Source organism: Streptomyces triticagri (assembly GCF_003429565.1).
Taxonomy (GTDB): Bacteria; Actinomycetota; Actinomycetes; order Streptomycetales; family Streptomycetaceae; genus Streptomyces; species Streptomyces triticagri.
In genome coordinates this window covers 1-49,323 of the sequence record NZ_QUAK01000233.1, presented here as the reverse complement: position 1 = coordinate 49,323, position 49,323 = coordinate 1, and the positions used below count along the sequence as shown (strand labels likewise).

Here is a 49,323-nt window from a genome sequence, read left to right as displayed (position 1 = left end):
GGTGGCGAAGACATGGAGGCGGGCCGCGCCGCAAGGCGGCGCGCCCCCGCGCCGTGCGCGGGGGTCTTGATGAAGTAGAGAAAGTCTGTCCGCTTCTCGGGCCTGCGCCCCCAGCTCCGGCCTGTCGGCTCGTGGGTCGGCTCGGATACGGTGCTGTGCATGCCCTCTGCTGTTGATACGCCCCGAGGAGCGGCCGAACTGGCTGAGTCCCTGTTGCCCCCGCTCGGTAATCGCTGGTTGCACACACAGGCCGTCGCGGCCCGTGCCCGCGAAGCGGCCGATGCGGTGCTCGAGGGTGAACGGGATCTCCTCGTTGCCGCGGCATGGCTGCACGACATCGGGTACGCCCCTGAGCTCCGGCAGACCGGCTTCCACCCTCTGGACGGTGCTCGGTACCTGGCTCAGCAGGGTGCGCCGGATCGTTTGGTGCGCCTGGTCGCCCATCACTCGGGGGCCACGTACGAGGCGGAACAGCGCGGGCTCTCGGATGAGCTGGCCGTGTACGAGCGGGAGGATTCGCCGCTCCTGGACGCGTTGATCTACGCGGATATGACGACCGGTCCGGCTGGGCAGTCCTTCGACTTCGACCGCCGGATTGACGAGATCCTCGACCGCTACGAGGCGGGTAGCGAAGTGCACACCGCGATCAGCAAAGCCCGTCCCTACCTCGGCGGTGCCGTGGAGCGGACGCGCGCTCGCCTCGGCGCCTGATCAACCGATGTACGGCTGAGGCCGGTTGGCCAACCCGTGATCGATCCGCATACGCATCGACGGGTGGATGTTCAGTCCGTCCAGGTCGTCCGGCGCCACGAACGCGACTTCCTTACTCTCGCTGCTCGTGCGGAGTTCGCCGCCGATGATGCGGGCTGTGAAGCAGATCGAGAACTGTTGGCGGACTTCGCCGTCGTCGTACGCCATCACGTGCCCCGGGTTCGTGTAGAGACCGACCAGGCCAGTGACCTCGACGTCGAACCCGGTCTCTTCCTTCGTCTCCCGCACTGCCGCGTCCGCGACCGCTTCGCCGACGTCGACCCCGCCGCCGGGCAGTGCCCACAGGTCGTTGTCGGTCTTGTGGATCAGCAGGACTCCCCCCGCCTCGTCGCGGGCCACGGCTGTCACGGACGGGACGATGCTGTTCGCCTCGGGGGCGTTCGGGTCGTTGAAGTAGTCGACGCGGGCCATGATTCCAGCGTCGCACGTATGCCGGCCGAATCGGCTATCCAGCCGTGCTGCGGTCCCAGGCGTAGTCGAAGCTCCGCATGTAGTGCCGGAAGGTGCGGGCTCCGGGGAGGTAGCGGAAGTGCAGGACCGGGTTCTGCCCGGCAGGGGCTCCCAGTACGTGCGGGTTGACCAAGACGTCGTCGTCGAACCGGTAGATCGAGTTGTACAGGATCGTGTCGTGCAAGCGGACTTCGACCCCGGGCACGTCGGCGGCGGGCTCGAGATAGCGCCGGGTGATGCGGGCACGTGCGGCCAAGTCGTCGCCGATGCCTTCCTCCACCCCGCGTTGGTGGATCATCTCGGAATCGGGGTCCCCCAGCAGGATGCGGACTTGGGCGCCCGCCCGCGCCTTGTCGGCCAACTGGTCGGGCAGATCGGGGTGTCCGTCGAACAGGAAGAGTCCGGCGTAGACGAGGATCTCGACGTGGTTCGCCGCCTGGTCGATCAGTGATGACCACAGAGACGCCGGTACGGCGCCGCGGTGCGGGTAGTACGTGACCAGCTCGGATGCACTGGCGGTCTCAACCTGCTTCTCCACGGCCGGCCAGAGGTAGACCTCGTCAACTCCGAGGAACGTGGCGGTTGCCCACCGGTGGCGGCGGTGCGGAGTGCGGTCGAGGGTGATCCAGCGCTCCACGCTCTTGGGGTCCACCTCGACGTGTTCGGCGACGGCCTGGACCGTCTTGCCCTGAGCTGAAATCGCAGCGCGTAAGCGTTCGTTGGCCATGGCGTGTGCCTCTCGTACGACCCGTGGACGGCTGAGGACGTTTTACCCCAACCAAAGACGTCCCTAAACGTCCCTACGGACCGTACTACGTCCACCCCTTCTCGCGGTCTCCTGATCTCACCGCTGAACGGCGGCTCTCAACTCCCTGCAGAATCAGGAGAACAGACAATGCGTCAGATTCCTGTAGACGTGTCGGCGGCCACCGTGATGGCGGCCAAGGCTCCGCAGCCGAAGGTGAAGGATCGTCGGACCGGTGAGATCGCGACGGACGCTGAGGGCGTCACGTTGATGACGGTCGAGGTCATGTTCTCGTCGAACGACGAGGTGGAGATCCTCAAGGTCACCGTTCCGCAGCCCGGCCTCTCCGGCGAGATGCAGATGGGCACCCCGGTCGCGCTGACCGGCCTGGTGGCCTCGCCGTGGGAGAACGAGTTCAACGGGCAGAAGCGGCACGGCATCGCGTTCCGTGCGGTGGCCGTCACATCACTGGCCGAGACTGCGGGCGCTTCGAAGTCCAAGGCGGCCTGATCATGGGCCGGTTGCTGATCATCCTCGGGTTGATGGTCGTGATTGCGCTGGTGCTGCGGTGGCGTCGTCCAGCCTGGTACTGGATGAGCTTCGGGGCCACGTTCGCCGGACTCCGGACGTTGGTTCGCTACCGGTCGGTGATGGACGCCTGTGGTCTGACCGTCCCGCCTGCTCGATGGCAGCTGACCTTGGCTCGGCTGACCAACCGGCCCATTCCCGGCCCACGGTCCCCGCGAATCCTGCGGCTGCGGCCGACACGGACCGGTCTGGTCCTGCGGATCAAGCTCCGTGCCGGTCAGGACGCCTTCGACGTATCCGCATCGACGGATCGACTCCGGCATTCGTTCGGCATGTACGGAGTGTCGTCGCGTGAGCTGCGGGCGGGCGTCGTGGAGATCGCGATGACCGGCTACGACGTGCTCAAGCGCGTGCAGATGCCCGCGAGAGCTGAACGGTCTGCGGTGCGAGTGCCGGTCGCGATGCGGGAGGACGGTGGTGTGCACTACCGCGACTACCGCCGCGTCCCGCACGCCCTCACCCTCGGCGCTACGGAGTCCGGCAAATCCGTGTATCAGCGCAACCTCATCACCGAACTCGCCCCGCAGGACGTGGCATTGGTCGGCATCGACTGCAAGCAAGGTGTCGAACAAGCCCCGATGGCCCGACGCTTCACCGCTCTCGCCGATGATCCGGACACTGCGCATGACTTGCTGGCCGCGTTGGTGAGGCACATGCAGGACGTGTACGAACTGATCCGGGCACACCAGCGGATCAGCGCGGACATCCCGGATGCGGAGATCGCCGCTGACATCTGGGACCTGCCCGAGGACATCCGCCCGGTCCCGCTGGTGGTGATCGTGGATGAGGTGGCCGAACTCGCCCTGTACGCGAACCGGGATGAGGAAAAGCGCCGGGACCGGATCATCACCAGCGTGGTGCGCCTCGCTCAACTCGGTCGTGCGGCGGGTGTGTATCTGGAGATCTGCGGTCAGCGCTTCGGCTCCGAGCTCGGCAAGGGCATCACCATGCTGCGGGCCCAGCTCACCGGCCGTACCGCCCACCGCGTGAACGATGAGACGTCGGCGAATATGGCGTTCGGTGACATCGCCCCGGATGCGGTTCTGGCTGCGGTCCAGATTGCTACCGAGACGCCGGGAGTCGCTGTGGCGGCGGATATGGCGGGGGGATGGTCCCGCATCCGGGCTCCGCACACGACGCTGCGACAGGCCGTGAACGCCTGCAACCGGCACGCGCACCGCACCCCCGACGTGCCCGCACTCGCCGACTTCCGGCCCGTGGTCCCGCACCTTGCCCCGGTGCCTGCCCCGGCGGTCGAGAAGACTCCCACCGCCGCCTGACTCGCCCCAGTTCCACCGGCTGGCGTGACCGTTTCGCGCCGGGTCCCTACCCCGCCCATGCCCCAACGCTCTTGGAAGGGAGTGCGTGATGTGTGAGGACTGCGCGGACTTCAACCGCACCGTGGCCCTGCTCGCCGACCTGGCCCTGTACAGCGACACCGCGTGCGCGGACGGCTTGTTCATCGACGTCGTCGGCCCGTGCCTGGCTGCATCGCTGCCTGAGCCGCCGCCCGCCGACGGCGTCGGCCTCGACTACCCCGGCGGGTGGTGATCGTGGCCACGGAGAGGAAGCCCCGTACGCGTCGTCCGCGGCCTGCGCCGTGCGAACCGTGCAAGGGCGCGGGAGAGGTTTCCCGCCTGGTCCGGGTCGGCCGAAGCCGCCGCGTCATCGGTGAGCAGACCGGCATGTGCCTGGCCTGCCTCGGCACCGGCCACGCCTCCGAGTGATCCCGCTCGCCGGGACCGGGCGGCCGGACATCGCATCCCCGCCCCGTCCCGGCTCTCATCCCTCGATCAAGAAGGTGACCGCCATGGTCCGCGGATTCCGTCTCGACGCCGTACTCGTTCAGGCCGTGATCGCCGGTGCTCTCTCCTTCGCCCACCTGCAAGAGGTTGCCGCGGCTGCCGGGCAGACCGGATGGAAGGCCTGGGCGTATCCGATCAGCGTGGACCTGCTCCTCGTCGTCGCCTGGCGCCGACTCCGCCACGGTGGAACCACGCGGCTGGCTTGGTGCTGGTTCGTCGTCGCCCTGGTCGCCTCGCTCGGTGCAAACGTCGCCACCGCCGGATTCCTCGACCTCCAACACCCGCCCGCGTGGCTCCGGTTCGGCGTCGCTGGGTGGCCCGCCCTCGCCTTCCTCGGCGGAACCCTCCTCGCCCACACCGCCCCGGAGCCGGTTATGCCGGCCGAAACGACGACGCCCGCCGCGCCTTCCGAGACCACTCTCACCCCAAATCCCGAACCGGCCGTTGATCCGCCCGCCGGACCACCCCCGGTCTCGACTCCGGTCGCGGTCCCGCCCGCCTTGGTGACGCATGCCCGCAAGGTCGCCGACGACCACCACACCCGCACCGGCACACCGATCGACACCGACACCCTGCGCACCCGCCTCGGAGTCCCCGCCCCGATGGCCGACGCCATCGCCGCCCAACTCACCTGACCCGACAAGGGAGATACCGCCATGCCCGCTCGCGACCACTTCCACTCCGTGATCCGCATCGGACCCGTCCAGATCGGCGTCCGCCGCGACCGCCACGGCCACACCAAACACTCCGCCGTCTGCACCGCCGACCGCTGCGGCTGGTCCGCCGACTACTCCTCGTCGTCGGCCGCCCAGCTCGCCGCCCGCACCCACCGCTGCCGCATCGCCCACTGACCCGAAGGACTCGTCATGCAGGTCCCGCTCTGGCTCGCCCTGATCGTCGTCGGCTATCTCGGCTGCAAACTCTTCCGCCCACCGATCTGGCTCGTCGCCCTGCTCCTCCTCGGCGGCTACCTCCTCGCCGACAGTCTGTTCGCCCCTGTCGTCGACACCGCCGTCAAGTAACCCACTGCACCCGCGAAAGGAGAACCGATCATGTTCCGCCCGAAGGTTCCGACCATGCCGACCCCGACTGGTCAAGTCACTCCGCCCGCCAGGGTGATCGAGCCGACCACCGTCGCCCACCACACTCCGGCTCCGGGCCCTCTGGCAACTGCTCCGGCTCCCGCTCCAGCGCGTCCGACAGTGCAGTTCACCCCCGGTGCCCTCGCGCTCGCCGTCGGTGGTGGCACGGCTGCGGTTCTCGTCGTCGGGGCGGTGGTGGTCTCGATGCTCCTCGCCGTCGCCATCACCGGCGCATCCGTCACCGTCTGCGCCCTGGTCATCCGCTCACTCATGCGCACCGACACCCGACGCTGACCGGCTCCCGGGCGGCCTCAACCGCCAAGTCTCAACCGCCCGGGAGCCCTGCCCCTACCGAACCAACCGATCCGGAAGGAACCACCATCATGACTCAACCCACCCACCCCGCCGGTCGGATCTGCCCGTCCTGCGACGGCTTCGCCTCCGCCGCCATCACCCTCGGCGGACGCAACCGGCACGGTCACCTGCACACCATCACCGCCCACTGCCCCACCTGCCACGGCACCGGCACCACCCGCCCGACCACGGCACCGGTACGGGAGCGTGCCCGTGTCTAACCCCCTCCTCGACCCGCTCACCCTCCGCGACCTGCTAAGGGTGGCCGGAGCAGACGACTACGACCGCTGGCACGAACAGATCCAACACACCGGCGGCTGCGCCGATCCCATCCACCTCACCGGCTGGACTGTCACCAAGGACAAGGTCACTGGGGAGACTCTGCACCGGTACTCGACCGAGGGTGAGCCGGGCGGGCGTCTCCGCCTTGCCTGCGGGAACCGGCGTGCATCGCGCTGCCCGTCCTGCGCGTTCACGTACGCCGGAGACACCTACCACCTGATCCGTGCCGGGCTTGCTGGCGACGACCGCCGGGACATCCCCGCCACGGTGCGTGAACATCCCCGGGTCTTCGCCACGTTGACCGCCCCGAGCTTCGGGCCCGTCCACAATCGCCCCGACTCCGGAACCTGCCGCTGCGGCACCCACCACCCCGAAAACGACCCCGCACTCGGGACCGCCCTCGACCCCGCCACCTACGACTACGCCGGTGCCGTGCTGTTCAACAACCACGCCGGGGACCTGTGGCACCGCTTCGCCAACCGACTCCGCCGCGAACTCGCCTCCCGCGCCGGGATTACCCAACGCGAGCTGAAGGAAACCGCCCGCCTCTCCTACGGCAAGGTCGCCGAGTTCCAAAAGCGCGGAGCGATCCACTTCCACGCAGTGATCCGCATCGACGGACCCGACGGTCCCGAGGATCCCCCTCCGGCCTGGGCTACCACCGGCACGCTCACCGATTCGATCCGTGCTGCGGTTGCCCACTCGTACACGACCGTCACGGTCCCGGCCGCCGACGATGAGCCGTGCCGGCCGTTTCGCTGGGGCCAACAACTCGACATCCGCCCCATCCAAGCGTTCGGGGACGGCTCCGACATCACCGAACAGGCCGTCGCCTCCTACGTCGCCAAGTACGCCACCAAAGCAGCAGAGAACACCGGCACCCTCGACCACCGCATCGGTGAACTCTCCGAACTCGACCGCCACCACGTCCCCGACCACACCCGCCGACTCATCGAAGCCTGCAAGCACCTCGACCCCCTCTACCCCGAACGCCGTCTCTGGGCCTGGGCGCACATGCTCGGCTTCCGCGGCCACTTCTCCTCCAAGTCCCGCCGCTACTCCACCACCCTCGGCAACCTCCGCCAGACCCGCGCCGACTACCGCGCAGCCCAAGAACGCGCCGCCCTCGACCTCGACGACCACACACCCGACACCGTCTTGGTCCTCGCCGACTGGCAGTACGCCGGACACGGCCACACCCCGGGTGAATCCGCTCTCGCCGCCACCATCGCCCGCAACCTCCAGACCAACCGCGACACCGCACGCGAAGCACTACGCGACCAACTGGCCCTGGAAGGAGCGCACCACCATGAATGACCGCTACCTGAGCGTCACCCAAGTCGCCGCCGTACTCGGCACCTCGGTGCGCTTCCCGCGACGGCTGATCGAAGAGCGGCGGATCAAGTACGTGAAGGTCGGCCGCCACGTCCGGATACCCGAGAGCGCCGTACGGGACTACATCGCGAGCCACACCGTGGAGCCTGTTCGGCGTCGGCGCTCGCGCTACGGCAGGGCTGCCTGATGGCGGGCAAGGGCAAGAAGCGGCGCTTCGGCCGCATCCGTAAACTTCCGTCCGGCCGCTATCAGGCTCGCTATCTGGGGCCGGATGGCATGGACCGACCTGCGCCGTTCACTTTCGCGACCAAGGGCGACGCGGACGACTGGCTTGCTGAACGACAGTCGGAGATCCGTCGCGGAGACTGGGCCGACCCGGACGCCGGTGCCGTCAACTTCCGCGAGTACGCCATGCAGTGGGTGAAGGACCGTCGTCTCTCGCCGACCACCGAAGAGCTCTACCGGCGGAACCTGCGCCTGCACATCCTCCCCACCTTCGGCGCCCTCGACCTGGACGAGATCACCGCGCCCCTGGTGCGCTCCTGGCGCTCCGAGCGACTCGATGCGACGGACGGCGCGCACAGCACGGTCGCCAAGTGCTACCGCTTGGTCAAGGCGATCATGGAGACCGCAGTGGATGACGAACTGATCCGCCGCAACCCGTGCCGGATCAAGGGCGCCGGGCAGGAGAACCCGGAAGAGCGCCCGACCGCCACAGTCGAGCAAGTGGATGACCTGGCCGACGCGATGGGCCCGCGCTGGCGACTGATGATCTACATCGGTGCCTACGGCCCCGCACGCCCGGAAGAACAGGCCGCACTCCGCCGCCCCGACGTCAGCCTCGAACCTCTCGGCGTCTGGATCCGGAGCGCGGAACCGGAGCTGAACACCGGTCGGCGCGTGCCCGGAGATACCAAGTCCCGCGCCGGGAAGCGGTTCATCGTGCTGCCATCGTTCATGGAGAAGGACGTGAAGCGGCACCTTGCTTGGTACGCCGAGCAGAAGCCGGACGGGCTGCTCTTCGTAGGTGAGCGCAAGGCACCCTTCCGGCGCTCCACGTTCGGCCGGAAGTGGCGCAAGGCTCGGGCCAAGGTCGGCCTGCCGGACACCTTTCGGTTTTATGACCTAAGGCACACGGGCCACACGCTCTCGACCCAGTCCGGCGCCACCCTCAAGGACACGATGGTGCGCGCCGGGCAGTCGTCCGAGAAGGCCGCGATGATCTATCAGCACTCGAACCTTGAGCGACAGCAAGAGGTTGCCGACGGCATCGCGGATCGCGTGCGCGCCGAGCGGAAGAAGGCCGCGGCCAAGGACGACGATCAGGCATCGGGCACGCAACGGGCACGAGACGCTTAGAACGGTCTAGACAACAAACAACCCCCGGGTCACTGACCTGGGGGTTTGTCGTGGAGCGGGTGACGGGAATCGAACCCGCGCTCTGAGCTTGGGAAGCTCATGTTCTACCATTAAACTACACCCGCGCGGCACGGCCCTGGAGGCGCCGTGGCTGCGCTCACGATACCCCATCCATGGTCCCCGGTGCTTGCGCCGTGGGGCCTTTGTGCTGTGTGGGGGGTGTGCGGCGAGGGTGGACGGGGCTGCGGGGCGCCGGAGTTGGGGCGTAGCGTGGTGGGTCCGGAGGTGCCGGTGTGATGGTGGGTGTGCCGCCTGGAGAGCCGTCCCTTTCATCCCGTAATGTGCGCCCCGAACGTCAGCCGAACGCCGTCTGCCCGCAAGGGCGTCGCGGCCCGTCGGCCGGTGTCGCCCACCGGTCGGTGTTGGGGAAGGGACTCGAGACTTGATGGAGCGTACGACCGTTGTCCGGTGTGCCGAGGGGCATGTGTTCAGCACCGCTTCGTTTCCGATGCAGCAGCTCGGGGCGGACCGGATCGGACCCGGCCGGCTGATCCGGTGTCCACGCTGCGCCCGGCTGCGGCACGCCGTCCCCGTGGAGCCGGCCGGCCGCTGACCCGCAGCGGGGCGGGGTCGGGTGGTGATCGTCGAAGTGGCGCGGGTCCGGATTACTGGGCGCCCGCGCCACGTGCGTATCCTCGGTGCGTGCTTCTCTCAGACAAGGACATTCGGGCGGAGATCGATGCCGGGCGGGTGCGGATCGATCCGTACGACGCGTCGATGGTCCAGCCCTCGAGTATCGATGTGCGGCTCGACCGCTATTTCCGGGTGTTCGAGAATCACCGCTATCCGCACATCGACCCGGCGGTCGAGCAGACCGATCTGACGCGGATGGTCGAGCCGGACGGGGACGAGCCGTTCATCCTGCATCCCGGTGAGTTCGTGCTGGCGTCGACGTACGAGGTCATCACGCTGCCGGACGATCTGGCGAGCAGGCTGGAGGGCAAGTCGAGCCTCGGCCGGCTCGGGCTCGTGACGCACTCCACGGCCGGCTTCATCGACCCGGGTTTCTCCGGGCACGTGACGCTGGAGCTGTCGAATCTGGCGACGCTGCCGATCAAGCTCTGGCCCGGGATGAAGATCGGCCAGCTGTGCATGTTCCGCCTCTCGTCGCCGGCGGAGTTCCCGTACGGGAGCGAGCGCTACGGGTCCCGGTATCAGGGGCAGCGCGGGCCGACGGCCTCGCGGTCCTTCCTCAACTTTCACAGAACGCAGGTGTGACGTCGGCATGAGTGACGTACGCGAGAACCTTACGTACGAGAAGTTCGGCGTCGCCGTACGTGAACTGGCCCAGGCCGTGGCCGACGACGGCTACGAGCCGGATGTGATCCTGAGCATCGCGCGCGGCGGTGTCTTCGTCGCGGGCGGTCTGGCGTACGCCCTGGACTGCAAGAACATCCACCTGGTGAACGTGGAGTTCTACACCGGTGTCGGCACCACGCTCGAGATGCCCGTGATGCTCGCCCCGGTGCCGAACGCGATCGACTTCTCCAACAAGAAGGTCCTGATCGCCGACGACGTCGCCGACACCGGCAAGACGCTGAAGCTGGTCCACGACTTCTGCCTCGACCACGTCGCCGAGGTGCGCAGCGCGGTCGTCTACGAGAAGCCGCAGTCTCTGGTGAAGTGCGAGTACGTGTGGAAGCGCACGGACGAGTGGATCAACTTCCCGTGGAGCGTGCAGGATCCGGTGGTGCGCAGGGCCGGTCAGGTGCTGGACGCCTGACGTCTGTCGGTCACCCCCCCCAGTAGTGCCGGGAACCTCGTGAGTCGTACGCGAACCTCGTGAGTCGTACAGCGACCCTCGTGAGTCGTACGCGAACCTCGTGAGTCTCACGCGTCACAGAGGCGGCGATTCGGCCACGGGCATGGTGCGCCGAGGCCCTGTGGCGTAACGGCCGTGCGTTCGAGGCCTTGGGATTGCCGGGCATCCGCGCGTCCGAATTCGAGCGCGTTCGAATCGCATCACCGGTCGTTGAGCCGTGCATCGCCGAGCCGTCCGGGCTCGGCACCGTCCTGAGGGAGGGATGCAGGGTGACTGCGACCGATGCCTCGACCGCCCACGCAGGGGACTCGACCGCCGAGGCTCCGAAGCCGCCTCCACCGCCCCCGGCGCTGATCAGCTTCGAGGGCAAGCACGCCAGGAATCCGCTGGCGGGGACCGGTTTCGGGGCGATGTGCCGGCGGCTGCCCGCGGTGCTGTGGCGCACCGCCCGGATGGCCTGGGCCGTCGATCGGCCTGCTGTGGTGCTGCTTCTCGTGTGCCAGCTCCTCACCGGTGCGGCGGCCGCCGTGGTGCTCGCGTTCACGGCGCGGGCGATGACTCATCTGCTCGGCACCGGCGCCGTGTCCGAGCGTCTCGGTGCCGCGCTGCCTGCCCTGGTCGTGGTGGCCACAGCTGCCGGTCTCGCCCGGACCGGCAGCGCCCTCGCCTCGTACGCGGACGGCCGGATCACGCCGCGGCTCACCACCGAGGCGGATGTGGCCCTGGTGGCCGCCGTGTGCCGGGTCGAGGCCTCGGCGTACGGCGAGGACGGCTTCGCCGACCGGCAGGAGGCGGCCGAAGTCGGGGTGACGCGCACGCGGTTGATGGTCCAGGACGCTCAGCGGTTCCTGGCCGCCCTGGTGCGGATGATCGCCGCGAGCGGGGTGATCACGGCACTGCACTGGATGCTGCTTCCGCTCCTGCTGCTCGCCGTACTGCCGGCCGGCGTCGGTGCCGTGCTCTCCGCGCGCGTGGACTACGAGACGCATTACGCGAACGTGGGGGATCGCAACGTCCGGTCGATGATGCGCTGGTGGGCCACGTACTCCCGGTTCGGCGACGAGGTGCGGGCCAACGGCATGACCGGGTACCTGGGTTACTGGTACCGCAGTCTGTCCGACCGGATCGACGAGCGGACCCTGACGGCGGCCCCGCGGATGCTCCGCATCGCGCTCTCGACCAGCGCGCTCGGCGGGCTGTTCCTGCTCGCCACCTGGGCGACGCTCGCCTGGCTCGCGACGACCGGGCGGATCGCCCTGCCGGTGGCGGCGACGGCGGTGGTGGCGGTGCAGACGACGCTCGGCGCGCTCTCGCAGTTCGTGATCCACGGTGCGGCGATGTTCCACACCTCGCTGTATCTGGCCGATATGCGGGGCTTTCTCGACGCGGCGGCGGAGCGTGCTCCGCGCAGGGGCACGGCGACGATCCCCGAGCGGGTCGACGAGATCCGCCTCGAGGAGGTCGTGCACCGCTACCCGGGCAAGGAGGAGCCGGCCGTGGACGGGGTGTCGCTCACGCTGCGCCGCGGCGAGATCCTGGCGATCGTGGGCGAGAACGGCAGCGGCAAGTCCACCCTGGCCCGGCTGATCACCGGAGTGCTGCTCGCCGAGAAGGGACGGGTCCTGTGGGACGGCGTGGACCTGGCCGATGCGGACCCGGACGCGGTGTGGCGGCGTACGGCGTTCGTCCCGCAGAACTTCGCCTGCTGGCCGCTGCGCGCCAGGGAGAACATCACGCTCGGGCAGCCGAGGACGTTCGACGACGCGGAGGTGTGGCGGGCGGTCGACGCGGTCGGGATGCGCGATGCGGTGGAGAAGCTGCCGCGGCAGCTGGACACGCTGCTCGCCAAGGAGTTGTGGGGCGGGGCCGAGCTGTCGGGCGGGCAGTGGCAGCGGCTCGCGTGCGGGCGGGCGCTGTACCGGCGCACGCCGCTGCTGATCCTGGACGAGCCGACCTCGCAGATGGATCCGCGCGGCGAGCGCCGGATCTTCCTGGAGATCAAGCGGATCGCCGCCGAGCGGATGACGGTCGTGGTGACCCACCAGCTGGAGAACACCCGCCTCGCGGACCGCATCGTCGTGCTGCGGGAAGGGCGGGTTGTGGAGCAGGGGTCGTACGACGAACTGCTCGCCGGGGGAGGGTTGTTCGCCGAGCTGGTGGGTCTGGCCCAGGATCGCTAGGGGGGTGTCGCCCGGACGTCGCCCGCTGGCCGCGGGTCCCGCACCGGGCGAGTGTGGCTCAGCTGTCGAAGTGGCCCCGGGTGGTGAGGAGTTCGGAGAGGTCGCTGCCCGCGGGGAGTTCGCGCGGGGGTGTCGGGCGGGTGAAGAGGCGGGCGGGGCGGGTGCCGCCGAGCGTGGCGCGGTCGCCCTGCACGCGGAGCCAGGAGCCCTCGCGCAGGGCGAGTACGGGGACGTCGTTCTCCTCGAGGAATTCGGTGAGGCGTTCCTCGCGGGTCTCGCCCTTGTGGGTGGAGGCCGGATCCGGGTCCAGATAGTGCGGGTTGATCTGGAAGGGGACGAGGCCGAGGGTCTCGAAGGACGGGGGCTGCACGATGGGCATGTCGTTGGTGGTGCGCAGGGTGGGGGCCGCCATGTTGGTGCCGGCGCTCGCGCCCATGTACGGCAGGCCGTCGCGGGCCGCGGCGATCAGGGCGTCCCGCAGGCCCGTCCCGTACAGGGCCTTGAGCAGCCGGAAGGAGTTGCCGCCGCCGACGAAGACCGCGTCGGCCCGGGCGAGCGCGGCGAGCGGATCACCGTCCTCGTGCACGCCGTGCACGGCGATGCCGCTGTCGGTGAGCGCCTCGCGGACCTTGGCCGTGTAGGCGTCGTGGTCGGCGAGGGCGTACGGCACGAAGGCGAGCCGGGCGCCGGCCGACAGGAAGCCGGTGACGGTGTCCAGGGCGTGGGCGAGGTAAACGCGTCCGTGCTGGGTGGAGTTGGAGAGCAGGAGGAGGTCGGGGCTGGGCAACTCGGGCTCCTGGTAGGGGAATTGGTTCAGGCGGCGGCGCGGCGGGCGCGCTGGGGTGGGTGGGTGAGGCGCTGCTCCAGGAGGCGGGCGGCGTGGCGGAGTGCGTCGAGGCGGCCCTCGGACCCGTCCGGGAAGCGGTCCTTGGCGGCGCCGAGGCTGAGGCTCCCGTAGGGCTCGCGGCCGAGGAATCGGCGGTGCCGTACTGCAATCCGGGCGGTACGGATGCCAAGGCGTTCACGAAGCTGGGCATCCGCTGCTTCGGTTTCAAGGGACTGAAGCTGCCGCACGATCTGGATCACGGCCGGCTCTTCCACGGTGTCGACGAGCGGGTGCCCCTCGACGGGCTGCGGTTCGGGGTCGGCGTGATGACCCGGCTCCGGCAGAGCTGCTGACCCCGGCCGCCCTTCGTACGCGGCCGGGGCGGCGGGCTCAGAACGCGCCGAGCTTGATCAGCGAGAGAAGCGCGATCAGCTGGATCGAGGAGGCGGCGAGCGCCTTGGGCCACGGCAGGTCGTGCGAGCGGCTCACCATCATGGTGAACAGCGCGCCCGCCCCGACCCAGGTCGCCCAGCCGATCATCTGCACCAGGGTCGCGTCGCCGCCGAGGAACATCGCGAAGAACAGCCGCGGTGCGTCGGTGAGCGACATGATCAGCATGGACAGGCCGACCGTGGGCTGCCACGCACCGTCGCCGCCCAGCTGGCGGGCCAGGGTGTGGGTGACCGCACCGAGCACCAGGGCGCTGATGACGACCGCGACGCCGGTGGTCAGGACGATCGGGACGCTGGTCGCCAGGGTCGCGTTGATCGCTTCCTCGCGGGCTCCGTCGAAGCCGAACACGGCCAGCAGGCCGTAGAGGAAGGTCACGATGATCGCGGGGCCCCACATGCTGTGGTCGCGCATCTGCAGGAAGGTCGGGCCCGGGCGGGTGATCACGCCCTTGAGCAGCGCCTTCCAGTGCAGCCGCGGTCCCGCGGGAGCGCCGGTCTGGCCGGCCCGGTAGGTCTGGCCGCCGCCGTACGGGTCCTCGCCGATGCTGAAGGCCTGGGTGTGACCCGGGTTGTTCGCCGCGTACGGGTCCTGGGGGGCGCCGCCTTGCTGGTACGGGTCGAAGTACTCCGGCTCGCCGTGCGCGCCCTGGGGGCCGCCGTACCCGTTGTGGCCGTGGTGACCGCCGCCGGCCTGGGGCCACTGCTGCGGTGCGGGCCCGCCGCCCTGGTACTGCTGGGGCCCTCCGTACGGCGGCGCGGGTGGGCCGCCGTACGGCTGTCCGCCGTACGGCTGCTGCGGGGGTTGTTGCGGGTGCGGTTGCCTCGAGCGGTTGTCCCGGCCGCGTCCGATCCTGAATCCAGCCACGTCTTCGAACGTACCTGGTCTCGCGGGGGCGCGGTGTGGGGGTGGGCGTAACTCAGGGCCATTGCCGCCTAGCTGTGACATCCCCTAGGGGAACCCTTACGGGGGAGCCCTAGGGGGGTCTTGAGGGTGCCTCCCCGTTGCTCGGTGCGGGCTTCTAGAAGATGTCCTCAAACGCCGGACGGGCTGGAAATACTGGGTGGGCTGGAAATACCGGGTGGGCTGGAAATACCGGGCGGGCTGGAGGGGCCGGGCGGGCTGGGTATGCCGGGCGGGCTGGAGGTGCGGGTGAGCGGGAGGTGCCGCCCTGGATCACGTGCCGAACATCGCCGTGGTGAACGTGGTCGTGGGGTGTGCGGTGAGGCCCTTCGGGGTGCCCGTGAACACCGTGACCGAGTCGCCTGCGCGGCCCAGGTCCGTGCGGACGACCAGGTCGTCGTGGTCGTCGCCGTCGAAGTCGGCCGCGGCGATGACCTGCGGGGTGCGGCCGCGGGCCGGGAGTTCCACGGGATTTCCCTTCGCGGCGAGGCCACCCGGGGTTCCGGCATGGACGACCGGACGGGCGCCCGTGACCACGAGGTCGTCGAGGCCGTCCCCGTCGAAGTCTCCGGTGTCCAGGGCGGCTCCGTCGGCGGGCAGGGTGGCGCGGGCGGTGCCGGGGACTTCGTAGCGCAGGGCGAGGCCGGCCTTCCGGGTGCTGATCGCGGCGTCGCTGCCGGGGCCCTTGCCGAAGCGGCCGAGCACCAGCTCCTGGCCGGCCGGGAAGACGACACCCGTACCTGCGGGCCCGGCCGGTGACCCGAGCACGAGTCCGCTCTTCCCGTCGGCGCCCGCCTGGACGACCAGATCGTCGTGGCCGTCGCGGTCGGCGTCGACGGCGGGGCCGCGGAGCCGGGTGCCCGGCGCCTTCACCAGCTTCCCCGAGCGCGGGGCGCCGGTACGGGTGAAGGGGCCGCGCAGGAAGCCGAGTTGGGTGTTGCCGGCGTGCACGGCGAGGTCGGCGCGGCCGTCCCCGTCGTAGTCGCCGCACACGGGCTGGTCGGGCCAGTCGTTGCCGTCCCGCGCCGCGCCCGGTATCCGCAGCCGTACGGCCTTGCCGCGGATGCCGTCCGGCGATCCGAAGAGGATCTGCAGCGGCACCGGCGGCTGCCCGATCCCGTCGTACGGCGGGTCGGTGGAGACGACCAGGTCGGTGTACCCGTCACCGTCCAGGTCGCAGGTGGCGGCCGCGTCGAAGGCGGCCGGGGTGACGCCCTTGACGGGCGCGGCACGCCGCCGGGGGTCGAGCAACTGGCGTGCACCGGCGTCGAGTCCGTGCGCGGTGCCGTACACGATGCCGATGCCGGCGTCGTCGTCGTGGCCGCGGTGCGCGAGGTCGTCGAGGACCAGATCGCGGTGCCCGTCGCCGTTGAAGTCGTCGGCGACCCGGCTGCCCCGGCCGCGCGGCACCGGGGTCTTCGGCACGGCGGCCTTGCCCGCGGCGGGCACCGGTCGCCGGCTCGGGTCCGGCCGCTTGGCGGCGCCCTGACCCCCGCTGCAGCCGGCGATCAGCACGGCGCAGCCGGTCACCGCTATCGCCGAGGCCATTCGTATCCGCACGACGCCACCCACCCCATCCGCCCCCGGAACATCAACCTCCCCATGATGCGGCAGCGGGCCACGGGCGGAGGCAACGGTTCCATCCCGATCGGGGCAGAGCGAAGGGGCGTATCCGTACGAGCAGGACGGATACGCCCCTTGCGAGCTCCGCTACTTGACCGGCTCCGGCTCCGGCGCGTCCGCGGTCTCCGCCTCGCCGGCCCCCGGGTCGGCCGGTGTCTTGACCGAGTCGAGGAGCAGCTGGGCGACGTCCACGACCTGGAGGGACTCGGGCGCCTTGCCGCCCGCGGCGGAGCCGCTATCGGATTCAGCCTTCTTGCCGTTGACCGAGTCGGTCAGCATGACGAGGCAGAACGGGCAGGCGGTGGAGATGATGTCCGGGTTGAGGGACAGCGCCTCGTCCACCCGCTCGGTGTTGATGCGCTTGCCGATCCGCTCCTCCATCCACATCCGCGCGCCGCCGGCGCCGCAGCAGAAGCCGCGCTCCTTGTGGCGGTGCATCTCCTGCTGGCGCAGGCCGGGGACGGCGGACATGATCTCGCGCGGCGGCGTGTAGACCTTGTTGTGCCGGCCCAGGTAGCACGGGTCGTGGTACGTGATCAGGCCGTCGACCGGGGTGACCGGGATCAACTTGCCCTCGTCGATGAGGTGTTGCAGCAACTGCGTGTGGTGGATGACCTCGTAGTCGCCGCCGAGCTGCGGGTACTCGTTGGCGATGGTGTTGAAGCAGTGCGGGCAGGTCGAGACGATCTTCTTGGCCGTCTTCGGCTTCTTCGTCTCCGGGTCCACCTCCCCGTCCTCGCCGAGGGACTCGCCGAAGGCGGCGTTGAGCGTGGCGACGTTCTCCATCCCCAGCTCCTGGAACAGCGGCTCGTTGCCGAGGCGCCGTGCCGAGTCACCGGTGCACTTCTCGTCGCCGCCCATGATCGCGAACTTGACGCCCGCGATGTGCAGGAGCTCCGCGAAGGCCTTGGTGGTCTTCTTCGCCCGGTCCTCCAACGCGCCTGCGCAACCGACCCAGTACAGGTACTCGACCTCGGTGAGGTCGTCGATCGTCTTGCCGACGACCGGCACCTCGAAGTCGACCTCCTTGGTCCACTCGAGCCGCTGCTTCTTCGCCAGGCCCCAGGGATTGCCCTTCTTCTCCAGGTTCTTGAGCATCGTGCCCGCCTCGCTGGGGAAGCTGGACTCAATCATCACCTGGTAGCGGCGCATGTCGACGATGTGGTCGATGTGCTCGATGTCGACCGGGCACTGCTCGACGCAGGCACCGCAGGTGGTGCAGGACCACAGCACGTCGGGGTCGATGACCCCATTCTCCTCCAGGGTCCCGATCAACGGCCGTTCGGCCTCCGCGAGCGCTGCGGCCGGTACGTCCTTGAGCTGCTCCTCGGTCGCCGTCTCCTCGCCCTCCATGTTCTTGCCGCCACCGGCGAGCAGGTACGGGGCCTTGGCGTGCGCGTGGTCGCGAAGCGACATGATCAACAGCTTGGGGGAGAGCGGCTTTCCGGTGTTCCAGGCCGGGCACTGCGACTGGCAGCGACCGCACTCCGTACACGTCGAGAAGTCCAGCAGGCCCTTCCAGGAGAACTGCTCGACCTGGCTGACCCCGAAGACGTCGTCCTCGCCCGGGTCGGTGAAATCGATCGGCTTGCCGCCCGAGGTCATCGGCTGCAGCTCGCCGAGTGCCGTGCCGCCGGTCGCCTCGCGCTTGAACCAGATGTTGGGGAAGGCGAGGAACCGGTGCCAGGCGACACCCATGTTGGTGTTCAGGGACACCGTGATCATCCAGATCATGGTGGTGCCGAGCTTGATCATCGCGAAGAGGTAGACGAGGTTCTGCAGCGCCGCGACGGACATGCCCTTGAAGAGGAGCACCAGCGGATACGAGGCGAAGTACGCGGCCTCGTACGACTCGACGTGGTGCAGTGCCCCCTCGAGCCCGCGCAGCACGTAGATCGCCAGGCCGATGGTGAGGATGACGTACTCGACGAAGTACGCCTGGCCCATCTTCGAGCCCGCGAAGCGGGACTTGCGGCCGGGCCGCGACGGCAGGCTGAGCAGCCGGATGACGATCAGCGCGAGGATGCCGAAGGTGGTCATCGCGCTGATGAACTCGATGTAGAGCTCGTACGGCAGGAATCCGCCGATGACCGGCAGCGTCCAGTCGGCCTTGAAGAGCTGCCCGTACGCCGTGACGATCGTCGGCGGCAGGGTGAGGAAGCCGACCGCCACGAACCAGTGCGCGACGCCCACGATGCCCCACCGGTTCATCCGGGTGTGGCCGAGGAACTCCCGTACCAGGGTGACGCTGCGCTGGTAGGGGTTGTCGGTGCGGGTGCCGGCGGGCACCGGCTGGCCGAGCTTGAAGTACCTGACGAACTGGCCGATGGCGCGCGCGAGCAGCGCGATACCGACCACACTCAGGACCAGCGACACGATGATCGCGGCGAGTTGCATTGGGGGCTCCTCGGGCCTGCGAGGCGGGGCAGCTTAAGACGGATTACTAAGCGGTAACTTATGCAGTCCGTACGAGACTACCCATTCCTGCGGCGGCACTGTAGTTGGGGCGGCGGTGATCTGTGTCGCTGAGGTCTGCCTCAGTGGGGCTGCCCTCGCGGTCCGCCGGGCGGGGCTCCGCGGCCGCGATCCGCCGCCCGGGGTCACTCGTATCGGCTTTGCCGCCTTTTCTTCCGCATTGAATCGTGTTATTCGCCGCATATTTGGACATACCGTACTAGCTTATGGGTGGTTCGAGCCCGGTATGCGCGTGCTCCGGATCCATCCGGGTGCCGCGATGGCCGGACAGCGCGACAGAACGGCAGCCCTTGATCATGCTCTACGGAACCGTCGCGGTGCTCGCCGCCGTACTCCTCACCGCCGTGCTCAGCCGCGGCGTCCGCGCGCTCTGCCTGCGCACGGGGGTCCTCGACCGGCCCGGCGGCCGCAAGGTGCATGCGCGGCCCACGCCCCATCTCGGCGGGCTCGCGGTGGCCGCGGGCACGTTCGTCGTCTGCTGCACCGGTTACGCGCCACTCGGCGACGACGTGCGGCGGCTGCTCTGGGCGGCCGGCGCGGTCGCACTCCTCGGCCTCGTCGACGATCTGCGGCCGCTCGGGCCCGGGCCGCGTCTGGTGGTCGAGACCGGGGCCGCCTGTGCCGTGGTGTTCGGCAGCGGGCTCTCGCCGGCCGCCGGACTCCTGGCCGTCGGCTGGATCGTCTTCGTCACCAACGCCTTCAATCTGCTGGACAATTCGGACGGCGCGGTGGGCACGGTCGGTGCGGTCACCGCGATCGGGCTCGCCCTGTGCGCGGGCGCGGGCGGGCACTCCGGGCTCGCGCTCCTGCTTCTCGTACTCGCCGCGGCGCTGGCCGGATTCCTCACGCTGAACTGGCATCCCGCGCGCCTCTTCCTCGGCGACTGCGGCGCGCTCTTCACCGGCTTCGTGCTCGGCTCGGCCGGGGTGCTCGTGCACGCCGGTCGGGACGTACTGCCCAGCGCCGCCGCTCTGTTCGCGCTGTCCTGCGTGGTCATCGCGGACACCGTCCTGGTCGTGGCGTCCCGGCGCCGAGCGGGCCGGCCGCTGCTGCGCGGCGGCACGGACCACATCGCGCACCGGCTGCGGCGCATCGGCTTCACGGTGCCGGGTGCGGCGGTGGTGCTCGGTGCGGCGGCGGTGGTGGGCTGCATCCTCGGTGTCCTCGTCCACCGCGAAGCCCTCGGCCCGTCGGCCGCCCTCCCGCTGCTCTGCGCCACCGCGGCGGCGGTCCTCGCCCTGCTCCGCGTACGGGTGTACGGGCGACGGGCGCCGCGGGGCGTGCGCGGTGGGCCGGGTACGGGTGTGCGTCCCGCGCCGGGTGCGCGGGGTGGTGCGGGACCGCGGGGTGGTGCGGGGGTGCGCTCCGAGCCGGGTGCGCGTGGTGGCGGTGGTGGTGTCCGAGTCGCCACCGGCAGGATCACGGGACCGCGCAGCGCGCCCCGTACGAAGGGTGGAGTACCGGCCACCCGGGCGGGCGGGGGCGGCGCGGGGATTCCTGCGGGTGTGGGGGCTCGGGCTGCCGGTGCGCCGGGGGCGGCTTCTGGTGCGGGTGTTGGGGCCGGTGGCACGGGGGTGCGGGGGCCGGGTGGTGCCGGTGCCATGGGGGTGCGGGGGCCGGGTGGTGCCGGTGCCATGGGGGTTCGGGCGCCGGGTGCGCAGGCCTCGGGCGGCTCTTCCGCTGCTGCCCCGAGTGTTCCGACCGCCGTGCCGTCGACGACGGCACCGCCGCGGTGTTCACCGGAGGGCGGTCTCGCCGGGGTTCCGAGTGCGGTGGGGGTTGTTGGACGGGGGGTCTCTGGGGTGGGGGCCTCTACTCCTGTGCCGGAGGGCGGTGCTGTGTCGGAGTCCGGTGCTGCTTCCGGGGTTGGCGCTGTTTCCGGGACCGGTGCTGCTTCCGGGGCTGGGGCTCCGGGCGTGTCCCGGGCGGGTGTTCGGGTTCTGGTGCTGCCGCACGGTGACGGCGTGGCGCGGTTCGCGGACTGTGCGCGGCGGGCCGCGGTCGTCGACGGGGCGGTTTCGCCGGTTCGGCCGGAGGGTGCTGCTTCCGGGGCCGGGGGCTCGGGTGCCGTGTCGGAGTCCGGTGTCTCCGGGGCGACTTCGGCGAGGGCGGCGCAGGAGGCCGGCGCCGAATCGGAGGCGGGGGCAGAGGCGGGGGCTCCGGCAGTGCAGGCGACTGCGGGTACGTCGGCCGCGCCGGCTGCTTCTCCCGGTGCCGGCGCCTCCGGTGCCACGGCTCTGGGGGGCGGCGTCGCGCGCGGTACGGCGCGGCCGGAGGCCGTCGCAGCGGCCGGCGTTCGGGCGGAGACCTCCCGACCCCGACCCGAGGCAGCCGCGGACGAACCCGCCCGGGTGCCGTTGCCCGGGTCGGCGACCACCGCGCCCCCTGCGCCCACCGCGGGTGACGGGGTGGTGGAGCGGTGAGCGTGGCCGGCCGGCGGCCGGTGCCGCGGGTGCCGCCCGCCGTCGCCGCGGCCACGGTGGTCTGCTCCGGGGTCCCCCTCGCGGTGGTCACGCCGGCCGAGGGCTCCGCCGCCGTCGTACGGCTGGCCGCGCTCGGCGAGGCGGTCGACGTGCACCTCTGTGACGCGTACACCCTCGCGCTCGCCGACACCGATCCCGTACTGCACCGGCGGCTGCGCGAGGCGACCCTCAACCTCCCGGACGGGCCGGGCGTGGCCCGGATCAGCCGGCTCCTGCACCACGACCGCGGCCTGCCCGCCGTACCCGTCGACGGCCCCCGCCTGCTGCTCGACGTCTTCCGTACCGGCCAGACCGTGGGCCTGCGCCACTATCTGCTCGGCTCCAGCCGTACGGGGCTCGACCGGCTCGCCGCCATGCTCCTCGCCCGCTATCCGCGCGCCCTGATCGTCGGCTCCGAGGCCGTACCGCCCGGCCGGCCGACCGACGCGGACCGCGCCGAGCGGGCCGGCCGCATCCGGTCCTGCGGGGCCCAGATCGTCTGGGTCGGCCTCGACACCCCGCAGCGCGACCACGAGGCCGCGCTGCTCGCCGGCCGTCACCCGGCGGTGTACGTCGCGGCCGGTCCCGCGGTCTTCGCTGCGGTGCCGGCCCACCGGCCGGTGGGGAGGGGGCGTTCCGCTCCCGCCCCGCTACCCGTACGGGAACGGCTGCGCCGCCTCGTGCCCGCTCCCGCTGCGCACGAACGCTGGCGGCGCCTCCTCTGGGCCCACCCCCGGTTCATCCGCGCGGCCCTACGACCGACGCCCTCACCCACCGCCCGCCCACGCACCCCGATCGTCCGCCGCCCCTCCGGCTCCCGCACCCCACAGCCCCGCGCCGCCACCACCGCGCTCCCCGCCCCCTCGCCTACCTCACCCGGAGCGCCCCCGCCCTCACCGGGCGGACCCACCTCGGGCGCCCCCGCTGCCGGCGCGCGCGTGTCCGGCTCCTCCGCGACCGCGGGTTCCTCTGCGACTGGTGCGGGCGAATCCGGAGTGCAGGTGTCCGGCTCGAGTGTGTCCGGTGGGCCTGCGGCGCCCGGCTCGTCCTCGGGTCGTACCGCGGCCGGGCCTCAGGCGGCCGAGCCGTTCGCGTCGGGTTCCGCTTCGAGGGGCGTGGGCTCATTCCGAGCGTCTGTGTCCGGCACGCCGCCCGTGTCCGGGACCTCTGGGACCGGGTGTGCGGGCTCATCCGGAGAGTCTGCGTCCGGCTCGCCTACGTCCGGAGCCGCTTCGAGGGGAGCGAGTCCCTCCGGGGCGCAGGCGTCCGGGGCGCCCCGGTCCACCTCCCCCTCGCTGGGCGAACCCACCTCGGGCGCGCCCGCCCCCGGCGCGCGTGTGTCCGGCTCTTCTGCGACTGCGGGTTCCTCTGCGACTGGTGCGGGCGAATCCGGAGGGCAGGTGTCCGGCTCGCTTGTGTCCGGCTCGCCCTCGTCCGGTGGTGCCTCCGTATCCGGGTCGTCCTCCGGCCGCTCCCAGGCCGGACCTCAGGCATCTGGGGCGCCCCGGTCCACCTCGCCCTCGCCGGGAGAACCCGATTCCCGCGCACCCGCCTCGGGCGCCCCCGCCCCCGACGCCCCCGGATCGTCCCCGTCGAAAGGGTCCTTGTGATGAGTCAGTTCCGGACGTCGGTGCCGGCGGTGCCGTTGGTGCAGGTGACGGGCGGCCGCGGGCAGTGCGCGGCGCTGCAGCAGAGGATCGTGCGGCGGGCGCGCGGGGCGCTGCGCCGCATCGGGTACGACGTACGCCGGCTCCCGGACGGTCAGGTGGGGCACGAACTGGCCCTGCTGCTGGAGCGGTTCGAGATCGACACGGTGCTCGACGTGGGCGCGGGACGCGGCGCGTACGCGGCGCTGCTCCGCCGGGGCGGATTCCGCGGCCGCATCGTTTCCTTCGAGCCGCGGCCGGCGCTGTGCCGTGAACTCCGTACCGCCGCGGCCGACGACGACACCTGGACCGTCCTGCCGTACGCCCTGGGCAACGAGCCCGACGACAGGAGCGGCGCACCCCGCCCGGCAGACGGGACCGGTGCGCGCCGGCTCGACGAGCTGTGGGAGGAGATCACCGCGCCCGGCGAGCGGGTGTTCCTGCGGCTCGACGTGCCGGGGCGGGAGACCCGGGTGATCGCCGGCGCGGGCGAGTTCCGGGACGAGATCGCCGGACTGCAGACCGGGGTGTCGCTGCCGCACGGCGCGGACGGCCTGCCTTTCGACGAGGCCCTGACCCTCGCCCGCGGCGAACTCGGCCTGACCCTGATGCACGTACTGCCGGACGTCACGGACCCGGCGTCGGGCCGGCTCCTGCGCTGCGACCTGGTCCTGGTCGAGGAGGACGACCCCGCCGAGGTCTCCGCCGCCGGCGCCATGTCCGCCCACCACCCGCAGCCGGCCTTCGCCTGACTGGACCTGCACCCGAGCAGGCCTCGACGTAGGCCGCCCCGCTCACCTCCGGCGTGCCGCCCCGCCCGCAGCGCCGTGCGCTCTCCCGGCCGGAGGCTGGGGAGCCGCGGCGTGATCCTCGAGGATCGCGTCACACCTCCAGGGAGCCGGCGCACGGCGGCTGTTCGCTGCGGATCCCCGGATCCCCGGATCCCCGGATCCCCGCATCCCCGAACGGCCGGGTGCGACGTATGCCCGTAGGCCACGCCTGCCCTGCGGGCACGCGGACCGAGGTGCCGTCCGCGGCCCCCGCAGGGCGTCCACCGTGAACCGCCGTGGGGTCCAACTCCCGGTCGGGTCGCAGGAGTTCGCCCGCCGCGTCCGGCCCGGGCGCGAAGGAGACGGAGTCGGAGGGCCCCCGCGGGCCGCGCGGTCGGGTGTCGCTCCGTGGTGGCGGATACCGGTCTGATCTCGTTGTTCGGGCATACCTGGTGGAGTGGATACAGGGCGGGCGGCACCCCTTGCCCGTAAGGGCTGGATAAAAGTTGAGTGGGGTCGACTCAGGTCTGTTGACGCCGCCGCGTCCGTCGTGCATCCTTGAGCCAGTTCCACTCAAGTCACTGGAGGAATCGAAATGGCACGTGCGGTCGGCATCGACCTGGGCACGACTAACTCCGTCGTCAGCGTTCTGGAGGGCGGCGAGCCCACCGTCATCACCAACGCCGAAGGCGCCAGGACCACGCCGTCCGTCGTCGCCTTCGCGAAGAACGGTGAGGTGCTCGTCGGCGAGGTCGCGAAGCGTCAGGCGGTCACGAACGTCGACAGGACCATCCGGTCGGTCAAGCGCCACATGGGCACCGACTGGAAGGTCGACATCGACGACAAGACCTTCAACCCGCAGCAGATGAGCGCCTTCATCCTGCAGAAGCTGAAGCGGGACGCGGAGTCCTACCTCGGCGAGAAGGTCGCGGACGCGGTCATCACCGTCCCGGCGTACTTCAACGACTCGGAGCGCCAGGCCACCAAGGAGGCCGGCGAGATCGCGGGGCTGAACGTCCTGCGCATCGTCAACGAGCCGACGTCCGCCGCCCTGGCCTACGGCCTGGACAAGGACGACCAGACCATTCTCGTCTTCGACCTCGGTGGCGGCACCTTCGACGTCTCGCTGCTCGAGATCGGCGACGGCGTCGTCGAGGTGAAGGCCACCAACGGCGACAACCACCTCGGTGGTGACGACTGGGACCAGCGCGTCGTCGACTACCTGGTCAAGCAGTTCAACAACGGCCACGGCGTGGACCTCTCCAAGGACAAGATGGCGCTCCAGCGCCTGCGCGAGGCCGCCGAGAAGGCGAAGATCGAGCTGTCCTCCTCCACGGAGACCACGATCAACCTGCCGTACATCACGGCGTCCGCCGAGGGCCCGCTGCACCTGGACGAGAAGCTCACCCGCGCCCAGTTCCAGCAGCTCACCCAGGACCTGATCGAGCGCTGCAAGACCCCCTTCCACAACGTGATCAAGGACGCCGGCATCCAGCTGTCCGAGATCGACCACGTCGTCCTGGTCGGTGGCTCCACCCGTATGCCCGCCGTCGCGGAGCTCGTCAAGGAGCTCACGGAGGGCAAGGAGGCCAACAAGGGCGTCAACCCGGACGAGGTCGTCGCCATCGGCGCCGCCCTGCAGGCCGGTGTGCTCAAGGGTGAGGTCAAGGACGTACTGCTCCTCGACGTGACCCCGCTGTCCCTCGGTATCGAGACCAAGGGCGGCATCATGACCAAGCTCATCGAGCGGAACACCACGATCCCGACCAAGCGGTCCGAGATCTTCACCACCGCCGAGGACAACCAGCCGTCGGTCCAGATCCAGGTCTACCAGGGCGAGCGCGAGATCGCGGCGTACAACAAGAAGCTCGGGATGTTCGAGCTCACCGGCCTGCCGCCGGCCCCCCGCGGCGTCCCGCAGATCGAGGTCTCCTTCGACATCGACGCCAACGGAATCATGCACGTCACCGCGAAGGACCTGGGCACGGGCAAGGAGCAGAAGATGACCGTCACCGGCGGCTCCTCGCTGCCGAAGGACGAGGTCGACCGCATGCGCCAGGAGGCGGAGCAGTACGCGGACGAGGACCAGAAGCGCCGCGAGGCCGCCGAGTCGCGGAACCAGGGCGAGCAGCTCGTCTACCAGACCGAGAAGTTCCTCAAGGACAACGAGGACAAGGTCCCCGGTGAGGTCAAGACCGAGGTCGAGGACGCGGTCAAGGAGCTCAAGGAGAAGCTCGCGGGCGAGGATTCCGCGGAGATCCGTACGGCCACCGAGAAGGTCCAGGCCGTCGCCCAGAAGCTCGGCCAGGCCATGTACGCCGACGCCCAGGCCGCGCAGGGCGCCGCCGGCGCCGACGCCGGTGCGGGCGACGCTGGCACGCCGGGCGCCGAGCAGGCCGCCGAGCAGGACGACGTCGTGGACGCCGAGATCATCGACGACGACAAGCCCAACAAGGACGGTGCCGCGTGACGGAGGAGACCCCGGGCTTCGACGAGCAGCCCGACGTCCCCTCCGGCGGCGCCGACACCCCCGACGCCACCGAGCCGAAGGCCGCTTCCCCCTCTCCCGAGGAGGGGGCGGCGGCCCCGGCCGGGGACGTGACCGATCAGACCGTGGCCCTGACGGCCCAGCTGGACCAGGTGCGTACCGCCCTCGGCGAGCGCACCGCCGACCTCCAGCGGCTGCAGGCCGAGTACCAGAATTACCGCCGTCGGGTCGAGCGCGACCGGGTCGCGGTCAAGGAGATCGCCGTGGCGAATCTCCTGACCGAAGTCCTCCCGGTACTCGACGACGTCGGCAGGGCGCGCGAGCATGGCGAGCTCACCGGCGGCTTCAAGTCCGTCGCCGAGTCGCTCGAGACGGTCGTCGCCAAGATGGGCCTGCAGCAGTTCGGCAAGGAGGGCGAGCCCTTCGACCCGACGATCCACGAGGCCCTGATGCACAGCTACGCGCCGGACGTCACCGAGACGACCTGCGTGGCGATCCTGCAGCCGGGTTACCGGTTCGGTGAGCGCACCATCCGCCCCGCGCGGGTGGCCGTGGCGGAGCCGCAGCCCGGTGCCCAGACGGTCAAGGGAGGCGAAGGCGACGAGGCGAGCGATGCCGCAGACGCCGTGGACAAGGACAGCGGTGGCCCGGACGAGGGCTGACGCAGCAGACAGCGGGAAGGAGGGACGCCGGGGATGAGTACGAAGGACTTCATCGAGAAGGACTACTACAAGGTGCTCGGCGTCCCCAAGGACGCCACCGAGGCCGAGATCAAGAAGGCCTACCGCAAGCTCGCCCGCGAGAACCACCCGGACGCCAACAAGGGCAACACCAAGGCGGAGGACCGCTTCAAGGAGATCTCCGAGGCGAACGACATCCTCGGCGACCCCAAGAAGCGCAAGGAGTACGACGAAGCACGCTCGCTCTTCGGCAACGGCGGATTCCGACCGGGACCGGGCGCGGGCGGCGGCGGCAACTTCAACTTCGACCTGGGCGACCTCTTCGGCGGCGGCCCGGGCGGTGGCACGGCAGGCGGGCCGGGTGGCGCCGGCGGTCCCGGCGGCTTCGGCGGCGGGCTCGGCGACGTCTTCGGCGGGCTCTTCAACCGCGGCGCGCAGGGCGGCACCCGTACCCAGCCGCGGCGCGGCCAGGACATCGAGTCCGAGGTGACGCTCAGCTTCACCGAGGCGGTGGACGGCGCGACGGTGCCGCTCAGGATGTCCAGCCAGCAGCCCTGCAAGGCCTGTTCGGGCACCGGCGACAAGAACGGCACGCCCCGGGTGTGCCCGACCTGCGTCGGCACCGGTCAGGTCTCGCGCGGTGGCGGTGGCGGATTCTCGCTCACCGATCCGTGCGTGGACTGCAAGGGCCGCGGCCTGATCGCGCAGGACGCCTGCGAGGTCTGCAAGGGCTCGGGGCGCGCCAAGTCGTCCCGGACGATGCAGGTCCGCATCCCGGCGGGCGTCTCGAACGGCCAGCGCATCCGCCTCCGCGGCAAGGGCGCACCGGGCGAGCGCGGCGGTCCGGCGGGCGATCTGTATGTGGTCGTGCATGTCGACCCGCACCCGGTCTTCGGGCGCAAGGGCGACAATCTGACGGTCACCGTGCCGGTCCTGTTCACCGAGGCCGCGCTCGGCGGCGAGATCAAGGTGCCGACGCTCGGCGGTCCGCCGGTCACGCTGAAGCTGCCGGCCGGCACTCCGGGCGGTCGTACGATGCGGGCCCGCGGCAAGGGTGCGGTCCGTAAGGACGGCACCCGCGGCGACCTCCTGGTCACCGTCGAGGTGACGGTGCCCAAGGACCTCAGCGAGGACGCCAAGTCCGCGCTCGAGGCGTACCGCAAGACGACTGCGGGCCAGGATCCGCGGGCAGAACTGTTCCAGGCCGCGAAGGGAGCGTGACGGCAATGGATGGGTCGGGACGTCGTCGTAACCCGTATCAGCTGACGGACGATTCACCGGTGTACGTCATCTCGGTGGCGGCCCAGCTGTCCGGACTCCATCCGCAGACCCTGCGGCAGTACGACCGCCTGGGCCTGGTCTCGCCGGACCGCACGGCGGGCCGTGGCCGGCGCTATTCGGCCCGCGACATCGAACTGCTCCGCCAGGTGCAGCAGTTGTCGCAGGACGAGGGCATCAATCTGGCGGGCATCAAGCGCATCATCGAGCTGGAGAACCAGGTCGCGGCCCTCCAGTCCCGCGTCGCCGAGCTCGCCTCGGCGGTCGAGGGCGCGGCGGCGGCGATGCAGCAGCGCGAGGCCCAGGTCCACGCCTCCTACCGCCGCGACCTGGTCCCGTACCAGCAGGCGCAGCAGACCAGCGCGTTGGTGGTGTGGCGGCCGAAGCGGCCCACGGATTAGGGCAGTTCACCTCCTGACAGGGGCCGGGGATCGATGGATCCTCGGCCCTTGTTCGTGTGCCGGCGGCCGTTCGTGCGCGGCGATGAACTACGCCGAGCGGGCTCGTCGGACGCGATGAGGTGCGGCCGGCGCTTGCTGCCCTACCTTCCGGACCATCACCCGACGGACGTCTCGGGGTGTCTCATCCGCAGGCGCGAATCGTGCGAGCCGCGCGTTCGCACGATCGCGCGATCGATCGAGCACCGAGGAGGAGCACGTATGGGCAGCAGAATCCGCCGGTTACTGGCGGGAGGTGTCGGGGTCGGTGTGCTGGCATCCCTGACGCTGACCTCGTCCGCCATGGCCGAACGCGTCACCGGGCCGACGGCCGGGGAGGGCGGGGCCGTTCAGGACAAGGCCTTTCACGACAGGGCGGCCGTTGAAGTCGAAGCGCCGGTGCCCGAGCTCGACTGGACTGCCTGCGGCACGGAGCAGTGTGCCGAGGCCGAGGTGCCGATCGACTACGACGAGCCGGACGGCAGCACCATCACGCTCGCGATGAGGAAACTTCCCGCCACGGACCCCTCCGGCCGCATCGGAACGCTGTTCGTGAACCTCGGCGGCCCCGGCGAGACGGTCACCGACTTCTCGATGATCGTGTCGGCGCTCGGGCCCGCCGTCGTCGCGAAGTTCGATCTCGTCGGTGTCGACCCACGCGGGGCCGGAGGTTCGGCACCGGTCGGCTGCGCCCCCGCGCCGGGGCAGGAGCCCGTCGCCAAGCCGGTCGCGATGCCTCCCGAGTCACCCGAGGAGACCGAGGCGCAGCTCGCCTACGACGACTACCTGCGGACCAGCTGCGAGCAGACGGCCGGCCCGATCCTCGACCACATGTCCATCGCCGACGTCGCACGTGACATGGACCTGATCCGGCAAGCGGTCGGCGACGACCGGCTCTCCTACTTCGGCCTGTCGTACGGCACTCTGCTCGGCCAGACCTACGCGGCGCTCTTCCCCGACCGGGTACGTGCCATGGTCCTGGACGGCGTACTCGACCCGGTGGCGGCCACGACTGGTCATGAGGGTGACCAGCGGCCGGTCGGGGCCCGTCGTGGCGGCCCGGAGGCGACGGACGAAGCACTCGCCTCGGCCCTCGAGCGGTGCGACAAGGCCGGCACGCCCCGATGCCCGCTCGCCGGGGACGCCCTGCAGCGGTGGCAGCGGGTGCACGATTCACTGGCCGATGAGCCTCTGGACCTGGGGCAGTTCGTCCTCGACGGCCGGCAGTTCCGTGGTCTGTTCACATTGGGAGCCTTCCAGTACGACCACCTGGGCGGAGCCCCGCTGCCGGCCGTCGAGTTGCTCGCCCACGCGACCCGGGTCGCGGAGGTACTCCGCTTCGGCATCGGCGACGGTGACACGACGCTGGAGCCGCCGGGCGAACCCGCGATCGACCTCACCGCGTCGAGCTCCGTCCTGCGGGAGCGGCTGGCCGGACTGCTCGGCCGGATCGTCTCGGCCACGCCGTCGGCGGAGCCGGACGCCGAGGACGTATCTGCCGGTGCGGCACGGCAGTTGGGGGCACTCTGTACCGACAGCCGCAACCCGGACGACCCCGCCGACTGGGTCCGCGCCGCCGAGGAGTCCGCCCAACAGTCCCCGCTCTTCGGGCCGTTGATGGTCTGGGCGTACTCCCCCTGCGCGGGCTGGCCCGGTTCGCCCGAGGACGCCTACCACGGCCCGTTCGACACGGCACTGGACACCCCACCACTGCTCATCGCCAACACGCACGACGGCGCCACCCCCGTCGCGGGCGCCCACGCCGCCCAGGACCTGCTCCCCGGCTCCCGGCTCATCACGCTCGACAGCTGGGGCCATACGGCGGCGGGCAAGAGCACCTGCGTCACCGCCCTCATCGAGCCCTACCTCCTCACCCGCTCCCTCCCCGACAGCGACAAGCCCTGCGATCCCGACCACGAACTGTTCGGCCCCGAGTCGTGACCACACCGGCACCCACCGCATGAACCCCCATCCGGGGCCGAGGGCCAGGCGCCCTCGGCCCCGCCCCTGCTGTGTGAATTCCCCCCGATCGGGGGGTGTGAGACCCGACAGCACCGCGCTTGAATTCGATGGTTCCAACGCGACACCCATTTCGCGGCGGACCTCGGGCACTCGGCAATTCAGCCGACCGTCCTCGAATCGGACCGAGACAGGGGAACAACACTCATGGGTATGGGAATACGAAGAGCGGCTATAGGCATGCTCGCCTTCGCGGCGGTCGCGGGATCGTCACCGGCATTCGCGGAGTGGAGCAAGACAGAGCACGGTGCCAAGGCGTGGACCGAGGCCAATTATCGCATCATGAACGTCCGGGACATCGAGGCGGACGGAAATCCGGTGAAGGCGGAATACCACCGGAATGCGCACCCGTCGACCAAGCTGACTCTCTGGAACAAGGGGGGAGTGGACGGTCCGCCTGACAATGACGGGAACCCGGGAACCGTGGAAAGCGGTAAGCACAGCAGGATCTTCAAGGCGCAGGTCTGCGAGGAGCGGGACAAGTTGCCTGATTTCTGCAGCGGTTGGTATTCGTTCTGACGCGGAACGTGACGGCTTGACGAGCTGATCAGTGCAAGCCGCAGCTGGGAGTGCGGGGGCGGCCTCCCTTATAGGCCGCCCCCGACATCGCTGAGGATAGGGCGGCTCCGTCGCTCGGTGAATCGGTTACGTCAGGCTCGGGTGATCGAGCGTGGCCCGAATGCCCCCACATGAAGGACAAAGGCCCAGGATATGGATGAAGTGGTTGGCCCGCCCGTTCTTGAATTGGATGGGGTCAGTTGCCGGGTGCCGGGAAGGGATCTGTTTGCCGGGGCGGAACTGAGTCTGGGTGCCGGGGAGTCGGTGGCGGTCACCGGTGCGAGTGGCAGCGGGAAGAGCACGCTGCTCATGTGCGTGCTCGGGATGGCCGAGCCCGCGGCCGGCACGGTGCGGGTCGCGGGGGCGGACCTGTACGGGATGCCGGAGCGGCGGCGCGTGCGGCATCGTCGGGATCACGTGGGCATGGTCTTCCAATTCGGCGAGCTGCTACCGGAGTTGACGCCGGTGGAGAATGTCGCGCTGGCCGGACTGCTCGGCGGACAGGGACGCGCGGATGCGTACGGCGAGGCGAAGTCGCTCCTCGACGAACTGGGTGTCCCGACGGGTTCCTCGCCAGCGACCGACACCCTCTCTGGAGGAGAACGCCAGCGCACCGCGGTCGCCCGTGCGCTCATCAACAAGCCGTCTCTGCTGCTCGCCGACGAACCCACCGGATCACTCGACCAGGAGCATCGGGACTCCGTGGCGGAGCTGTTGTTCTCCTTGCCGCGCAGCCGTGACTGCGCGCTGTTGCTCGTCACCCACGATCCGGCGGTGGCGCGCCGGGCGGACCGACAAGTGGCCATAGCCGAGGGGACATTGCTTCCAGTGGCAGCGTCGAAGGACCGGGCATGAAGGGTCTCCTCCAGCATCTTCTGCGGATCGGCGTGACCTCCGCCCGGCGAGGTGAGGCAGGCAGGATCAGGTTCTGGTCGCTCGCCCTTGCGACGGCGCTTCTGGGTCTGGCGGCCACCGGTCTCGTACTCGCCCAGGCATCGTTCGACGGCCGTGTGGAGCGCAGTGCGGAGCGGTCGCCGCGGCTGGTCGCCGCGCATCCCGGTGAGAAGGCCGGTGCGCTGGTGAAATGGTCGATCGCATCGCACGAGGGAATGCCGTACGACATCACCCATGTCGAGCCGCTGGACGAGGAGTTGGCGCCGCCTCCGGGACTGCCTCGCTGGCCCGAGCCCGGAGAGGCCTTCGTGTCGCCGGCGTTGCTCGAAGCCGCCGGACGGGACGGAGTCGGACGCGAGTACGGATACTTCGCGGGGGTCATCGGCGACGAGGGGTTGGAATCGCCTTCGGAGTACTTCGTGTACGCCCGCCCGAGCACGCAGATGCTGGACCGCTCGGAGATGATGAAGATCTCCGGATTCGGTGAGCCGGGCACGGCCGGAATCGCCGGCGAGCATGCTCACTTCTTCGGTTCGGGCGAGTTCTATTCGGTGTACGCCGGGCTCTTCGTACTGCCTGCGGTGGTTCTTCTTGTTGTCGCGGCGCGGACGGGGGCGGTTTCAAGGGACCGCCGGACCGCCCTGCTCACGGCCCTCGGAGCGGGTGCGGTCGCGCGCTGTTGCTTCACGGTCGGGGAGGCCGCCGTCCCGGTACTCATCGGTGTCGGGGTGAGCGCACTGGCGGCGTCCCCGGTCCTGATGGGCGACTTCGCGCTGCCTGGTGTCAGCTCGACGGTGTCCGCCGTCGATGCGCGGGAGTCGTTGTCCCTGCTGGTGCTGGTTCATGTCGTTCTGCTATTGGGCACAGTTGTCGCCGTTGTGCTGCTGCAGCCGAAGGCGCGGGCCGCGCGATCGACGCGACCGACAACTGTGCGGGCGCGGAGGCGGACCTGGCCTCTGTGGGTCTTCTTGCCGGCGCTGCTCTTCACGGCGCGTATCGCCGACTTGGCGCCGCCCGAGCTGACCGTGCCGCTCTACGCGGCCGGATGCCTGGTGACGCTGGCGGCACTGCCCGCGATCGTCGGCATGGCGGTGGGCGCGCTCGGTCCGCTGCTTGCGCGCATCGGGAGGCGTCTCGGCAACCCTGGGCTACTCGTGTCGGGCCGTCGGATGGCGGCCGGTCCGCGGGCCGTCACCCGTCTCATCGCTGCACTCGTGATCGCGATCGCCCTCGCCGTACAGGCGCAGGTCTGGGCTGGTGCGATGACGGAGGCCGGGCAGGCCGCCAAGGATTCGCGGGACAGGGTGGGTACGAGTGTCCTCAGAATTCAGCCATATGCGTCGAAGGAACGGCTTCGCGCCTTCGAGGAGGCGCTCCCGTCGGGGGTGCATGCGCTGGCGGCCGCGGTGTCGGCCAAGGACGGCGCACGGGTCGCGGTCGCCGGCCGGTGTCCCGCGCTCCGGGAGGTCGGGCTCTCCTGTGGGACCCGAGAGGCGCCCGCGTCCCGGGTCTCCGCCGACCGCCGCCTCCGCGAAGCGTTCGGGTACAGCGGGAAGTTGGCTGTCACGGCCGAGAGGGGCGGCCTTGGGAGGCTGCCGGAGGAGTCCGGGAATCTGCGGAGCCTTCTCGTGGTCGGTACCGACGGCGCGCAGTTGTCGATGACGGAGGTCAGCCGCATCGCACATCGTGAGCTCGACATGGCCGCCACGGTCCAACAGGTCAACAACTACGGCAGCGTGGGCAGGCTCGACATCGCGGTCGACTGGCTGCGTCTGATGTCCCTGCTCGGTGTGGGGGTGATTGCGCTTGCGGCCGGTACGGGTGCGCTGGCGGAGTTCCTGCGGTTCGGGCGCGATCTGGCGCCGGTGACCGTGCTGTCGGCCGGGCAGGGGGTCTTCCGTGCGGCGGCGGTCTGGTCGTTGCTGCTGCCTGCCGTACTCGCTTCGTTCGCCGGGGTGTTGGTGTCCTGGTGGCTCTCCGCCTCGGTGCGGAGTGTCGCGGAGACTGATCCGTGGAGCATGGCGCCGACGACGGTGGGCGCACTCGTCTGCTCGGGCGGGCTGGCTGTCTGGGGCATGGTCACGGCGGTGCGGGAGGCGGAGCGGTGGCGGCCTTCCGGGGCGTAGGAGTTGTCCCCGGCCGTCAACGCCCCTCCGTCTCCCGGTACTTCACTTGCCCGGAGCCTCAGCTGCCGGTAGGTGCTGCTGCCATTCGACGCGGGCGGCCTGGATGCGGTTGGTGACGTCCAGCTTTGCGTAGATGGCCTGGACGTGGTCCTTCACGGTGTGCGGGCTGAGCCGGAGTGCTGTGCCTATCTCCGGTGTGGACGCGCCAGTGCTCAGCATGGCGAGTACGTCCCGTTCCCGCGAGGTCAGTTGCTGCAGGCGGTGGTGGGCGCGGGCGGACTCCTCGTGGTACGAGGACGAGAGGCTGCACCAGCGGAGCAAGGTTTCGGTGGCCGTAGGCGCGAGCGCGAGTCCGCCCGCGGCGGCGGCGTGTACGGCCCACGGCAGATGGGACTCCACGGAGGCGGTGCCGACGATTCCGCGTGCGCCGTGCAGCAGGAGCCGGGACACGTCGTCCTCGGTGCAGGGCTCGTTGAGAACGAGGAGTGTCGGGACCGGGGTGGCCTGGGCGGCGGCACGGAGTTCGCGCAGGGCGAGGTGGGCGTCGCGGTGCAGAGTGACCAGGAGGTGCGGTGAGCCCGTCCTGGGCAGGCTTCGGCGGTGCGACAGCGGGGCCGTGAAGGCCACGCGTACGCCTGCGGCCGACTCGGCGGTCCGCTGTATGCGCTCGCGGGTGTCGCCGTCCTCGCCCAGGACGCCAACGATCATTGACATCGGTGTTCCCCCTGCGGTCCTGCGCTTTCGGCGCATTCCGGCTCGGCCCGATGCTCGAGGTCAGAGAGCACGGAGGCCTGACAGTCACCAAGTATGTGCACGGAGTTAGGGGTGAAACCATCCTCATGTTGCTGGTGACGGCGTTGTGGATGGTGGGCCAAGTCGTGTTGATCGTGATGTGTTCTGCTATAGGGCGATATGCCGTGGCGTCACCTTCCTGGTGTGGCAGAACATGACGCTGGTGGGGTGTCGCCGGCGGGGGCATCGTGGAGGTGCGGATGCCGGCGGGGGACCGAGGGGGGCTCGGGCGTGGGTGACGGACGGGCGACGGCGCGGGTTCGGGCGCGGCGGGACGAGGGCGGGCTGCTGGTGGACCTGCTGGCCCGCGGCTGGGGTGATGAACGGATCGCCAGGGAGCTTGCGTTGAGCAAGCGGACGGTGCAGCGGCGGGTGCAGTTTCTGATGGAGGACCGTGGCTGCTGCAGCCGCTTCGCGCTGGGGTACGTGCTCGGGGCGGAGGTCGCGTCCGCGCGGCGGGGCGCGGGCGGCGGCGACTGAGTCGAGCCGTACGGCCGGGCTGCTTCGGCGCGGCGCCGAGCGCGGGCGGACCCGGGGGAAAGTCCGCAGGTCGTGCCGAAGCAGCCCGTAGTTCCACGAAAGCAGATGAGCCGGTGACTCCGCAGCGTCCATGGCCTCGTTGGCGACTTGCCGCCATCCTGGCGTCCTAGTGCCCGGTCGGTACGCGTTGTGAATAATGCGATCTGTCGTGGCTTCGGGGGATGGCCTCGCGTGCACTCCGCCGAGTCATCGTGGGGACGGCCGAGAGGGGTGGGGAATGCATCCGCATGGGGTGGAGGATCTGTGTGAGGCGGGGGAGCGGGTTTATGCGCGGGCGCTGCGGCAGGGTGGGATCGGCAGGGCCGAGGCGGAGGAGGCGGGGTGCCTGATCGAGCTGGAGCTGCTCCGGTTGGACCCCGCGAACCTGGAACGGCTCTTGCCGTCCAGGCCGGGCGAGGTGCTCGCCGGCCTGTTGGGTGACATCCGTGCACAGGTCGGCGCGACGGAGAAGCGGATGGCGGTTGCTGCTGCGGCGGCTGAGCGGTTCGCGGGACTGGAGATCGGGGAAGCGCCCGCTGCCGGTGGGATCCGCATCATCGAGGGCAAGGAGCGAATCCAAGAGGCAATCAACGAGGAGTGCTCACGCTGCACCGTGGAACACGTGGGAATCCAGCCGGGTGGGATTCGTCCTGAGTCGAGCCTCGTTCAGGCTCTGCGTCTGGTGACGGAGCTGGGGCAGCGTGGTGTGCGGGTGCGAAGCCTGTACAACCATGTCGCTCGTCACGGCATGGGGCTGCATGCCTACATCGAGCAGGCGGGCGGTATTCCGGAGGTTCGTACGCTCGATGAGATTCCCGAGCGACTGGTGATGTTCGACCGCACCGTGGCGTACATCCCCGTCGTCCCTGATCGTTCGCTGGCCTTGGAGGTGCGGATCCCCGCCGTCGTGGAGTACCTGCACGACACGTTCGAATGCCTGTGGCGCATGGCGGTTCCCTATGGGAAGCCGGTGCCGAGCCGGAGTGAGATCGACGGAATCACGCATCGGGAGCGCGTGATCGCTGCCCTCTTGGCGGAAGGTCTGACCGACTCGGATGTGGCGGAGCGCCTGGGCATCAACGTGAGGACGTGCCGGGGCCACATCGCCAAGCTGGCTGATGTGCTGGGGAGTTCCAGTCGTGCGCAGCTCGGTGTGCGTATCGCACAGACAGGCCTTGACGTACCGGCACGAAGGGCTATTTCTGCTCCAGAATCCCCGACTGGGCGATGAGGTAGCCGAGTTGGGCTCGGCTGCCGCTCCCGAGGGCTGCCGCCAGCTTCGCTATGTGCGCGCGGCAGGTACGGACGTTCATGCCGAGTCGGCGGGCGATGGCCTCGTCGACGTGCCCCTCGATGAGGAGTCGGGCGATCGAGATCTGTACGCCGGAGATGCCGTCCGGCTTGACCGTGTAAGGAATCTCCTCGTCCAGCCGCACACCGTGCAGCCAGAACTGCTCGAACACGCCGACCAGATAGGTGACCAGGCCGGGGTGGCGCAGCTCCAGGGCGACTTGACGATCTCGGCGTGCGGGGACGAACGCGACCTTGCGATCCACGATGATGAGACGGTCGATGATCTCTTCCAGGGTGCGGACTTGGACACGGTCGACGCCGACGTGGTCCAGATACGCAAGGATCGCCGGCTGGTGGCGGGCGGTGTGCTGATAGAGGGTGCGCATCCGGACGTTGCGGTTCAGCAGGGGGTCCACGCGTCTCATGGCCTCGCCGAACACGTAAGCCGGCCGACCGCTACCCGGTTGGACGGTCAGGAGTTCTTCGGAGCATTCAGCTATGACGCGGTCCAGAGTGGCGTTGATCCTGCCCAGGCCCTCAAGCACAGTGATCGCATGGGTGGTCGCCGGATCCTGGGCGTCGATCGCCAAGAATGGCTCGAAGGCATCCGCGAGTTCGACGGTGAGCCGTCTACGGTCCTGAATCTCACGCTCGATCGGGTGCAACATCTGCGCCAGCGCCGTGGATGGCGGAACCGGTCTCAGCCAGTGGGCGTCGTCCGGATCGGGATGCAGCAGCTCCAAGTCGAGCAGGCAAGGGGCGCTGTCCGCCTCTGACCGGGCTATTCGTCCCGCGCGCAGGGCTGATGCGTACAACTCGGAGCCTGCTGGGCAGAGTTCGGTGGCAGCATGAGGATGAGAAGGCTTGTCCCGATTTACTCTCATTTGAACACCCCCAGGCTCCTGCATTTCAGGAACATGATGCATCGGTTTGGTGGTGGAAGGGCGCAGAGTCGGCCATCGTTTTTGATGCGGGGGAAAGACGATCCGCCTTCAAGTGAGGTTGCTCGGTGATGACCAAGAAGCTCATACGCACAGTGGTTGCCGGGGCTCTCGCTGTCGCGGCAGCGGGATTCCTCGGGTCAGCTACCGATCCTGGCTGGCACGCGCCGCCCAACACGGCGGCTGCCGAGGCGGACCCGGGCTGGCACGTCGCACCGCAGGCGACGATCGCCGCACCCGATCCCGGTTGGTCGTAGGTGAGCGCATGAGTATCCCCGAAGACCCCAGCTTTCGGCGGGAGATGGCCTCCGCCTATCGGTCCGGGTGGCACTTCATCGATCTCGTGACGGCAATCCCCCACCGTGGCGATTCGTTGATGGTCACCCTGTTCGGTGAGCCCGTGGTCGTCGCGCGCGACGAGGACGGTGACGATGTCCGGGCCTTTCGCTGCCTGCGCCGCCCCCGGGGCGCACCGCAGCCCGTACGGTGCGCCGTGCGGTACGGAATGATCTTTGTGAACCTTGATCAGCGCGACCATCACCTGGTCGAGTCTGAACCGATTCCCGCCACCCCCCGCAGTGCTTGAGGCGATTCCCCCGTCGTATCAGTCGCCCAGGCACTTCCCCCGACAGCGGCGCCATCGTGGACCTGAACACGATGGCGCCGCTGTGCGTCGTACGCCGGGCAGACGCCGTCTAGCGATCAGACCCGCCCCAGGGCCCGGGTGAGGGCTATCTCCAGGACCACCCGTTCCGGGTTCACCCGCGGCCCGCGTCCGTAGCGCTCGGCGTAGCGGGCCTCCGCGTCCGCGATGCGGTCCGGTTCGGTGCGGACCGTGGCGCGGCCCTCGAGGGTCGCCCAGTGCCGGCCCGCGACCTGGCAGACCGCGACGGGGGCGCCGGCCTCTCCCGCGGCGAGCACGTTCCTCGCCTTGCGGCTCGATCCGCTGGTGATGACGCGGGCCAGGCCCGCCTCGGGGTCGTAGGTGACGCCCACGGGGGCCACGTGCGGAGTGCCGTCCGGGCGGAGTGTGGTCAGGGTGCAGACGTGCTTCTCGCGCCAGAAGCTGAGGTAGGGCGCGGACGGATTCCGCGGGTCTTCGGCGGACGAGTTCCGCGGGTCTGTGGCCATGTCCCGGAACCTATCGCCCGGGTACCCGTCCGCCTCGGGGCACCCACCACTCCGCTCCCGTATCCCTTGTCGGACGCCCGTCCCCGCACGGGCCCCGCACGGTGCGCAGGCCGGGCCCCGCAAGGCTCGACCCGCACACTTGAGTGGAGTAGACTCAACTTTGTACACGTTGACAGAGTCAGGGCTCGCGGGACATCCGTGGGCCGCCCGAGACCGACGCCGACCGCCCTGCCCAGGGCCGCAAGGAGGAGTACGCACACGTGGACGCCGAGCTCACCAACCGCAGCCGCGACGCGATCAACGCGGCCACCAGCCGGGCCGTGTCCGCCGGACACCCGGACCTGACGCCCGCGCACCTGCTCCTCGCCCTCCTCGAGGGCGAGGAGAACGAGAACATCACCGACCTGCTCGCCGCGGTCGAGGCGGACCAGGCCGCCGTACGCACCGGCGCGGAGCGGGTACTCGCCGCGCTGCCCAGCGTCACCGGCTCCACGGTCGCGCCCCCGCAGCCCAACCGCGAACTGCTCGCCGTGATCAGCGACGCGGCCACCCGCGCCAAGGAGCTCGGCGACGAGTACCTGTCCACCGAGCACCTGCTCATCGGCATCGCCGCGAAGGGTGGTCAGAGCGGCGACGTACTCTCCAAGCAGGGTGCGAGCGCCGCGAAGCTGCTCGACGCCTTCGAGACGACAAGGGGAGGCCGACGGGTGACCACACCCGACCCGGAGGGCCAGTACAAGGCCCTCGAGAAGTTCGGTACGGACTTCACCGCCGCCGCCCGCGAGGGGAAGCTGGACCCGGTCATCGGACGGGACCAGGAGATCCGCCGCGTGGTGCAGGTGCTGTCGCGCCGTACGAAGAACAACCCGGTGCTGATCGGCGAGCCCGGCGTCGGCAAGACCGCCGTCGTCGAGGGCCTCGCCCAGCGCATCGTGAAGGGCGACGTGCCCGAATCGCTGCGCGACAAGCGGCTCGTGTCGCTCGACCTCGGGGCGATGGTCGCGGGCGCGAAGTACCGCGGCGAGTTCGAGGAGCGTCTGAAGACCGTCCTCTCCGAGATCAAGGAGAGCGACGGGCAGATCATCACGTTCATCGACGAGCTGCACACGGTCGTCGGCGCGGGCGCCGGCGGCGACTCCGCGATGGACGCGGGGAACATGCTGAAGCCCATGCTGGCCCGCGGCGAACTGCGCATGGTCGGCGCCACGACCCTGGACGAGTACCGCGAGCGCATCGAGAAGGACCCGGCCCTCGAGCGCCGCTTCCAGCAGGTCCTGGTCGCCGAGCCGACCGTCGAGGACTCGATCGCGATCCTGCGCGGACTCAAGGGGCGGTACGAGGCGCACCACAAGGTGCAGATCGCGGACTCCGCCCTGGTCGCGGCCGCCACCCTCTCCGACCGGTACATCACCTCGCGCTTCCTGCCCGACAAGGCCATCGACCTGGTCGACGAGGCCGCGTCCCGGCTGCGCATGGAGATCGACTCCTCGCCCGTCGAGATCGACGAACTGCAGCGCTCCGTCGACCGGTTGCGGATGGAGGAGCTGGCGCTCGGCAAGGAGACCGATCCGGCCAGCAAGCAGCGCCTCGAGAAGCTGCGGCGCGATCTCGCGGACCGCGAGGAGGAGCTGCGGGGCCTGACCGCCCGCTGGGACAAGGAGAAGACGTCCCTGAACAGGGTGGGTGAGCTCAAGGAGAAGCTCGACAGCCTGCGCGGGCAGGCCGAGCGCGCCCAGCGCGACGGCGACTTCGACACCGCCTCCAAGCTGCTCTACGGCGAGATCCCGGGCCTGGAGCGGGAGTTGGAGGAGGCGGCGGCCGCCGAGGAGGAGGTCGCCAAGGACACCATGGTCAAGGACGAGGTCGGTTCCGACGACATCGCCGAGGTCGTGGGTTCCTGGACCGGCATCCCGGCCGGCCGCCTCCTGGAGGGTGAGACGCAGAAGCTGCTGCGCATGGAGGAGGAGCTCGGCCGGCGGCTGATCGGCCAGAGCGAGGCCGTGCGGGCCGTCTCGGACGCGGTGCGCCGCACGCGCGCCGGCATCGCGGACCCGGACCGGCCGACGGGGTCCTTCCTGTTCCTCGGTCCGACCGGCGTCGGGAAGACCGAACTGGCCAAGGCGCTCGCGGACTTCCTCTTCGACGACGAGCGGGCGATGGTCCGTATCGACATGTCGGAGTACGGCGAGAAGCACAGCGTCGCCCGCCTGGTCGGAGCCCCGCCCGGATATGTGGGGTACGAGGAGGGCGGCCAGCTCACCGAGGCGGTGCGCCGGCGTCCGTACTCGGTGGTGCTGCTCGACGAGGTGGAGAAGGCGCACCCGGAGGTCTTCGACATCCTGCTGCAGGTGCTCGACGACGGCCGGCTCACCGACGGCCAGGGCCGGACGGTCGACTTCCGCAACACCATCCTGATCCTGACGTCCAACCTGGGCAGCCAGTACCTGGTCGAGCAGGACACCTCGCCGGAGCAGAAGAAGCAGCAGGTGCTGCAGACCGTACGGGCCTCGTTCAAGCCGGAGTTCCTCAACCGGCTCGACGACCTGGTGGTCTTCTCGGCCCTCGACAAGGACGAGCTGAGCCGGATCGCGGGCCTGCAGATCGACCGGCTGGCCAGGCGCCTCGCCGAGCGGCAGCTCACCCTCGAGGTCTCGCCGGCCGCCCTGGCCTGGCTCGCCGACGAGGGCAACGACCCGGCGTACGGTGCGCGGCCGCTGCGGCGACTGGTGCAGACGGCGATCGGCGACAGCCTCGCGCGCGAGATCCTCTCCGGCGAGATCACGGACGGCGACACGGTCCGGGTGGACGTCGCGGGCGAGGGACTCCTCGTCGGCCGCGCCACCGCGCCGGATGCGCCGGATCCGCTGCAGAAGGTACCGGAGTCGGCCTGAGGGGTACCCGGCGCACAGTCCCGGCCATCCAGGCCGTCGCGGCCGGGACTGTCGCCCGGCGACTGGACGGGCGCCCGGTCATCGCGACTAGGGTCGAAGCAGCAGATTGCATACGTCCGAAGACCCGAGCACCTCAGCGCAATACTCAGGAGTACCAGGAATGACTATCGACCCGTCCTCGATTCCGAACTTCGGGGGCCAGCAGCCCGAGCCGCAGCAGGGCGGCGACGCACCGGCGGGCCCGATCGTGCCCGACCAGGACCTGGTCAAGCAGCTCCTGGACCAGATGGAGCTCAAGCACGTCGTCGACGACGAGGGCGACCTCGCGGCGCCGTGGGAGAACTTCCGTACGTACTTCATGTTCCGTGGCGAGGGCGACCAGCAGGTCTTCTCGGTCCGTACGTTCTACGACCGGCCGCACGCCATCGAGTCCAAGCCGCAGATCCTCGACGCGATCGACGACTGGAACCGCCGCACCCTGTGGCCCAAGGTCTACAGCCACACCCACGAGGAGGAGGGCGGCCCGACGACCGTCCGCGTGATCGGTGAGGCGCAGATGCTCATCGGCACCGGCGTCAGCCTCGAGCACTTCGTGTCCTCGACGGTCAGCTGGGTGCGCGCGGCGATCGAGTTCGACCGCTGGCTGGTCGAGCACCTCGGCCTCGTCGAGGAGGTCGACTCGGCGGAGAAGCCGGGCGACGAGGACGCGGGCTGACCCTGCCGCACGGCCCCGAACGGAGCCCGGCACCACCGACCACCCCACGGGTGGCGGGACGGTGCCGGGCTCTTGTCGTGCGGCGACGCGGACTCTGTGCCGAGTACCAGGAAGCGGCTTGCTCTCAGATTACGTTCTGAGTAACCTCTGATTCATGGTAGCCGCGCATCTGGAAGTCGAGACCGAGTCCGTTTCGTTCACCGACCTCTCGCGCAACCCCAAAGGGGTCGCGGCGAGAGCTGCTGCTCTGGGGCGTCTCCGTGTCACGCATCGGGATGCGCCCGACATGGTGCTGACGACGGCCGCGCGCGCGGAGCACGCCGAGGAGAATCTGACCACCGCCTCGCGGCTCTTTCTCGCGCTGATGAAGCAGGACGAGGGGGCCAATTCGCTGCTGCTCGCGCTGCCCGAGGTGTTCCCCTGGGTGCGGCATCTCGGTGCGGAGGAGGTCCGGGCCTTCACCGTCGAGTTGCTCGAAGCGCTGTCCGATGCGGCTGAACTGGATGCGGGCGAAGCCGTGCACCGGGTGATCGTGTCTTGGCGAGCCACGGCCCGTATCAACGCGGACCCCGACCAACTGACGGAGTCGCAGCGTCCGCTCGACGACGTCTCTCTCGGCCCGGTCGGGGTGCGGGGGTGAGCCCGAAGGCGCCAGGGGCTGCGAGGTCCTCCGCCGTGACCGGTCATGTGGACTCGCCCGCCGTATCCTGGCCACACACGGGAAGGAGCTGCCCATGAGCGTCGACGCGATCGTGCACACCGAATTCCCCGCGGGGTACACCGTCCTGTTCGGTGCCGACGGAAAGGTGATCATGACGCCTCAGAGTGAGGAGCACTCGAGCACGATCCGGTCTCTGCAGATCGATTCCGCCGCTGCCCTGGGCCGTCACGCGAAGGTCACTTCCGACGTGTACATCGACTTCCCGGCCGATGAAAACTCCGCTCCCGATCTCGCCATTCTTCGTGAGGACGCCCGCCGGGAGGGCAAGCGGTACAGCTTCGAGGACGTCCTGCTGATCTCAGAGGTCGTCTCCGCCTCGTCCGCGCGCAAGGACTACGACGACTGCACGGCCAAGTACGGGAGGTACGGCATTCCCGTCTACCTGATCGTGGACCCCTACGCCGGTGAGGTCGTACTGCACACCACTCCGACCGGCACCGGTTACATTTCGGCGCACACGCACAAGTACGGCACGGGAAAGCTGCCCATTGCGCTGGCCGACGGCCGCACTTTTACTCTCGATCTCGACGAACTCCCTCTCCCGGACGACGGCGACTGATTCCTGCTCCCGTCAGCCCAGGGCGGTGCCGAGGCGGGCCACCGCCTCCGTGAGGACGGATTCGCGTTTGCAGAAGGCGAAGCGGACGAAGGGGGCGCCGGCGTCCTGGTGGTCGTAGAAGACGGCGTTGGGGACGGCGACGACGCCGGCGCGCTCGGGCAGGTCGCGGCAGAAGGCGAAGCCGTCGCTCTCGCCGAGCGGCCGGATGTCGGTGGTGACGAAGTACGTGCCCTGGGTGCGGTGTACGCCGAAGCCCGCGTCGGCGAGCCCCGCGGCGAGCAGGTCGCGCTTGGCGCGCAGGTCCTCGCGCAGCTCGTGGAAGTACGAGTCGGGCAGCGCGAGCGCCTCGGCGACGGCGTACTGGAAGGGGCCCGCGGACACGAACGTCAGGAACTGCTTGGCGGAGCGGACCGCGCTGACCAGCTCGGGGGTCGCGGTGACCCAGCCGACCTTCCAGCCGGTGAAGGAGAAGGTCTTGCCCGCGGAGGAGATGGTGACGGTGCGCTCGCGCATGCCGGGGAACGAGGCGAGGGGCACGTGCTCGCCGTCGAAGACCAGGTGCTCGTAGACCTCGTCGGTGACCACCAACAGATCGCGCTCCACGGCCAGTTCGGCGATCGCGGCGAGTTCCTCGCGGGTCAGGACGGTGCCGGTCGGGTTGTGCGGTGTGTTGAGGAGCAGCAGCCGGGTGCGGTCGGTGACGGCGTCGCGCAGCTCGTCGAGGTCGAGCCGGAAGCGGGGGCCCTGCGGGTCGTCGGGGCCGGTGGACCGCAGCGTCACGGGGACGCGGGTGCCGCCGGCCAGGGCGATGCTCGCCGCGTACGAGTCGTAGTACGGCTCCAGGGCGATGACCTCGTCGCCGGGCTCCACGAGCGCGAGGAGCGATGCGGCGAGTGCCTCCGTCGCGCCGGCCGTGACCAGGACCTCGCGGTCGGGGTCGTAGGTCAGGCCGTACCGCTTGGCCTGGTGCTCGGCGATCGCCTCGCGCAGTTCGGGGACGCCGGGGCCCGGCGGGTACTGATTGCCGCGGCCGTCGCGCAGCGCCCGAACCGCCGCCTCGCGCACCGACTCGGGACCGTCGGTGTCGGGGAAGCCCTGGCCGAGGTTGATGGCGCCGGTGCGCACGGCGAGCGCCGACATCTCGGCGAAGATCGTCGTGCCGAACTCGGCGAGCCGGCGGTTCAGGAGCGGGCGGCGTTCGGTGGAGGTCATGGGCGCCATCCTGCGCCGAACCTCTGGAGTTCCTCAACTCTGCTTTGGGGCGGGGAGCGGCCGGGGATCTCCACTGGACAGCAGGAGGACATACGGCGGAATGGGGGAAGCCATGGAGTTCTTCGGAAGCGGTGCCGTGCTCGGCGTGGTGGCCGTACTGGTCGTGTTCGGGGTCGTCCGGGCGGTGATGGCCGGGCACGACCCGCGGCAGGTGGACCGCAACCGCCGTAACCGGCGCAGTGGTTGGGCCGGTGGAGCCGGCGGCGGGGGCGCGGGCGGCGGAGCCGGGTGCGGGGGCGGGTCCTCGTGCGGAGGTGGCGGGGGTTGTGGCGGCGGGGGCGGCTGTGGTGGCGGGGGAGGCTGAGTACGGCTCCGGGCGGCGGGCCGGGCAGGGTGGAGAACCGAATCTGCACCTGCGCCCGTCCTATACGGGGTAGGCGATGGCCCGATCCGTACGGGGTAGGCGGCCACGGACCGTGTAATCGTCCGGAGGAGGAAGTCATGGCAGGTGGCGGGATCTTCATCGCCGGCATCGTGATCATCGTGGTGGCCGTGGTGCTCGTCGGCGCCCTCGTGACCGGCGGCCGCTCGGGCTCGCAGTCGCGCCGCAGCCGGAACAGGGGCAGTGGCGGCTGGGGCAGCGGTGGCGGCTTCGGTGGCGGCGGCGCAGGCGGCGGCTCGTCCTGCGGCAGCAGTTCCTGACGTTTCTTCACGCACGCGGATCCAGGGGGAAGGCATGTTCAACGCGGCGACCGACACGAACGGCAATCCGGGGGCGCTCATCGTGACCCTCGTACTGATGGCGGCGATCGCGCTGGTCGCCTGGGCGGCCGTCCACAAGGACAAACGACGGCGCGCGGCGGCCGGCGGCGGTGACCGGTGGGCCCGCAACAGGAACAGCAGCTGGGCGGCCGGAGGCGCCGCCGGTGGGGGATACGTCGCCGGATCCGACGGCGGCTCCGGCGACTCGTCCTGCGGCGGCGGGTCCTCGTGCGGTGGCGGGTCCTCGTGCGGTGGCGGCTCCTCGTGCGGTGGAGGTGGCTGCGGAGGCGGTGGTGGGGGCGGCTGCGGCGGCGGTGGCTGAATCCCGCACCCCGGGCGCGCCGCGAACGGCCTTTGCCGGGGGCATGGTTGAAGGGTGGAGAACACCTGAACTGTGCAGCACCCTGGGGATGGAAACTCTGAGTAATTGGGTAAAAGCGCTGTGTCAACGGACCCGTTCATGATTCGCTCTATCCGTCAACGCAGCCCTCGGACGAATCGCGGGCGGACAGCCGGCGACCCCCTGGCCCCGGAGCTCGTTCCGGTCCCACCAGGTCGGACCGGCTCAACTTTCACTGCGTGATCCTTGCGGAGCCGACCCATGCTCACGACCCTCAGGACCTCTTACACCGATACGCGTGCGGACGATCTCGCGTGGGCGCTCGGCCGCGAGCCGCTGCCCGCGCTCGCCGTGCTCGATCTCCAACTGTCGGGAGCCGTCATCCAGTTGAGGCTCCTCGGCGCCTCCCATCAGGTCCTGCTCGACCAGGACCAGGGCATCTGCTCGGAGACGGTCGCCTGCATCCCCGGCAGCAGCACTCCGCTGCCGCTCGGGGTGGCCAAGCGGGTCGGGGAGAGCGAGTACGAGTTCGCGGCGCGCGTCGAGACCCTGTCGGCGGCCGCGTTCGCGGGTCGCGCCCAGGAGTTGATCGCGCTGGTCGCCGACCATCCCAACGGGATCGTGGGAGTCTTCCCCGGCAGTCCGTACGCGTTCACCGCGCTGCTCGCCCAGCGGATCGAGGGGCAGGTGCTCTGGCGCACCTGGCATGCGTACCCGCAGGAGGGCCAGCTCGTCTCGACCCGGACCCGGGTCGGCGTGCGCCAGCCCGCGCCGGCCTGACCGCGCGCGATGCCTCAGTTGCACTCCTGTGGGTGACCCTTTGTACAACAGGGGTGACGTAGCGTGCCGAGCGTGATCGAACCGCCGCGAGCCGAGCTCAAACCCCCTGCCCCCGCCCGGATCGGGGAGCCGGGGGCTGCCGTGGCGCTGCCCGTGAGTGCCCGCACGGGGCGGTTCCTGGTCCTGCTCGGCGTGTTCGTCTGCGCGGCCTGCGGCCTGGTGTACGAACTCGAACTGGTCGCACTCGCCTCGTACTTGATCGGGGACTCGGTCACCCAGGCGTCGATCGTGCTCTCCCTCATGGTGTTCGCCATGGGGGTCGGCTCGCTGCTCGCCAAGCGGCTGCGCGGACACGCCGCCGCCGGGTTCGGGGCGATCGAGGTGGCGCTCGCGCTGATCGGCGGGAGCAGTGCGCTCGCGCTGTACGCCGGGTTCGTCTGGGGCGGTCACACGAGGCTGCTCCTGATCGCGTTCTCGCTGGCAGTCGGGGTGCTGATCGGCGCCGAGGTGCCGCTCCTGATGACCCTGATCCAGCGGATCAGACGGCAGGACGCGGGCGGCGCGGTCGCCGACCTCTTCGCCGCGGACTATGTGGGCGGCCTGGTCGGCGGGCTCGCCTTCCCGTTCCTGATGCTGCCGCTGTTCGGGCAGTTGACCGGAGCCCTGGTGACCGGCGCGGTCAATGTGGTGGCGGGCAGCGGGCTGGTCCTCGGCCTCTTCGGGCGGGATCTGACCGGGCGGTCCCGGCGTCTGCTGCTCGTCGCCTCGCTCCTGGTCCTCGCCGTCCTCGCCTCCGCGGCCGTCCTGGTCGACGACTTCGAGCGCAGTGCGCGCAATGCCCTCTACGGGGACGAGGTGCGGATCGCCGTGCAGAGCGACGTGCAGGAGATCGTCCTCACCGGCAGCGCGGGCTCGCCGCTCAATCTGTATCTCGACGGCCGGCTCCGGGTCAGTGGCGAGGGCGAGTTCCGGTACCACGAGGCCCTGGTGCACCCGGCGATGAACGGCCCGCACGCGCGCGTGCTCGTCCTCGGCGGCGGTGACGGTCTTGCGGCCCGCGAGGTCCTGCGACACCCGGGCGTACGCCGTGTGGACGTCGTCGAACTCGACCGCGAGGTGATCGAACTGGCGCGTACGGACCCGGAGTTGGCGGCCCTCAACCGGCGGTCGCTGCACGATTCCCGGGTCCGTGTCACCCAGGCCGACGCCTTCGACTGGCTGCGCTCCGCCCGCGGCACGTACGACGTGGTCGTCTCCGATCTGCCGGATCCGGGCATCACGGCCAGCTCCAAGCTCTACTCGCAGGAATTCTTCGGGCTCGCGGCGAGACTCCTTGCCGACGGCGGTCGGCTCGCGGTGCATGCGGGGCCCACGGGCGACGACTGGCGGCGCGCGTTCTGGACCGTGGATGCGGGAGTGCGGGCGGCCGGGCTGCGCACCACGGCGTACTGCGCGTTCGGCCGGCCCGCCGGGTTCGGTGGCGGTCCCGACCGCTCGTCCGCCTCCGTGCGTACGCCCCGTGACTGGGGCTTCCTGCTCGCCGGGCGCACCCGGCCCGCCCTCGGCCTCGACCCGTCCGTACCACGGCGCGGACTGACCCGGTCGGCCCTGGACCAGGGCGCACGGCTGGCGGAACGCAGCCGGATCACCGGCCTCCCACCGTCGACCCTGACCCATCCGCGGTACGCGCAGCGGTGAGGGCGCGGCAGCGGGCGCCGCGGAGCCGAGGCCGGTGCGACGGAAACCGGTCTGAGGGGGTGCAGGCCGGGCGCCCGTGGGTAGGCTCGGCTGCCATGGAGCATGAGGTGTTCGTTCCGGTGTTGCCCGAGCCCGTCCGTGCGGCCCTGGGGGACGCGTCGCGCGTCGCGCGCAGTGTGCCCGGTCTGCAGCGTGAGGCACGTGAGGGGGCCGAGCCGGTCGCCGGCCGGCTCAAGGTCCGTATCGCGGGCCACAGCATCACGTACCGCGGGGCGCTGCGGGTCACGGAGCGCACGGGTGGCGCGGAGCCGGCCTTCTCCGTGGACGGCGAAGGCACCGAGGCGCGCGGCTCCGGTGGGGTCCGACTCTCCCTGACGATAAGGCTGTTGCCGGCCGACGGCGGTACGACGATGGCGTTCTCGGGCACCGCGAAGGCGCAGGGCCGGGCCGCGGAGTTCGAGCCCGCGGCCGTGGCCTCCGCGGCCCGCCGCCTGCTCGACCGCTTTGCGCGGCGGCTCGCGGAGGGGGTGGCGGACGGCAGCGGCGCCGGGGCCGAGACGG

48 protein-coding genes, 1 tRNA gene and 2 pseudogenes are annotated in these 49,323 nt (G+C 70.3%); 39 read left to right on the top strand and 12 right to left on the bottom strand.

Translation table 11 applies throughout. The features are described 5' to 3' along the window. The first annotated feature begins 159 nt into the window (after positions 1–159). Positions 160–711, top strand: a complete 552-nt coding sequence (locus DY218_RS31330) for an HD domain-containing protein (protein ID WP_128559552.1) — start codon at positions 160–162, stop codon at positions 709–711. Here the strand turns inward: DY218_RS31330 and DY218_RS31325 are convergent, their stop codons facing one another. Together DY218_RS31325 and DY218_RS31320 are read right to left on the bottom strand one after the other, a co-directional pair. Then, a complete protein-coding gene (locus tag DY218_RS31325) occupies positions 712–1,182 on the bottom strand; it encodes an NUDIX hydrolase (protein ID WP_128559551.1) in 471 nt (156 codons plus the stop codon). It lies immediately after the preceding gene. A 34-nt stretch (positions 1,183–1,216) separates the two neighbouring features. After that, positions 1,217–1,948 (bottom strand): helix-turn-helix domain-containing protein, encoded by a 732-nt coding sequence (locus DY218_RS31320; protein WP_128559550.1) that lies wholly within the window; start codon positions 1,946–1,948, stop codon positions 1,217–1,219. 168 nt (positions 1,949–2,116) lie between these two features. Between DY218_RS31320 and DY218_RS31315 the strand changes: the two genes are divergently transcribed. From DY218_RS31315 to DY218_RS31265, 11 genes are all read left to right on the top strand, one after another. Further along, positions 2,117–2,476: an SCO3933 family regulatory protein gene (locus DY218_RS31315; protein ID WP_128559549.1), complete on the top strand. Its 360-nt coding sequence runs from the start codon at positions 2,117–2,119 to the stop codon at positions 2,474–2,476. Positions 2,477–2,478: 2 nt separating this feature from the next. Continuing rightward, positions 2,479–3,834: an FtsK/SpoIIIE domain-containing protein gene (locus DY218_RS31310; RefSeq protein ID WP_128559548.1), complete on the top strand. Its 1,356-nt coding sequence runs from the start codon at positions 2,479–2,481 to the stop codon at positions 3,832–3,834. Positions 3,835–3,922: 88 nt separating this feature from the next. After that, a complete protein-coding gene (locus DY218_RS31305) occupies positions 3,923–4,105 on the top strand; it encodes a hypothetical protein (protein ID WP_128559547.1) in 183 nt (60 codons plus the stop codon). Positions 4,106–4,364: 259 nt separating this feature from the next. Next, positions 4,365–4,994 carry a DUF2637 domain-containing protein gene (locus DY218_RS31300; protein WP_128559546.1) on the top strand — a complete coding sequence of 210 codons (630 nt, stop codon included), beginning with the start codon at positions 4,365–4,367 and terminating at the stop codon, positions 4,992–4,994. Positions 4,995–5,015: 21 nt separating this feature from the next. Next, positions 5,016–5,210: a mobile element transfer protein gene (locus DY218_RS31295; protein ID WP_128559545.1), complete on the top strand. Its 195-nt coding sequence runs from the start codon at positions 5,016–5,018 to the stop codon at positions 5,208–5,210. Between the two features lie 15 nt (positions 5,211–5,225). Continuing rightward, the gene (locus DY218_RS31290; RefSeq protein WP_128559544.1) at positions 5,226–5,381 is read left to right on the top strand and encodes a hypothetical protein; all 156 of its coding nucleotides are present in this window, start codon (positions 5,226–5,228) and stop codon (positions 5,379–5,381) included. Between the two features lie 30 nt (positions 5,382–5,411). Further along, positions 5,412–5,735: a SpdD-like protein gene (locus DY218_RS31285; RefSeq protein ID WP_128559543.1), complete on the top strand. Its 324-nt coding sequence runs from the start codon at positions 5,412–5,414 to the stop codon at positions 5,733–5,735. A gap of 89 nt (positions 5,736–5,824) precedes the next feature. Then, entirely contained in the window at positions 5,825–6,016 is a 192-nt protein-coding gene (locus DY218_RS31280; RefSeq protein ID WP_128559542.1) for a hypothetical protein, read from the top strand. After that, positions 6,009–7,394 (top strand): replication initiator protein RepSA, encoded by a 1,386-nt coding sequence (gene repSA, locus DY218_RS31275; RefSeq protein ID WP_128559541.1) that lies wholly within the window; start codon positions 6,009–6,011, stop codon positions 7,392–7,394. The genes DY218_RS31280 and repSA overlap by 8 nt, the downstream gene beginning before the upstream one ends. After that, positions 7,387–7,599: an excisionase family DNA-binding protein gene (locus DY218_RS31270; protein WP_128559540.1), complete on the top strand. Its 213-nt coding sequence runs from the start codon at positions 7,387–7,389 to the stop codon at positions 7,597–7,599. The genes repSA and DY218_RS31270 overlap by 8 nt, the downstream gene beginning before the upstream one ends. Beyond that, on the top strand, positions 7,599–8,771 hold the full coding sequence (locus DY218_RS31265; RefSeq protein ID WP_128559539.1) for a tyrosine-type recombinase/integrase: 1,173 nt from the start codon (positions 7,599–7,601) through the stop codon (positions 8,769–8,771). Before DY218_RS31270 ends, DY218_RS31265 begins: the two co-directional genes overlap by 1 nt. Positions 8,772–8,822: 51 nt before the next feature. On the opposite strand, the gene DY218_RS31260 is transcribed toward DY218_RS31265, so the two are convergent. Continuing rightward, positions 8,823–8,896, bottom strand: a tRNA-Gly gene (locus DY218_RS31260). Between the two features lie 577 nt (positions 8,897–9,473). On the opposite strand from DY218_RS31260, the gene dcd reads away from it, so the two are divergent. The 3 genes from dcd (at position 9,474) to DY218_RS31245 (ending at position 12,773) form a co-directional block, all read left to right on the top strand. Beyond that, on the top strand, positions 9,474–10,049 hold the full coding sequence (gene dcd, locus DY218_RS31255; RefSeq protein ID WP_119295006.1) for a dCTP deaminase: 576 nt from the start codon (positions 9,474–9,476) through the stop codon (positions 10,047–10,049). Positions 10,050–10,056: 7 nt separating this feature from the next. Further along, complete coding sequence (locus DY218_RS31250) at positions 10,057–10,554, top strand: phosphoribosyltransferase (protein ID WP_128559538.1); 498 nt, start codon at positions 10,057–10,059, stop codon at positions 10,552–10,554. A 308-nt stretch (positions 10,555–10,862) separates the two neighbouring features. Further along, positions 10,863–12,773: an ABC transporter ATP-binding protein gene (locus DY218_RS31245; protein ID WP_128559537.1), complete on the top strand. Its 1,911-nt coding sequence runs from the start codon at positions 10,863–10,865 to the stop codon at positions 12,771–12,773. Positions 12,774–12,831: 58 nt separating this feature from the next. Here DY218_RS31245 and pepE read toward each other — a convergent pair whose 3' ends face one another. Next, positions 12,832–13,560 (bottom strand): dipeptidase PepE, encoded by a 729-nt coding sequence (gene pepE, locus DY218_RS31240; protein ID WP_128559536.1) that lies wholly within the window; start codon positions 13,558–13,560, stop codon positions 12,832–12,834. A 26-nt stretch (positions 13,561–13,586) separates the two neighbouring features. After that, positions 13,587–13,748, bottom strand: a pseudogene (locus DY218_RS35515) (IclR family transcriptional regulator); the annotation flags it as partial. Between DY218_RS35515 and DY218_RS31230 the strand changes: the two are divergent. Further along, positions 13,680–13,952 (top strand): annotated as a pseudogene (locus DY218_RS31230) (M20/M25/M40 family metallo-hydrolase); the annotation flags it as partial. The pseudogenes DY218_RS35515 and DY218_RS31230 overlap by 69 nt on opposite strands. A gap of 37 nt (positions 13,953–13,989) precedes the next feature. On the opposite strand, the gene DY218_RS31225 reads toward DY218_RS31230, so the two are convergent. The 3 genes from DY218_RS31225 to DY218_RS31215 form a co-directional block, all read right to left on the bottom strand. After that, positions 13,990–14,997: a Yip1 family protein gene (locus DY218_RS31225; RefSeq protein ID WP_128559535.1), complete on the bottom strand. Its 1,008-nt coding sequence runs from the start codon at positions 14,995–14,997 to the stop codon at positions 13,990–13,992. 228 nt (positions 14,998–15,225) lie between these two features. Further along, positions 15,226–16,512 carry an FG-GAP repeat domain-containing protein gene (locus DY218_RS31220; protein WP_233521990.1) on the bottom strand — a complete coding sequence of 429 codons (1,287 nt, stop codon included), beginning with the start codon at positions 16,510–16,512 and terminating at the stop codon, positions 15,226–15,228. Positions 16,513–16,662: 150 nt separating this feature from the next. After that, positions 16,663–18,972 (bottom strand): (Fe-S)-binding protein, encoded by a 2,310-nt coding sequence (locus DY218_RS31215; RefSeq protein ID WP_128559534.1) that lies wholly within the window; start codon positions 18,970–18,972, stop codon positions 16,663–16,665. 374 nt (positions 18,973–19,346) lie between these two features. Here DY218_RS31215 and DY218_RS35665 point away from each other — a divergent pair, with 374 nt between their 5' ends. The 11 genes from DY218_RS35665 (at position 19,347) to DY218_RS31160 (ending at position 34,408) form a co-directional block, all read left to right on the top strand. Beyond that, positions 19,347–21,473 (top strand): MraY family glycosyltransferase, encoded by a 2,127-nt coding sequence (locus DY218_RS35665; protein WP_267899396.1) that lies wholly within the window; start codon positions 19,347–19,349, stop codon positions 21,471–21,473. A 2-nt stretch (positions 21,474–21,475) separates the two neighbouring features. Then, positions 21,476–23,122 (top strand): WecB/TagA/CpsF family glycosyltransferase, encoded by a 1,647-nt coding sequence (locus DY218_RS31205; RefSeq protein WP_128559533.1) that lies wholly within the window; start codon positions 21,476–21,478, stop codon positions 23,120–23,122. Then, positions 23,122–23,910, top strand: coding sequence for an FkbM family methyltransferase (locus DY218_RS31200; protein WP_128559532.1), 789 nt, complete (start codon positions 23,122–23,124; stop codon positions 23,908–23,910). The genes DY218_RS31205 and DY218_RS31200 overlap by 1 nt, the downstream gene beginning before the upstream one ends. A gap of 613 nt (positions 23,911–24,523) precedes the next feature. Next, positions 24,524–26,398, top strand: coding sequence for a molecular chaperone DnaK (dnaK, locus tag DY218_RS31195; protein WP_128559531.1), 1,875 nt, complete (start codon positions 24,524–24,526; stop codon positions 26,396–26,398). Then, on the top strand, positions 26,395–27,078 hold the full coding sequence (gene grpE, locus DY218_RS31190) for a nucleotide exchange factor GrpE (protein ID WP_128559530.1): 684 nt from the start codon (positions 26,395–26,397) through the stop codon (positions 27,076–27,078). The genes dnaK and grpE overlap by 4 nt, the downstream gene beginning before the upstream one ends. A 33-nt stretch (positions 27,079–27,111) precedes the next feature. Next, on the top strand, positions 27,112–28,317 hold the full coding sequence (gene dnaJ, locus DY218_RS31185) for a molecular chaperone DnaJ (protein WP_128559529.1): 1,206 nt from the start codon (positions 27,112–27,114) through the stop codon (positions 28,315–28,317). Between the two features lie 5 nt (positions 28,318–28,322). Then, positions 28,323–28,775, top strand: a complete 453-nt coding sequence (locus tag DY218_RS31180; RefSeq protein ID WP_128559528.1) for a heat shock protein transcriptional repressor HspR — start codon at positions 28,323–28,325, stop codon at positions 28,773–28,775. Positions 28,776–29,033: 258 nt separating this feature from the next. Then, positions 29,034–30,752 carry an alpha/beta hydrolase gene (locus DY218_RS31175; RefSeq protein WP_158574175.1) on the top strand — a complete coding sequence of 573 codons (1,719 nt, stop codon included), beginning with the start codon at positions 29,034–29,036 and terminating at the stop codon, positions 30,750–30,752. A gap of 258 nt (positions 30,753–31,010) precedes the next feature. After that, positions 31,011–31,349, top strand: coding sequence for a hypothetical protein (locus DY218_RS31170; protein ID WP_128559526.1), 339 nt, complete (start codon positions 31,011–31,013; stop codon positions 31,347–31,349). A gap of 192 nt (positions 31,350–31,541) precedes the next feature. Beyond that, on the top strand, positions 31,542–32,243 hold the full coding sequence (locus DY218_RS31165; RefSeq protein WP_128559525.1) for an ABC transporter ATP-binding protein: 702 nt from the start codon (positions 31,542–31,544) through the stop codon (positions 32,241–32,243). Then, positions 32,240–34,408, top strand: a complete 2,169-nt coding sequence (locus DY218_RS31160) for a hypothetical protein (protein ID WP_128559524.1) — start codon at positions 32,240–32,242, stop codon at positions 34,406–34,408. The genes DY218_RS31165 and DY218_RS31160 overlap by 4 nt, the downstream gene beginning before the upstream one ends. Before the next feature lie 42 nt (positions 34,409–34,450). On the opposite strand, the gene DY218_RS31155 is transcribed toward DY218_RS31160, so the two are convergent. Then, positions 34,451–35,122, bottom strand: a complete 672-nt coding sequence (locus tag DY218_RS31155) for a helix-turn-helix transcriptional regulator (protein WP_158574173.1) — start codon at positions 35,120–35,122, stop codon at positions 34,451–34,453. A gap of 309 nt (positions 35,123–35,431) precedes the next feature. Between DY218_RS31155 and DY218_RS31150 the strand changes: the two genes are divergently transcribed. After that, entirely contained in the window at positions 35,432–35,680 is a 249-nt protein-coding gene (locus tag DY218_RS31150; RefSeq protein ID WP_128559522.1) for a helix-turn-helix domain-containing protein, read from the top strand. Positions 35,681–35,957: 277 nt separating this feature from the next. Then, positions 35,958–36,950 (top strand): LuxR C-terminal-related transcriptional regulator, encoded by a 993-nt coding sequence (locus tag DY218_RS31145; RefSeq protein WP_128559521.1) that lies wholly within the window; start codon positions 35,958–35,960, stop codon positions 36,948–36,950. Here DY218_RS31145 and DY218_RS31140 read toward each other — a convergent pair. Then, positions 36,916–37,896, bottom strand: a complete 981-nt coding sequence (locus DY218_RS31140) for a helix-turn-helix transcriptional regulator (protein WP_128559520.1) — start codon at positions 37,894–37,896, stop codon at positions 36,916–36,918. The two genes, DY218_RS31145 and DY218_RS31140, sit on opposite strands and share 35 nt — an antisense overlap. A gap of 322 nt (positions 37,897–38,218) precedes the next feature. Here DY218_RS31140 and DY218_RS31135 point away from each other — a divergent pair, with 322 nt between their 5' ends. Further along, positions 38,219–38,539 (top strand): Rieske (2Fe-2S) protein, encoded by a 321-nt coding sequence (locus DY218_RS31135; RefSeq protein ID WP_128559519.1) that lies wholly within the window; start codon positions 38,219–38,221, stop codon positions 38,537–38,539. Positions 38,540–38,655: 116 nt separating this feature from the next. Here the strand turns inward: DY218_RS31135 and DY218_RS31130 are convergent, their stop codons facing one another. Then, a complete protein-coding gene (locus DY218_RS31130; protein ID WP_128559518.1) occupies positions 38,656–39,084 on the bottom strand; it encodes a pyridoxamine 5'-phosphate oxidase family protein in 429 nt (142 codons plus the stop codon). A gap of 260 nt (positions 39,085–39,344) precedes the next feature. Here DY218_RS31130 and clpB point away from each other — a divergent pair, with 260 nt between their 5' ends. From clpB to DY218_RS31110, 4 genes are all read left to right on the top strand, one after another. Continuing rightward, positions 39,345–41,975 (top strand): ATP-dependent chaperone ClpB, encoded by a 2,631-nt coding sequence (gene clpB, locus DY218_RS31125; protein ID WP_128559517.1) that lies wholly within the window; start codon positions 39,345–39,347, stop codon positions 41,973–41,975. Between the two features lie 160 nt (positions 41,976–42,135). Further along, the gene (locus tag DY218_RS31120) at positions 42,136–42,690 is read left to right on the top strand and encodes a YbjN domain-containing protein (RefSeq protein WP_128559516.1); all 555 of its coding nucleotides are present in this window, start codon (positions 42,136–42,138) and stop codon (positions 42,688–42,690) included. A 154-nt stretch (positions 42,691–42,844) separates the two neighbouring features. After that, positions 42,845–43,330, top strand: a complete 486-nt coding sequence (locus DY218_RS31115) for a prevent-host-death family protein (RefSeq protein WP_128559515.1) — start codon at positions 42,845–42,847, stop codon at positions 43,328–43,330. A 94-nt stretch (positions 43,331–43,424) separates the two neighbouring features. Beyond that, positions 43,425–43,970, top strand: coding sequence for a Uma2 family endonuclease (locus tag DY218_RS31110; RefSeq protein ID WP_128559514.1), 546 nt, complete (start codon positions 43,425–43,427; stop codon positions 43,968–43,970). 12 nt (positions 43,971–43,982) lie between these two features. Here DY218_RS31110 and DY218_RS31105 read toward each other — a convergent pair whose 3' ends face one another. After that, positions 43,983–45,191 carry a pyridoxal phosphate-dependent aminotransferase gene (locus tag DY218_RS31105; RefSeq protein WP_128559513.1) on the bottom strand — a complete coding sequence of 403 codons (1,209 nt, stop codon included), beginning with the start codon at positions 45,189–45,191 and terminating at the stop codon, positions 43,983–43,985. A gap of 492 nt (positions 45,192–45,683) precedes the next feature. Here DY218_RS31105 and DY218_RS31095 point away from each other — a divergent pair, with 492 nt between their 5' ends. The 5 genes from DY218_RS31095 to DY218_RS31075 all read left to right on the top strand — a co-directional run. Continuing rightward, positions 45,684–45,884: a hypothetical protein gene (locus DY218_RS31095; RefSeq protein WP_128559512.1), complete on the top strand. Its 201-nt coding sequence runs from the start codon at positions 45,684–45,686 to the stop codon at positions 45,882–45,884. 34 nt (positions 45,885–45,918) lie between these two features. Beyond that, positions 45,919–46,266, top strand: a complete 348-nt coding sequence (locus DY218_RS31090; protein WP_199566912.1) for a hypothetical protein — start codon at positions 45,919–45,921, stop codon at positions 46,264–46,266. 279 nt (positions 46,267–46,545) lie between these two features. Continuing rightward, positions 46,546–47,064 carry a DUF2617 family protein gene (locus DY218_RS31085; RefSeq protein WP_128559511.1) on the top strand — a complete coding sequence of 173 codons (519 nt, stop codon included), beginning with the start codon at positions 46,546–46,548 and terminating at the stop codon, positions 47,062–47,064. 72 nt (positions 47,065–47,136) lie between these two features. Beyond that, positions 47,137–48,762: a polyamine aminopropyltransferase gene (locus tag DY218_RS31080; protein ID WP_407703707.1), complete on the top strand. Its 1,626-nt coding sequence runs from the start codon at positions 47,137–47,139 to the stop codon at positions 48,760–48,762. Between the two features lie 95 nt (positions 48,763–48,857). Next, the coding region (locus tag DY218_RS31075; RefSeq protein WP_199566911.1) for an SRPBCC family protein at positions 48,858–49,323 on the top strand (466 nt) is incomplete at its 3' end.

What these genes read in the sequence shown, in the direction of transcription:
- DY218_RS31330 (WP_128559552.1), top strand. Translation starts at nt 160, where the DNA reads ATGCCCTCTGCTGTTGATACGCCCCGAGGAGCGGCCGAACTGGCTGAG.
- DY218_RS31325 (WP_128559551.1), bottom strand. Translation starts at nt 1,182, where the DNA reads ATGGCCCGCGTCGACTACTTCAACGACCCGAACGCCCCCGAGGCGAAC.
- DY218_RS31320 (WP_128559550.1), bottom strand. Translation starts at nt 1,948, where the DNA reads ATGGCCAACGAACGCTTACGCGCTGCGATTTCAGCTCAGGGCAAGACG.
- DY218_RS31315 (WP_128559549.1), top strand. Translation starts at nt 2,117, where the DNA reads ATGCGTCAGATTCCTGTAGACGTGTCGGCGGCCACCGTGATGGCGGCC.
- DY218_RS31310 (WP_128559548.1), top strand. Translation starts at nt 2,479, where the DNA reads ATGGGCCGGTTGCTGATCATCCTCGGGTTGATGGTCGTGATTGCGCTG.
- DY218_RS31305 (WP_128559547.1), top strand. Translation starts at nt 3,923, where the DNA reads ATGTGTGAGGACTGCGCGGACTTCAACCGCACCGTGGCCCTGCTCGCC.
- DY218_RS31300 (WP_128559546.1), top strand. Translation starts at nt 4,365, where the DNA reads ATGGTCCGCGGATTCCGTCTCGACGCCGTACTCGTTCAGGCCGTGATC.
- DY218_RS31295 (WP_128559545.1), top strand. Translation starts at nt 5,016, where the DNA reads ATGCCCGCTCGCGACCACTTCCACTCCGTGATCCGCATCGGACCCGTC.
- DY218_RS31290 (WP_128559544.1), top strand. Translation starts at nt 5,226, where the DNA reads ATGCAGGTCCCGCTCTGGCTCGCCCTGATCGTCGTCGGCTATCTCGGC.
- DY218_RS31285 (WP_128559543.1), top strand. Translation starts at nt 5,412, where the DNA reads ATGTTCCGCCCGAAGGTTCCGACCATGCCGACCCCGACTGGTCAAGTC.
- DY218_RS31280 (WP_128559542.1), top strand. Translation starts at nt 5,825, where the DNA reads ATGACTCAACCCACCCACCCCGCCGGTCGGATCTGCCCGTCCTGCGAC.
- DY218_RS31270 (WP_128559540.1), top strand. Translation starts at nt 7,387, where the DNA reads ATGAATGACCGCTACCTGAGCGTCACCCAAGTCGCCGCCGTACTCGGC.
- DY218_RS31265 (WP_128559539.1), top strand. Translation starts at nt 7,599, where the DNA reads ATGGCGGGCAAGGGCAAGAAGCGGCGCTTCGGCCGCATCCGTAAACTT.
- DY218_RS31250 (WP_128559538.1), top strand. Translation starts at nt 10,057, where the DNA reads ATGAGTGACGTACGCGAGAACCTTACGTACGAGAAGTTCGGCGTCGCC.
- DY218_RS31225 (WP_128559535.1), bottom strand. Translation starts at nt 14,997, where the DNA reads ATGTCACAGCTAGGCGGCAATGGCCCTGAGTTACGCCCACCCCCACAC.
- DY218_RS31215 (WP_128559534.1), bottom strand. Translation starts at nt 18,972, where the DNA reads ATGCAACTCGCCGCGATCATCGTGTCGCTGGTCCTGAGTGTGGTCGGT.
- DY218_RS35665 (WP_267899396.1), top strand. Translation starts at nt 19,347, where the DNA reads ATGCTCTACGGAACCGTCGCGGTGCTCGCCGCCGTACTCCTCACCGCC.
- DY218_RS31200 (WP_128559532.1), top strand. Translation starts at nt 23,122, where the DNA reads ATGAGTCAGTTCCGGACGTCGGTGCCGGCGGTGCCGTTGGTGCAGGTG.
- dnaK (WP_128559531.1), top strand. Translation starts at nt 24,524, where the DNA reads ATGGCACGTGCGGTCGGCATCGACCTGGGCACGACTAACTCCGTCGTC.
- dnaJ (WP_128559529.1), top strand. Translation starts at nt 27,112, where the DNA reads ATGAGTACGAAGGACTTCATCGAGAAGGACTACTACAAGGTGCTCGGC.
- DY218_RS31180 (WP_128559528.1), top strand. Translation starts at nt 28,323, where the DNA reads ATGGATGGGTCGGGACGTCGTCGTAACCCGTATCAGCTGACGGACGAT.
- DY218_RS31175 (WP_158574175.1), top strand. Translation starts at nt 29,034, where the DNA reads ATGGGCAGCAGAATCCGCCGGTTACTGGCGGGAGGTGTCGGGGTCGGT.
- DY218_RS31170 (WP_128559526.1), top strand. Translation starts at nt 31,011, where the DNA reads ATGCTCGCCTTCGCGGCGGTCGCGGGATCGTCACCGGCATTCGCGGAG.
- DY218_RS31165 (WP_128559525.1), top strand. Translation starts at nt 31,542, where the DNA reads ATGGATGAAGTGGTTGGCCCGCCCGTTCTTGAATTGGATGGGGTCAGT.
- DY218_RS31160 (WP_128559524.1), top strand. Translation starts at nt 32,240, where the DNA reads ATGAAGGGTCTCCTCCAGCATCTTCTGCGGATCGGCGTGACCTCCGCC.
- DY218_RS31155 (WP_158574173.1), bottom strand. Translation starts at nt 35,122, where the DNA reads ATGTCAATGATCGTTGGCGTCCTGGGCGAGGACGGCGACACCCGCGAG.
- DY218_RS31145 (WP_128559521.1), top strand. Translation starts at nt 35,958, where the DNA reads ATGCATCCGCATGGGGTGGAGGATCTGTGTGAGGCGGGGGAGCGGGTT.
- DY218_RS31140 (WP_128559520.1), bottom strand. Translation starts at nt 37,896, where the DNA reads ATGAGAGTAAATCGGGACAAGCCTTCTCATCCTCATGCTGCCACCGAA.
- DY218_RS31135 (WP_128559519.1), top strand. Translation starts at nt 38,219, where the DNA reads ATGAGTATCCCCGAAGACCCCAGCTTTCGGCGGGAGATGGCCTCCGCC.
- DY218_RS31130 (WP_128559518.1), bottom strand. Translation starts at nt 39,084, where the DNA reads ATGGCCACAGACCCGCGGAACTCGTCCGCCGAAGACCCGCGGAATCCG.
- DY218_RS31120 (WP_128559516.1), top strand. Translation starts at nt 42,136, where the DNA reads ATGACTATCGACCCGTCCTCGATTCCGAACTTCGGGGGCCAGCAGCCC.
- DY218_RS31115 (WP_128559515.1), top strand. Translation starts at nt 42,845, where the DNA reads ATGGTAGCCGCGCATCTGGAAGTCGAGACCGAGTCCGTTTCGTTCACC.
- DY218_RS31110 (WP_128559514.1), top strand. Translation starts at nt 43,425, where the DNA reads ATGAGCGTCGACGCGATCGTGCACACCGAATTCCCCGCGGGGTACACC.
- DY218_RS31105 (WP_128559513.1), bottom strand. Translation starts at nt 45,191, where the DNA reads ATGGCGCCCATGACCTCCACCGAACGCCGCCCGCTCCTGAACCGCCGG.
- DY218_RS31095 (WP_128559512.1), top strand. Translation starts at nt 45,684, where the DNA reads ATGGCAGGTGGCGGGATCTTCATCGCCGGCATCGTGATCATCGTGGTG.
- DY218_RS31090 (WP_199566912.1), top strand. Translation starts at nt 45,919, where the DNA reads ATGTTCAACGCGGCGACCGACACGAACGGCAATCCGGGGGCGCTCATC.
- DY218_RS31085 (WP_128559511.1), top strand. Translation starts at nt 46,546, where the DNA reads ATGCTCACGACCCTCAGGACCTCTTACACCGATACGCGTGCGGACGAT.